At 56.6% G+C, this 45,248-nt stretch carries 48 protein-coding genes and 1 pseudogene (1 of these 49 only partly in view); 14 read left to right on the forward strand and 35 right to left on the reverse strand.

The window, feature by feature from the left end; translation table 11 throughout:
* On the forward strand, positions 1 to 512 hold the end of the coding sequence (locus IQ241_RS07220) for an FAD-dependent oxidoreductase (RefSeq protein ID WP_193905747.1). 1,531 nt of this gene lie to the left of the window's left edge; only the last 512 of its 2,043 coding nucleotides appear in the window; its start codon lies off the left edge, out of view; the stop codon is at positions 510 to 512.
* Between the two features lie 200 nt (positions 513 to 712).
* On the opposite strand, the gene IQ241_RS07225 is transcribed toward IQ241_RS07220, so the two are convergent.
* Positions 713 to 2,074, reverse strand: a complete 1,362-nt coding sequence (locus IQ241_RS07225; RefSeq protein WP_193905748.1) for an 8-oxoguanine deaminase — start codon at positions 2,072 to 2,074, stop codon at positions 713 to 715.
* Positions 2,075 to 2,204: 130 nt separating this feature from the next.
* On the opposite strand from IQ241_RS07225, the gene IQ241_RS07230 reads away from it, so the two are divergent.
* A complete protein-coding gene (locus IQ241_RS07230) occupies positions 2,205 to 2,693 on the forward strand; it encodes a molybdenum cofactor biosynthesis protein MoaE (RefSeq protein ID WP_193905749.1) in 489 nt (162 codons plus the stop codon).
* 63 nt (positions 2,694 to 2,756) lie between these two features.
* Positions 2,757 to 3,200, forward strand: a complete 444-nt coding sequence (locus IQ241_RS07235) for a hypothetical protein (RefSeq protein WP_193905750.1) — start codon at positions 2,757 to 2,759, stop codon at positions 3,198 to 3,200.
* Between the two features lie 26 nt (positions 3,201 to 3,226).
* On the opposite strand, the gene xth is transcribed toward IQ241_RS07235, so the two are convergent.
* Complete coding sequence (xth, locus tag IQ241_RS07240) at positions 3,227 to 4,012, reverse strand: exodeoxyribonuclease III (protein WP_193905751.1); 786 nt, start codon at positions 4,010 to 4,012, stop codon at positions 3,227 to 3,229.
* A 5-nt stretch (positions 4,013 to 4,017) separates the two neighbouring features.
* Positions 4,018 to 4,983 carry a cation diffusion facilitator family transporter gene (locus IQ241_RS07245; RefSeq protein WP_193905752.1) on the reverse strand — a complete coding sequence of 322 codons (966 nt, stop codon included), beginning with the start codon at positions 4,981 to 4,983 and terminating at the stop codon, positions 4,018 to 4,020.
* A gap of 100 nt (positions 4,984 to 5,083) precedes the next feature.
* On the opposite strand from IQ241_RS07245, the gene IQ241_RS07250 reads away from it, so the two are divergent.
* The gene (locus IQ241_RS07250) at positions 5,084 to 5,350 is read left to right on the forward strand and encodes a Precorrin-3B methylase (RefSeq protein WP_193905753.1); all 267 of its coding nucleotides are present in this window, start codon (positions 5,084 to 5,086) and stop codon (positions 5,348 to 5,350) included.
* Positions 5,351 to 5,442: 92 nt separating this feature from the next.
* On the opposite strand, the gene murG is transcribed toward IQ241_RS07250, so the two are convergent.
* Positions 5,443 to 6,519, reverse strand: coding sequence for an undecaprenyldiphospho-muramoylpentapeptide beta-N-acetylglucosaminyltransferase (gene murG, locus IQ241_RS07255; protein ID WP_193905754.1), 1,077 nt, complete (start codon positions 6,517 to 6,519; stop codon positions 5,443 to 5,445).
* 149 nt (positions 6,520 to 6,668) lie between these two features.
* On the opposite strand from murG, the gene IQ241_RS07260 reads away from it, so the two are divergent.
* Positions 6,669 to 7,448 carry a nuclear transport factor 2 family protein gene (locus IQ241_RS07260; protein WP_193905755.1) on the forward strand — a complete coding sequence of 260 codons (780 nt, stop codon included), beginning with the start codon at positions 6,669 to 6,671 and terminating at the stop codon, positions 7,446 to 7,448.
* A gap of 5 nt (positions 7,449 to 7,453) precedes the next feature.
* On the opposite strand, the gene purQ is transcribed toward IQ241_RS07260, so the two are convergent.
* Together purQ and purS are read right to left on the reverse strand one after the other, a co-directional pair.
* On the reverse strand, positions 7,454 to 8,152 hold the full coding sequence (purQ, locus tag IQ241_RS07265) for a phosphoribosylformylglycinamidine synthase subunit PurQ (RefSeq protein ID WP_193905756.1): 699 nt from the start codon (positions 8,150 to 8,152) through the stop codon (positions 7,454 to 7,456).
* Positions 8,149 to 8,415: a phosphoribosylformylglycinamidine synthase subunit PurS gene (purS, locus tag IQ241_RS07270; RefSeq protein ID WP_193905757.1), complete on the reverse strand. Its 267-nt coding sequence runs from the start codon at positions 8,413 to 8,415 to the stop codon at positions 8,149 to 8,151. The genes purQ and purS overlap by 4 nt, the downstream gene beginning before the upstream one ends.
* Positions 8,416 to 8,547: 132 nt before the next feature.
* Here purS and IQ241_RS07275 point away from each other — a divergent pair, with 132 nt between their 5' ends.
* Entirely contained in the window at positions 8,548 to 8,946 is a 399-nt protein-coding gene (locus IQ241_RS07275; protein ID WP_193905758.1) for a Fur family transcriptional regulator, read from the forward strand.
* Here the strand turns inward: IQ241_RS07275 and IQ241_RS07280 are convergent.
* The 6 genes from IQ241_RS07280 to IQ241_RS07305 form a co-directional block, all read right to left on the reverse strand.
* Positions 8,943 to 9,896, reverse strand: a complete 954-nt coding sequence (locus IQ241_RS07280) for an SPFH domain-containing protein (RefSeq protein ID WP_193905759.1) — start codon at positions 9,894 to 9,896, stop codon at positions 8,943 to 8,945. The genes IQ241_RS07275 and IQ241_RS07280 overlap by 4 nt on opposite strands.
* Positions 9,897 to 9,933: 37 nt before the next feature.
* On the reverse strand, positions 9,934 to 10,359 hold the full coding sequence (locus tag IQ241_RS07285) for an NfeD family protein (protein ID WP_193905760.1): 426 nt from the start codon (positions 10,357 to 10,359) through the stop codon (positions 9,934 to 9,936).
* 135 nt (positions 10,360 to 10,494) lie between these two features.
* Complete coding sequence (locus IQ241_RS07290; RefSeq protein WP_193905761.1) at positions 10,495 to 11,394, reverse strand: ROK family protein; 900 nt, start codon at positions 11,392 to 11,394, stop codon at positions 10,495 to 10,497.
* 30 nt (positions 11,395 to 11,424) lie between these two features.
* Complete coding sequence (stpA, locus tag IQ241_RS07295; RefSeq protein WP_193905762.1) at positions 11,425 to 12,702, reverse strand: glucosylglycerol 3-phosphatase; 1,278 nt, start codon at positions 12,700 to 12,702, stop codon at positions 11,425 to 11,427.
* Between the two features lie 153 nt (positions 12,703 to 12,855).
* On the reverse strand, positions 12,856 to 13,674 hold the full coding sequence (locus tag IQ241_RS07300) for an ABC transporter permease (protein WP_228021473.1): 819 nt from the start codon (positions 13,672 to 13,674) through the stop codon (positions 12,856 to 12,858).
* Between the two features lie 92 nt (positions 13,675 to 13,766).
* Positions 13,767 to 14,924, reverse strand: a complete 1,158-nt coding sequence (locus IQ241_RS07305) for a cysteine desulfurase family protein (protein ID WP_193905764.1) — start codon at positions 14,922 to 14,924, stop codon at positions 13,767 to 13,769.
* Between the two features lie 13 nt (positions 14,925 to 14,937).
* On the opposite strand from IQ241_RS07305, the gene IQ241_RS07310 reads away from it, so the two are divergent.
* Positions 14,938 to 15,501 carry a hypothetical protein gene (locus IQ241_RS07310; RefSeq protein WP_193905765.1) on the forward strand — a complete coding sequence of 188 codons (564 nt, stop codon included), beginning with the start codon at positions 14,938 to 14,940 and terminating at the stop codon, positions 15,499 to 15,501.
* A gap of 18 nt (positions 15,502 to 15,519) precedes the next feature.
* Here the strand turns inward: IQ241_RS07310 and priA are convergent, their stop codons facing one another.
* Positions 15,520 to 17,976, reverse strand: a complete 2,457-nt coding sequence (gene priA, locus IQ241_RS07315; protein ID WP_228021466.1) for a primosomal protein N' — start codon at positions 17,974 to 17,976, stop codon at positions 15,520 to 15,522.
* 288 nt (positions 17,977 to 18,264) lie between these two features.
* On the opposite strand from priA, the gene IQ241_RS07320 reads away from it, so the two are divergent.
* Positions 18,265 to 19,428: an RNA polymerase sigma factor, RpoD/SigA family gene (locus IQ241_RS07320; protein ID WP_228021467.1), complete on the forward strand. Its 1,164-nt coding sequence runs from the start codon at positions 18,265 to 18,267 to the stop codon at positions 19,426 to 19,428.
* A 20-nt stretch (positions 19,429 to 19,448) separates the two neighbouring features.
* Here IQ241_RS07320 and IQ241_RS07325 read toward each other — a convergent pair whose 3' ends face one another.
* Both IQ241_RS07325 and IQ241_RS07330 read right to left on the reverse strand, forming a co-directional pair.
* Complete coding sequence (locus IQ241_RS07325) at positions 19,449 to 20,231, reverse strand: hypothetical protein (RefSeq protein WP_193905767.1); 783 nt, start codon at positions 20,229 to 20,231, stop codon at positions 19,449 to 19,451.
* A gap of 69 nt (positions 20,232 to 20,300) precedes the next feature.
* A complete protein-coding gene (locus IQ241_RS07330) occupies positions 20,301 to 21,959 on the reverse strand; it encodes a D-Ala-D-Ala carboxypeptidase family metallohydrolase (RefSeq protein WP_193905768.1) in 1,659 nt (552 codons plus the stop codon).
* A 344-nt stretch (positions 21,960 to 22,303) separates the two neighbouring features.
* Between IQ241_RS07330 and rpsO the strand changes: the two genes are divergently transcribed.
* Positions 22,304 to 22,573, forward strand: coding sequence for a 30S ribosomal protein S15 (rpsO, locus tag IQ241_RS07335; protein ID WP_193905769.1), 270 nt, complete (start codon positions 22,304 to 22,306; stop codon positions 22,571 to 22,573).
* Between the two features lie 64 nt (positions 22,574 to 22,637).
* Positions 22,638 to 23,096 carry a PAM68 family protein gene (locus tag IQ241_RS07340; RefSeq protein WP_193905770.1) on the forward strand — a complete coding sequence of 153 codons (459 nt, stop codon included), beginning with the start codon at positions 22,638 to 22,640 and terminating at the stop codon, positions 23,094 to 23,096.
* Positions 23,097 to 23,127: 31 nt separating this feature from the next.
* On the opposite strand, the gene IQ241_RS07345 is transcribed toward IQ241_RS07340, so the two are convergent.
* On the reverse strand, positions 23,128 to 24,258 hold the full coding sequence (locus tag IQ241_RS07345; protein WP_193905771.1) for a HetZ-related protein 2: 1,131 nt from the start codon (positions 24,256 to 24,258) through the stop codon (positions 23,128 to 23,130).
* 447 nt (positions 24,259 to 24,705) lie between these two features.
* On the opposite strand from IQ241_RS07345, the gene IQ241_RS07350 reads away from it, so the two are divergent.
* On the forward strand, positions 24,706 to 25,371 hold the full coding sequence (locus IQ241_RS07350; RefSeq protein ID WP_322743596.1) for a sugar transferase: 666 nt from the start codon (positions 24,706 to 24,708) through the stop codon (positions 25,369 to 25,371).
* Here IQ241_RS07350 and galE read toward each other — a convergent pair.
* The 9 genes from galE to IQ241_RS07395 form a co-directional block, all read right to left on the reverse strand.
* Positions 25,368 to 26,393 carry a UDP-glucose 4-epimerase GalE gene (gene galE / locus IQ241_RS07355; protein WP_193905773.1) on the reverse strand — a complete coding sequence of 342 codons (1,026 nt, stop codon included), beginning with the start codon at positions 26,391 to 26,393 and terminating at the stop codon, positions 25,368 to 25,370. The two genes, IQ241_RS07350 and galE, sit on opposite strands and share 4 nt — an antisense overlap.
* A 145-nt stretch (positions 26,394 to 26,538) precedes the next feature.
* Positions 26,539 to 27,669: a glutamate 5-kinase gene (gene proB, locus IQ241_RS07360; RefSeq protein WP_193905774.1), complete on the reverse strand. Its 1,131-nt coding sequence runs from the start codon at positions 27,667 to 27,669 to the stop codon at positions 26,539 to 26,541.
* On the reverse strand, positions 27,669 to 28,199 hold the full coding sequence (locus IQ241_RS07365) for a YqeG family HAD IIIA-type phosphatase (RefSeq protein ID WP_193905775.1): 531 nt from the start codon (positions 28,197 to 28,199) through the stop codon (positions 27,669 to 27,671). The genes proB and IQ241_RS07365 overlap by 1 nt, the downstream gene beginning before the upstream one ends.
* Positions 28,200 to 28,217: 18 nt before the next feature.
* Positions 28,218 to 29,294: an endolytic transglycosylase MltG gene (gene mltG / locus IQ241_RS07370; protein ID WP_193905776.1), complete on the reverse strand. Its 1,077-nt coding sequence runs from the start codon at positions 29,292 to 29,294 to the stop codon at positions 28,218 to 28,220.
* 33 nt (positions 29,295 to 29,327) lie between these two features.
* A complete protein-coding gene (locus IQ241_RS07375) occupies positions 29,328 to 29,900 on the reverse strand; it encodes a DUF3727 domain-containing protein (protein ID WP_193905777.1) in 573 nt (190 codons plus the stop codon).
* A gap of 50 nt (positions 29,901 to 29,950) precedes the next feature.
* Complete coding sequence (gene ruvX, locus IQ241_RS07380) at positions 29,951 to 30,361, reverse strand: Holliday junction resolvase RuvX (RefSeq protein WP_193905778.1); 411 nt, start codon at positions 30,359 to 30,361, stop codon at positions 29,951 to 29,953.
* Between the two features lie 3 nt (positions 30,362 to 30,364).
* Positions 30,365 to 31,591 (reverse strand): GNAT family N-acetyltransferase, encoded by a 1,227-nt coding sequence (locus tag IQ241_RS07385; RefSeq protein WP_193905779.1) that lies wholly within the window; start codon positions 31,589 to 31,591, stop codon positions 30,365 to 30,367.
* A gap of 55 nt (positions 31,592 to 31,646) precedes the next feature.
* The gene (locus tag IQ241_RS07390; RefSeq protein ID WP_193905780.1) at positions 31,647 to 32,813 is read right to left on the reverse strand and encodes a F420-0:Gamma-glutamyl ligase; all 1,167 of its coding nucleotides are present in this window, start codon (positions 32,811 to 32,813) and stop codon (positions 31,647 to 31,649) included.
* Between the two features lie 121 nt (positions 32,814 to 32,934).
* On the reverse strand, positions 32,935 to 33,405 hold the full coding sequence (locus IQ241_RS07395) for a CRR6 family NdhI maturation factor (RefSeq protein WP_193905781.1): 471 nt from the start codon (positions 33,403 to 33,405) through the stop codon (positions 32,935 to 32,937).
* A gap of 128 nt (positions 33,406 to 33,533) precedes the next feature.
* Here IQ241_RS07395 and wecB point away from each other — a divergent pair, with 128 nt between their 5' ends.
* Positions 33,534 to 34,688 (forward strand): non-hydrolyzing UDP-N-acetylglucosamine 2-epimerase, encoded by a 1,155-nt coding sequence (gene wecB / locus IQ241_RS07400; RefSeq protein ID WP_193905782.1) that lies wholly within the window; start codon positions 33,534 to 33,536, stop codon positions 34,686 to 34,688.
* A 28-nt stretch (positions 34,689 to 34,716) separates the two neighbouring features.
* Here the strand turns inward: wecB and IQ241_RS07405 are convergent, their stop codons facing one another.
* Entirely contained in the window at positions 34,717 to 34,965 is a 249-nt protein-coding gene (locus tag IQ241_RS07405; protein ID WP_193905783.1) for a DUF7219 family protein, read from the reverse strand.
* 450 nt (positions 34,966 to 35,415) lie between these two features.
* Between IQ241_RS07405 and IQ241_RS07410 the strand changes: the two genes are divergently transcribed.
* Positions 35,416 to 37,191 carry an alpha/beta hydrolase gene (locus IQ241_RS07410; protein WP_193905784.1) on the forward strand — a complete coding sequence of 592 codons (1,776 nt, stop codon included), beginning with the start codon at positions 35,416 to 35,418 and terminating at the stop codon, positions 37,189 to 37,191.
* On the opposite strand, the gene IQ241_RS26400 is transcribed toward IQ241_RS07410, so the two are convergent.
* Positions 37,148 to 37,279 (reverse strand): pentapeptide repeat-containing protein, encoded by a 132-nt coding sequence (locus IQ241_RS26400; RefSeq protein WP_193905797.1) that lies wholly within the window; start codon positions 37,277 to 37,279, stop codon positions 37,148 to 37,150. The genes IQ241_RS07410 and IQ241_RS26400 overlap by 44 nt on opposite strands.
* Positions 37,280 to 37,425: 146 nt before the next feature.
* Between IQ241_RS26400 and ilvD the strand changes: the two genes are divergently transcribed.
* Positions 37,426 to 39,111, forward strand: a complete 1,686-nt coding sequence (gene ilvD / locus IQ241_RS07420) for a dihydroxy-acid dehydratase (RefSeq protein ID WP_193905785.1) — start codon at positions 37,426 to 37,428, stop codon at positions 39,109 to 39,111.
* 163 nt (positions 39,112 to 39,274) lie between these two features.
* Here ilvD and IQ241_RS07425 read toward each other — a convergent pair whose 3' ends face one another.
* From IQ241_RS07425 to IQ241_RS07460, 8 genes and pseudogenes are all read right to left on the reverse strand, one after another.
* The gene (locus IQ241_RS07425) at positions 39,275 to 39,652 is read right to left on the reverse strand and encodes a hypothetical protein (protein ID WP_228021468.1); all 378 of its coding nucleotides are present in this window, start codon (positions 39,650 to 39,652) and stop codon (positions 39,275 to 39,277) included.
* A 385-nt stretch (positions 39,653 to 40,037) separates the two neighbouring features.
* A pseudogene (locus IQ241_RS07430) lies at positions 40,038 to 40,978 on the reverse strand (DUF5996 family protein).
* Between the two features lie 59 nt (positions 40,979 to 41,037).
* Positions 41,038 to 41,313: a UBP-type zinc finger domain-containing protein gene (locus tag IQ241_RS26405; RefSeq protein ID WP_193905786.1), complete on the reverse strand. Its 276-nt coding sequence runs from the start codon at positions 41,311 to 41,313 to the stop codon at positions 41,038 to 41,040.
* Positions 41,314 to 41,602: 289 nt separating this feature from the next.
* On the reverse strand, positions 41,603 to 41,794 hold the full coding sequence (locus IQ241_RS07440) for a hypothetical protein (protein WP_193905787.1): 192 nt from the start codon (positions 41,792 to 41,794) through the stop codon (positions 41,603 to 41,605).
* Between the two features lie 72 nt (positions 41,795 to 41,866).
* Positions 41,867 to 42,238, reverse strand: a complete 372-nt coding sequence (locus tag IQ241_RS07445; protein ID WP_193905788.1) for a nuclear transport factor 2 family protein — start codon at positions 42,236 to 42,238, stop codon at positions 41,867 to 41,869.
* A gap of 114 nt (positions 42,239 to 42,352) precedes the next feature.
* Positions 42,353 to 42,754: a RidA family protein gene (locus tag IQ241_RS07450; RefSeq protein ID WP_193905789.1), complete on the reverse strand. Its 402-nt coding sequence runs from the start codon at positions 42,752 to 42,754 to the stop codon at positions 42,353 to 42,355.
* Between the two features lie 394 nt (positions 42,755 to 43,148).
* Positions 43,149 to 44,003: an SDR family oxidoreductase gene (locus IQ241_RS07455; protein WP_193905790.1), complete on the reverse strand. Its 855-nt coding sequence runs from the start codon at positions 44,001 to 44,003 to the stop codon at positions 43,149 to 43,151.
* Positions 44,004 to 44,384: 381 nt separating this feature from the next.
* Positions 44,385 to 45,005 carry a hypothetical protein gene (locus IQ241_RS07460; RefSeq protein ID WP_193905791.1) on the reverse strand — a complete coding sequence of 207 codons (621 nt, stop codon included), beginning with the start codon at positions 45,003 to 45,005 and terminating at the stop codon, positions 44,385 to 44,387.
* Between the last annotated feature and the right edge of the window lie 243 nt (positions 45,006 to 45,248).

Consider the following 45,248-nt stretch of genomic DNA (forward strand, 5'->3'; position numbering starts at 1 on the left):
CCGCCGCGATTGACAACCAAACTGATCCAGCCGACGTCATGCGGCGGACCCGCTCCACCATCTACCCCGACGCCGTCGGGATTGCCCAATACGCCATCGACTTTCACCCCTGTCTCACCCTGACCCCGCCGGAAACGCCAGGCAATACCGAGCGAGAAAATATTCGCAAGGCTCACGGCCAAGCCTATCCCGGCCAGATTCCGCTGCGGGCGATGATTCCACAGAATATTGATAATCTGCTGGTTGCCGGTAAATCCATCGCCACCAGCAATATCGCCGCCGCCGCCTACCGGGTCCACTCTTTTGAATGGTCGGTCGGGGCCGCTGCTGGGACGACCATTGACTTTGTGCTTGACGAAGGCATACTGCCCTATGAGCTCGTCGATCAGCTCCCCAGCCGCGAACCAGAACTGGAAAAGCTCCAACAGCGACTCCAGCAAAACGAAAACCCCACGGCTTTCCCCGACACGTCTATCTTTAACCTGGATTGGGAAGATTGGCGAGTTTGGTAAGCTTCCTGTTAGAAACGGAATTCTGATGGATACTCAGTCAAAAACTGTCCATCAGCTTGGAAGTTGTAGATGCAACTTCTCGATTTTGAATGAGGCGTGACTATGGCAGACACGGATAGCTGGCAAAACTGGGTTGTGGTGATCGGCTATCTATCTTTTACGCTGCTAATCCTGTGGCGAGTTTTGCTGACGCAGCGACGCTAGGGTTGGATGAGCGCGATCGCGGCCTGCCGATGCCGTGACAGCAGCTGGGTCATATCTACCGTTGTCAGTCTGCCCTGGTCTACCACCCGCTGGCCGTTGATAAAGCTGTAGGCTACCTGGCTAGCGTGACAGAAAATTAGGGCTGCGACGATATCCTGCTGAGTCCCGGCAAACTCGGGGCGATCAATATCAACGGCGATGAAGTCCGCCGACATCTGGGGAGCTAAGAAACCAATGTCGTCTCGCCCCAGTACCCGAGCCCCGCCCCGGGTAGCAATGTCCAGCACCTGGCGGGCAGTCATCGCCCCCGCGTCCTCTTCCCGTACGCGGGCCACCAGAAACGCCTGGCGAGCCTCCTGGAGCAAATTGGTCGCGTCGTTAGAGGCGGCCCCATCTACGCCCAGGCCCACGGGCACTTGACGAGCCAGCATCTTACGAATCGGCGCAATGCCGCTAGCCAGCCGCATGTTACTACAGGGGCAGTGAGCGACACCGGTACCCGTCCGACCAAATTTATCGATGGCGTCGTCGCTCAGCTTGACGCAGTGGGCATGCCAGACATCCTCACCGAGCCAGCCCACCGACTCGGCATATTCGCCGGGGCGCATACCAAACTTTTCTAAGCTATAGCTGACGTCGGAGCTATTTTCTGCTAGATGTGTATGCAGCCGGACTGCTGGGTAGCGCCGGGCCATCTCTGCCGACTCGCGCATCAGCTCCTGGGTGACAGAAAAAGGCGAGCAGGGCGCTAGGGTCATCCGCAGCATGGCATGGCGGCTGGCGTCATGGTACTGCTCAATCAGCCGCTCAGAATCTTTGAGCACATCGGCTTCGTCCTCCACCAGCGAATCCGGTGGCAGACCGCCCTGGCTTTTACCGACGCTCATGCTGCCCCGGCTGGCATGAAAGCGCAGCCCGACTTCCTGCACCGCCCGAATTTCGTCGTCTAGAGTGCAGTCGTTGGGATACAGGTACAGATGGTCGCTCGCTGTCGTGCAGCCAGACAGGACAAGCTCCGCCGCTGCCAGCTGAGCGCTGACGAAGAGTCCTTCTGCGGTCAGGTTAGACCAAATCGGATAGAGCGTATCCAGCCAGCCAAACAGGTCGCTATTTTGCGCAGCGGGGACAACGCGGGTGAGGTTTTGGAAAAAGTGATGGTGAGTGTTGACCAGCCCGGGCAAAACAATATGGCGGTCCTGCAAGTCCAATACTTCGTCAGCCGTAGATGGCAGCGCCTCGGTCGGCCCAACCTGCTCGATAACGCGATCGCGCACAAACAAAGCCCCATGACGTATTTCACGGCGCTGCTCATCCATCGTAATCAGCGTATGAATATTGCGGACGAGCAGAGTAGACATAGGCTTCGGAGGTTAGCAATCATCCAGCTATTGGGGCGAACCTTTGCCCTATCGGTCACGATAGGGGGCATTCGCTAGCTTAAGTCACGATAGGCCGATCTAAAGTATTAGAAAGTATACGTAACGACCTATGACCGTTGGCCTTCCTTTCAATCCCAGCATTCAGGCCCGGCCCAATGCGGACGACCATTTCGCCATCACGTTTGCACCGCTTTCTCTAGAAACGGTCTATCAGCTGGCCGATGATGCGGCCAATGGCGCAGTTGTGGTGATGAGCGGCATGGTCCGAAACCAGACTGACGGGCTGCCCGTTGTGGCGCTGGAGTATCAGGCCTACGAGCCGATGGCGATGCAGGTATTTCGGCAGATTGCGGCAGAGATCCGCGATCGCTGGCCGGTCACCCACGTGGTCATCCACCACCGTATTGGTAAGCTCACTGTAGGCGAAATTAGCGTCCTGGTTGCCGTCGGCTGCCCCCATCGGACGGAAGCTTTTGCCGCCTGTCAGTACGCCATCGATACGCTCAAGCACAATGCCCCCATTTGGAAAAAGGAGCATTGGCAGGACGGTTCCAGCAGCTGGGTGAATATCGGCGCTTGTGAGCAAGCTGATGAATAGTATTTAGGGCTACTAGCATCAGACGATCATGACTGAGGCAATGTGCAAAGTCAGTTTTAAGATTTGAACCGTCATGGCGCAGTTAAGCTTGGTGATTTCGGCTGTACAGCCGACGGTGGTGTTGTGCTGACAACGTTGTCCATCGACGGCTTGAGAGATCCTGCCTCAATCTGGGTACGCTGTATATTAAGTGACTTAAGAGATAAGAAGATGCGTAATTATACGGCTGTTTTAGAGGAGACAAACCCCAAAAAATTGAGAAGTAATTTTGATGATCTTCCCATCCAACAGTTACTACAAACTTGTCAGATATCGACTCCAATCGTTGATGGCGTGAGGAAACTGATTCTGGAGTTAGACAACCCCGAGCGGCTGCGATCCCTAAACGGGTGCTTCTCGCAGATTGCGGTGGCGGCACGTGACCTTGGGTTCTACAGCGTGATTTTTCAGTCTGTTGGCAAACGCTCAATTGAAATCCGCGGGGAGGAAGCGGCTGGGGTGACTTAGGTCGGGGCCATTGCTGCTCTGATTGCCTAATATTCAACCACCACCGGCGTATGATCGCTGGGCTTTTCTAGCCTGCGCGGCTCGACGTCGATAGTGCATTCAGTCGCCCGTTCGTAGAGCGGCGGGGAAAGATAGTGATGGTCAATCCGCCAGCCCATATTGCGGCGAAAGGCGGCGGTGCGATAGTCCCACCAGCTGTAGTGGCCGCCAGCCTGGGTAAACTTGCGAAAGGCGTCAGCCAAACCCAGCGAGAGCACGTCGCTCAGGGCCTGACGCTCGATCGGAGAAGACATAATGTGTTTTTCTTTGCCTTCAGGATTGTGAATGTCTTTGTCTTCTAGAGCCACATTGAAATCGCCGCAGATATGAAGAGCCGGGTTTTCAGCCAGAAGCTGGGCCAGATACTGCTTCAGCAGGGCCAGCCAGCGTAGCTTATAGCCATATTTTTCGCTCCCGACCGACGAACCGTTGGGCACGTAGAGGTTGACGATGCGAATGCCGTCCAGCACACCGCTGATCACCCGTTTCTGGTCGTCAAGGTTACCTACCGTCTCGGGAGCCAGGACTGCGCTGAAGCCTAGACCAACCGATTCAAGCGGCTGACGGCTAATCAGGGCGACGCCGTTGTAGGACTTTTGACCGTAGATGTAGGTGTGGTACTCCAGCGCTTCAAACGCCGATTTTGGAAAGTCTGCGTCGATTACCTTGGTTTCCTGGAGGCAGAGCACATCTACGGGATGCGCAGACAGCCAGTCAGTGACCTGATCCAGGCGAGTACGGACGGAGTTGACGTTCCAGGTGGCAACTTTCATAAAAACTAGACTGTACTAGACGAAGCCGGGGGAATCAGCTCCTGTATTTTAGGCTCTGCACTGCCTGGAACCGGCATGACCGTAGCCGTCATCATTTGAATCACGGTGTCGGTAATGCCAAAGTCCTGCCGCAGCATGGATTGAATACTCAGCAGCAGGCCGTCTCGCTGGAGGCCCTGGGCCGTGACTGCTAGCGCCACCGTCAGCGCCACCTGGCCCGGCGCAATCGTCCAGAGCCGCAGCTGGCTGACGTCCACAACGCCGCCTGTTGCCCGTAAACGATCGCGAATCTGCTCTGAGCTGAGCTGCCGAGGGGCACGCTCCAGCAAAATTTCCAGACTCTGGCGAATGAGCGGAACCGCGCCGGAGAGAATCAGCCCGGCAACCCCCAATCCAATTACGCCGTCAGCCCAGTACCATTGGAACTGCCAGATCGCGATCGCGGCCACTGCCACCCCCAGACAGCTCACCGCATCCGCCAGCATATGCAGAAACGCCCCGCGCAGGTTCAGGTCCTGCTCGGCGTGGCGATGGATTAAAAAGGCATTGAACCCATTCACGATCAGCCCAACCGCTGCCGTAATCGCCATCGGCCCGCTGAGAATATCAGTCGGGGGCGACTGTACCTGCATCAGCGCCTCCCAGCCGACCCATAGCCCCACAGCCAGGAGTAAAAGCCCATTGGCCAGAGCAGCCAAAATCTCCACCCGACGGTAGCCAAACGGCGCTTGCTCAGTTGCAGGCCACTGGGAGACCCAAACGGCAAATAGCGAAAGCCCAATCGCGACCACATCGGCGAGCATATGCCCGGCATCGGCCAGTAAAGACAGGCTATGGCTTTGCCAGCTCACCCAGAGCTCAATGGCGGAGAAACTACCGACCAGCACCAGCGCCGTCCACAGCGCCCTGAGCTTGCCCGGCACCGCTGCTGGGCTACAGTCACAGGCGGCCGAGTGGGAGTGCAAATGCATATGCGATCGCGGCAAAACAGCTGTCCCATTATCTTCGATAGTGCCTAGTCCTGCAAAATCGCTAAGATCGACGGGTCTCTACTATTTCTTTTCTATTTTCATGGACGCACCTGAAGGCGAAGCCCTAATCAAAGAAACCTGCCGCCGTATTCGAGTCGCTCGCAAGCTCTGGGATGCCCACAAAAATGCGGCCTGTCGCCATGAACGAGAAAAAGCCCTAGCGCTCTACAATCAGCTGACGAAAGCCCAGAAAGATCAGATTCCCCAGCAGCTCAGGGTATGGCTACGCTACCGCAGCGAGAAATACTTTGGCCCTCACCAAACCCCACCGGGCAGCCGCCACCGCTCATCCAAAAAGCGCCGCTAAATCCCCATCACCGAGTCCCTAACCCAATAAACTCGCTGTAGGGGACGTGGGAACCAAGCCCCTATCCATCTACTCCATCACTCCCCTACCTATTACCCCACCAGCCCTCGCACAACATCCGCCAGCTTCTGAGCGCTATCAGCTGTAGCCAATCCCTCTGCCGCCGCACCCATCGTAGCCAGCTGAGCGGGTGATTGAATCAGCTCTAGCACCATTTCTTGAAGCTGCTCTGCCGATAGCGACGATTGCTGCTGGAGCCGGGCTGCCCCAGCAGAGACAAAGGCCTGAGCGTTGTAGGTCTGATGGTCCTCCGCCGCGTAGGGATAGGGAATCAGGATAGAGGGCGTGCCGGTAATCGCCAACTCGGTCAGCGTCCCTGCCCCAGCCCGGCTAATCGATAGGTTGGCCCGACGAAAAAGCGCTGCCATGTGAGGATAGAAAGGGCGATGAATATACTGCGGATGGCTGAGGCTATTGGCGTCAGGATCGCTGTTGCCAGTGAGATGTACAATCCAGGCTCCCGCCTCAAACCAGGCAGGAGCGGCCTGACGCACGAGCTGATTGACGGCGACGGCTCCCTGACTGCCGCCAATCACCACAATCACGGGAGCATTGTCTGGAATTTCCAAATCTAGGGGCTCAGCGGCTGTGAGGAACTGCGATCTTACTGGTGTACCCACACAAATCGTTTTAGCCTTGGGTAGATAGCTCGTGGCGGCTTCAAACCCGACGGCAACGATGCTACAGCGGGGGCTGAGCCAGCGAGTCACCTTCCCCGGCAGCGCGTTTGACTCGTGCAGCACCGTCGGCAGTCCTAACGTGCGGGCAGCAATGATGGCCGGTGCTGCGATATAGCCTCCGGTGGTGAATACAGCCTGGAACCCTCCCCGCTGTAACAGTCGGCGAATTTGGATAATCGAGCTAAAAAACTGCTGACCCAGTCGCAAGATGCTGAACCCAATCCGGCCCTGCACTCCGCCCATGCGGACCTGGTGCAGCGGATACTCTTGAGGAACGAGCTCAGTTTCTAATCGGTCTGGAACCCCGAGCCATTCGATGCTGTAGTCGGGGAGCTGCTGGGCCAGCGCGATCGCGGGAAATAAATGCCCGCCTGTCCCGCTCGCCGCAATCAGCAGCTTGGCTGATGAGGTAGACTGCTTCGCACCCATAAAATCTCTCGTATTGAGCTGACTAGCCTATCACGACCAGACTTTTCAAGTCTTCAATCGCAGGCCTACACGAGTTTTCCTATTCAGGTTAACGTGGGTTTAGATATAATCCGCTGTTAGCCGAAAACTGTACCTTAGGATCCCGAATTATGGCTCGACGTCAACCCTGGCATTTGCTCTCTAGCTTGCTGTTTGGCCTGGTTTTGAGCGGGGGGCTGCATTTCAGGGTTGAGGCCGCTGAGCCAGATACGGCTCCGGCGGAGCTGGTTGGCACTTTGGAACAGCTAGAAACGGCTGCCAATGCGCAGGATATAGCAGCAGTGATGCAGCTTTACAGTCCCGACTTCAGCAGCGACGATGGGTTTACGCCAGAAAGCCTCCAGGCTGCTCTGCAAACGCTTTGGGAGCGCTATCCGGAACTCATCTATCGGGTGGAACTAGAGTCCTGGGACGAAGCCGACGGCGGCTACGTGGTAGAGACAGTCACCTATATCGAAGGTATGCAGTCTGGGACGGAGCGGGACGCCGCTCTAAAATCGGTGATTCGCTCACGGCAGCGTCTGGAGTCGGGACAGGTGGTTTCTCAAGAGACGCTGTCTGAGCGCAATCAGCTCACAGCAGGCGAAAATCCGCCGACGGTGACGGTGATTTTACCGGAGCAGGTCGCTCCGGGAGCTAGCTACGACTTTGACGCCATCGTAGAGGAGCCCCTGAATGACCGCTATCTGCTCGGCGCAGCGATTGAGGAAGGCACCACCGCGACTGACTTTTTCACCGGCCGACCGATTGAGCTAGAGCTACTGTCTGCTGGGGGCCTGTTCAAGATTGGCGATGCTCCTACAGATTCCGACAGCCGCTGGGTATCGGCGCTGCTGATTCGAGAAGATGGGATGACGGTAGTTACTCGACGGCTGCGGGTCGCAGAGTAGCGCCGCTAGACCAGCGCCAGAGCAGTTTTTAGCACGCTCTCAAACAGAGTCAAGCCGTCTGTGCTACCCAGCAGGGGATCAGAGGCTCGCTCTGGATGGGGCATCATTCCCAGAACGTTGCCACCTCGGTTGCAGATTCCAGCAATGTTCTCCAGCGACCCGTTGGGGTTGCTCTGGGGGCTGACGCTGCCCTGCGGGTCGCAGTAGCGAAACAGAATCTGCTGCCGATCTTCCAAGGAGGCCAGGGTATCGGCATCGGCGTAATAGCTGCCTTCACCGTGGGCAATGGGCAGGCTAATGGTCTGGCCTTTTGTATACTGCTGAGTAAAAATCGAGTCGGCCTGCTCTACCCGGAGTGAAACGCGATCGCAGATAAAATGCAGATCCCGGTTTCGCACCAGTGCCCCCGGCAGCAGCTTCATCTCGGTCAGCACCTGAAAGCCGTTGCAGATTCCCATTACCGGTTTGCCCTGCTGAGCGTGTTCATGAACCGAGCGCATGGCGGGCGAAAACTGCGCGATCGCGCCGCAGCGCAGGTAGTCACCATAGCTAAACCCGCCCGGCACCACGACAATATCAATATCTGAAAGGTCGCTGTCTTCATGCCAGACCATCCGCGTCGGCTGCTGGAGCAGGTCTCGGGTGACATAGGCGACATCGCGATCGCAGTTCGACCCCGGAAAAACCACAATGCCGAATTTCATACCGCTGCCAGCTCCTCAAGTTCAAAGCGATAGTTCTCAATCACCGGGTTGGCCAATAGCTGATCGCAGATGCGGTCGAGCTGCTGAGCAGCGGCATCGGCGCTGTTCGCCGTCAGCGACAGCTCAATATACTTGCCGATGCGCACCCGCTCCACGTTGTCATAGCCCATGTGGGTCAGCCCAGACTGGACCGCTGTGCCCGCCGGATCGAGGACTGACGGCCGCAGGGTGACGTATATTTTGGCCTGGTAGGTTTGTGCCACGGTAGCTTGCAGGAGAAAGGCTGCTTCGATCCTATCGCATTCAGCTCATTCCCAATGCTGCCTTAAATGCTGCCCAATGCGTTTAGAGGCTCTCCTCGCTTAAGCTAGAAGTAGTGATTAGACAGGAGACCCATGACAGCCCGGCGTACGCGCAGTCAAGAGCAGGTTCTGAGCGTTTTACAGCGGCTGAAGCAGGCTATTTCAGCCCAGGATCTCTATGTCGAGCTGAAGCAGGCTCAGGTCAGTTTAGGGCTGGCTACGGTCTACCGCGCCCTGGAGGCGCTGAAGTTGGCTGGAACCGTCCAGGTGCGTACCTTGCCCAGTGGCGAATCGCTCTACAGCCTCAGTCACGAGGACAGCCATCATCTCACCTGCCTGCGCTGCGGCAGCTCGATTCTGGTCGAGGAATGCCCGGTCCACGCCTTAGAGGCCCACCTCAATCAGTCCCACCAGTTTCAGATTTTCTACCACACGCTGGAGTTTTTTGGTCTGTGCGAACGCTGCCAGCAGGAAGACGCGGTTATGACTTAAGGTTCGCCATCGCCGACGATCGACTTCATCCCTTCTAAAGTGGCCGGAATGCTGCGCGGGTCCATAAACATGACTTTGCTGCTGCCGCTCTCGCCAATCTGCCGTCCCATTTCCAGATAGCTTTCGGCGAGAATGTAGCGCAGCGCTTCCTGAGCCTGGGGATCGCCCTTAATCGTCTTGGCAATCACCTGCATCGATTCAGAGGCCGCCTGGGCCTTGAGCACCTGCTCCTGACGCTCAGCTTGGGCCTTGAGCACGATCGCTTTCTGCTCGGCTTCGGCGGCCAGGATAGTGGACTTGCGGCGAGCTTCTGCGTTCAGCACCTCGGCCTCGGCTTTCCCTCGGGCCGAGTTGACCGCGGCCTCCCGCTCGCCCTCTGAGGTGAGAATCGAGGCGCGCTTCCGCCGCTCGGCAGCCATCTGTAGCTCCATCGAGTCCTGCACGGCTTTGGAAGGGACGATGTCGCGCAGCTCGACCCGGGTGACTTTAACGCCCCAGGGGTCGGTTGAAATATCCAGCTCCCGCAGCAGCAGCTCGTTGATTTCAGCCCGGGCCGTAAAGGTATCGTCGAGTTCGAGTTTGCCCATCTCTGAGCGAATCTGAGTCAGCACCAGGTTGACCATTGCAGCCTGCAGGTTCTCAACTTTGTAATAGGCTTTTTCCAAGTCCACAATGCGCCAGTAGACGACGGCATCGGCGGTCATCGAAACGTTGTCGCGGGTAATGCACTGCTGCGGCGGCACATCCAGGACGCGCTCGCGAATGGTTTGCTTGTAGACGACCTGTTCGATCAGCGGCATGGTGAAGTTGAGCCCGGGCTTTAGCTTTTTACCGTTGTAGCGGCCCAGGTTTTCGACCAGGGCCTCGTTACCCTGATTCACAATCCGCACTGAGCTGGCCGCGGCTGAGCCCCCTAAAACCAGAACAATTAGCCAAGCAAATGGATTCATTGGGTCAAACTCCTATCTTTAAATCTGACTTAAAAACTTAAGCTCTGAGGATACTTTGCGGCAGCACAATCAGCGTATTTCCGCGTCTGTGAACCACGAAAACCAGCTGGTCTGCCGCGATCGCGACGCCCTCATCCTCACATCGGGCCTGCCAGGAATTGCCTTCGTAGATCACGCGACCGGTTTGACCGGGGCCAATAGCCGTGAGGGTACGGGCTTCGGTCGCATCTAGCAGAGTCGGGGGCGTACGCTTGGGGGCAAAGCGATGCAGCAGCCAGAAGGTCAGCAGTGAAAAGATCATCCATAGCCCGATTTGCAGGTTCAGCTGCGTCACCACACCGCTCAGCAAGGCTACAGCCAGCGCGCTGACGCCCAGCGCCGATTCTAAAAAAGCGGTTGGCACCAGCAGCTCCATCAGGCACAGCGCGACTCCGATGACGACCCACAGCAATGTCAGACTCATAGAACTTCCTGAACGCGATCGCGGACGGCAAACAGCTCTGTCTATAGAATAAATCAGCGCCGGAGGCAAAATGCCGTAGGCTCCCCTCAGCTGATTGAGGGCTGCGAGATTCGGGCTTTACCGCTCTATCGTAGCCTAGCCTTTTTGCTCAAGCTGCTGCCACATCAGTCTGGCGGCTCCGACCATACCCGCCTGATTACCCAGCTCTGCAAGTAAAATTTGTAACCCCTCGCGGGAGGTCGGTAGCACCCGCCGCTCGATCTCTGCCTTGACCACTGGTAAAAATAAATTGGCCCCGGCGCTGATGCCGCCACCGATGACGACGGCTTCGGGGGTGAGCACATAGATCAGGCTAGCCAGCCCCGCCCCCAGGTTGCGGCCATACTGCTGCCAAAAAGCGATCGCGTCTGGGTCGCCCGCGATCGCTTTTGCCGCCAGCGCTTCCGGTTCCCAGCCGGTCTCCCGCCGCACCGTCTGTACCGAGGCGTGCTGCTCCAGCGAGCCACTGTTGCCGCTGCGACAGGGGTGACCCTCTGGGTTGAGCGTAATCAGCCCCAGTTCACCTGCGGCCCCACTGCGCCCGGTGAAGAGTTCGCCGTTGAGAATGATTGCCCCGCCGACGCCCGTTCCCAGGGTGAGCAGAATCATATTTTGAAAATGCCGTCCTGTACCCAGCCAGGCTTCGCCAATCCCGGCGCAGTTGGCGTCGTTGGCGATCAGCGTCGGCAGGCCGGTCGCGGCTTCTAGCCAGTCGGCCAGGGGCACATCCTGCCAGCCTTCGAGGTTGATAGCTATTCGGGCAATCCGACCAGCGGCGTCTGCTGGACCGGGCATTCCCAGGCCAATGGCGCAGGCGGTGCGGTCGGGGTCGAGGGTCGCGATCGCGCTGACAATGGCGTCTCTCACCGGCTCGGGATAGCCCGGCTGCGGCGTCGGCACGGTCAGCGAGTGGAGGCAGTCTCCCGCCCGGTTAAACCGTCCCAGCTTAATTGCCGTGCCGCCTAAATCGATCCCAATCACCTGAGCAACTGCCATAGATATCCCGTGAGCTAGCCGCTACTGATATTAGCCTGCGGCCCGGCGTTTAGCAGCGGCTTGAAAGGTTTGGCAATACTGCCGATAGCCGCCGGGGAAAACCAGGTTCAGCGTCAGCGGGTCGGCGCTGTCTCGCGGGTCGCCAGGACCTTCCACGACGGTTGGCACGCCGTCTGCGCCGGTTTCCAACCGCACAGCCTGGCGATTTTTGAGCTCGCCGCCGCTGCTGTCGATATAAACGGTGAGACTGCCGCTGTCAAAGGCTTGGCCAATATTTTGAAGTAGCTGGAGAAAGTTGCGATCGCTCCCCCCGCGCTTGAACTCCAGGCCCTCGTTCGACGTTACGCCCTGACTGGTAACGGTGTCGCCAATGCCTACCATTAAGGGCATCAGCGCTGGGTCAAAGTTTTGCTTCACCAGCAGCAGCAGGTCATCCATTTCCTTCGGGGCCTGGCGGGCGTTGAAGTTGACGCCGAGCGGGTACTGGCCGGTCCTGGCAAAATAGTAGCGGTTGAGCAACGCCAGGACGCCCGCTTCCTTTACCGCTCCCCGCAGCATGAATTGAAAATCTGTCGTGCCCGAAGAGCCCTGGTCGGCAAACCAAACAATTTCCCCACCCTGGGGGCTACGGCCCAGGTTCGGCGCATAGTGGACAAAGAAGGAATCCGCCAAACCCCGCTCGGCAGCCTCCGCCATCAGCGCTTCCATTAGGGCCTGCATTGACTTTTGCAGCCGCTGGAAAAGCTCGGTTTGGCCCTCTAGAAGCTCGTAGAAAGTATTGAGATTGGCCGTAGGGGACGCGGCGTTGTCCAGTACGGAGGACGCCAGGCAATGCTGCTGGTCTTCGGCGGAGAGGTCCGGCATCTGCTCAGATAGAAACTGCTGCATCTGCTGCTCGATCCGCTGCGGCACCTCGGCCAAAAAGGCCAGCTCGGCCTCGCTCACGCCGGGATAGCTCACCTGCCCGTAGCGATCCTGCCACTGGACGCCGCCCGCCCCGAGGCCGGGTAGGTAAAGCCCCTTTTCTTGGACTGAAGCGCGATCGCCCACCGTACGCTCGACAATTCCCTGCACACCGCGCTGGCCGATGTGCTCTCCATTCGTCAGCACAAAAAAATGCCCTTCAAATTTGGGCACCGCTTCCACATAGGCCAGATCCATCACCCGCGTCAAAGGATCTTTCACCAGACCCATACAAACGCCGTCTAAATCCTGAATAATCAGCAAATTCTCGGTCGTCGCCAGGAGTTGCTCAAACATCCCATGGTCAATCGAAAGGCGCTGTCGATGCAAAGCGGTTTCTACCATAGCCAAAACTCAGGATTTCTACTGAATCATCTTAGGAGAAATCAACTCCAAGTTCAGTAAATCGAGACTGCCACGATAGTTGACGGCACATCGTCGATTTCTACACGCCTAACTCATTTGAGCGCGATGTTGTGCGTCAAACGCTGCCGCAGGTTAGTCCCAATTCTCGCGTCGGAGTAAGGGATTAATGAACTCATTCAGGCCTTCTCCAATTAGCGATAGCCCCGTCACCATCAGGGTAATCGCCAGACCTGGAAATAGCGCCGTCCACCAGATGCCGGTGGGCAGCGCGTCTAACGCCTGTCTCAAAGAGTCGCCCCATTCGGGAATTTGCTCGGGCAGCCCCAGTCCTAGAAAGCCCAAGCCGCCTAGAATGAGTACAGCATCAGCGGCGTTGAGCGTGAATAGAACCGGGACGCTCTGCACCACATTTAAGAATAGGTAGCGGGAGAGTACGGCCCAGGTCGAAGCTCCCATAGATTGGGCTGCTTCGATGAATAGCTCGGTCTTGACACTGACGGTGTGGTTGCGGACGACCCGGTAGTATTGGGGGATATAGGCAATGCTGAGCGCGATCGCGGCATTCACCACGCCCTTCCCCACAATAAAGGCCAGCGTCACCGACAGCAGCAGCCCCGGTAGGGTGTAGATCGTATCCATAAAAAACAGTAGCCCCCGGTCTAGCCAGCCGCCCAGATAGCCGCTGACCATACCCAGCGGTACGCCGACCAGAACGCTAATTGCCGTAGCCAGCAGCACCACCTGCCAGGCGGCGCGAGTGCCAAACAGCGTCCGTGAAAAAACATCGTAGCCCTGGCGAGTGGTGCCAAACCAATGGGCTGCGGAGGGCGGCTCGTGAATGGGATTCGTTAGCGACACGGTCGGATCTTGCAGCCAGCCCCAGTCTGCCAGCAGCGGTGCGAATAGCGCCACCAGCACAAAGGTCAAGGTAATCATCAGTCCGGCCCCCATCAGGACAACGGAGATGCTAGCAGTTTTGGGCAGCCGTGGCCAGGACTGTCGGCTGGGCTTACGGGCCTGATCGGGAACCATAGGGTAAGTCGCTATACTTTAAGGCTGCGAAGTGATTGTACCGTTTCGACTACCGCCGCAGCGACCCGATCGATTTCAGCCGGGGTTGTGGTGCGACCCAGGCCAAATCGGAGTGAGGCATAGGCCAGGTCGTCGCTGCGACCCATGGCTTTGAGCACGTGGGAAGGAGCCGTTCTGGCCGAACTACAGGCCGAGCCCGAAGAGAGCGCCGCGACGGAACGCAGGCCCAGTAGTAGGGCCTGACCATCGACATCGGCAAAGCTAACGTTGAGATTATTAGGCAGTCGCTGACTGGGATGTCCGTTTAGATAGACCTGGTCAAGCTGAGAGAGCTGCTGCCAGAGCCGTTGCCGCAGCTCGGCCAGCCGCTTGGTTTCAGCGGCCATCAGCGCTAGGCCAAGTTCGACCGCTTTGGCAAAGCCGACAATCTGAGGCGGGTAGAGCGTCCCAGAGCGCAGACCGCGTTCCTGACCGCCGCCGTGCAGCTGGGCTGCGAGCTGCACGCGGGGAGCCCGCCGCCGCACGTAGAGAGCCCCGATACCCTTAGGGCCGTAGAGCTTGTGGGCCGTAAACGATAGCAGATCGATCTGCATTGCCTCCACGTCTAGCAGAATTTTGCCCATAGCCTGGGCGGCATCGGTATGGAAGAGGACTTCGCGATCGCGGCAGCACTGGCCAATCTCAGCCAGGGGTTGCAGCACCCCAATTTCATTGTTCGCTGCCATTACCGAGACCAGAATAGTCTCGGGTCGAAAAGCCGCTTCCAGCTCGTCTAGGCGAATTAGCCCCTGGTCGTCAACCGGCAGGTAGGTGACTTCAAACCCCAGCGTTTCTAAATACTGACAGGGGTCGAGCACGGCGCTGTGCTCCGTTTGCACCGTGATGATGTGCTTACCATGGGCAAAATAGGCTTCCGCCACTCCCTTAATCGCCAGGTTGTCGGCTTCGGTTGCGCCGCTGGTGAAAATAATTTCTTCGGGCGTTGCACCGATAGCCTGAGCGAGGGTAGCTCGGGCCTGCTTGACGGCGGCCTCGGCTTCCCAGCCGTAGGCGTGGAGGCTACTAGGATTGCCAAAATGCTCGGTAAAGAAGGGCATCATCGCCGCTAGCACCCGCTCATCCACCGGCGTTGTTGCATTATGGTCGAGATAAATTGGACGGTGAGCCATTGCCGCTGCTGATATGAATACGCCTTCCCATGCCATTCTTAATTTAGCGATTTTGGGCCGCCGGTCGCAGCCGCAGTTTAACCCCGTGATTGTGATTGGGGCGCTGCTCCCCGACGTAGCGATGTTTATGTTTTACGGCTGGGCCAGGCTAATTGCTCGGATTCCGGATTGGCAAATCTGGCGAGAGCTCTACTACGAGCCGGTTTGGCAGAATATTTTTGACTTGGCTAACTCAATTCCCCTGGCCCTGATCGGTCTCGGCATAGCGCTTTACTACCGGCGAACCGCGATCGCGCTGCTTTTCGCCAGCATCATTCTGCACTGTCTGGAAGATCTGCCGCTGCACCACGACGATGGACACCGTCATTTCTGGCCGTTTAGTCAGTTTCGCTTTGTCAGTCCTGTCTCCTACTGGGACCCGGCCCACCATGGCAATATTGCCGGTTCGCTCGAAGTTGCCGTCGTCTTGATTGCCAGCCTCTACATTTTTCGCCGCATCCGCTCGTGCTGGGGCAAGGGGCTGCTGATCGCGGTTAATCTGCTAGCGCTGACCCAATATTCCTGGCTATTTAGCTGAGGCCTACTGCCGAATGGGTCAGGACAGGTTGAGGGGATCGACGTCTATGGTCAAGCTCACCCTGTCAGGACAGTGCTGTCGCAGACAGGATAGGTCTGAAATCAAGGCTGACAGCGGCAGCTTCAGCAGAATTTGCCAGCGGTAGCGACGGGCAACGCGAAGGATCGGAGCCGGAGCCGGGCCGAGAATATCGCAGTCGGATGCGGCCGCGATCGCTTCTAGCTTGCTCGCAAAGTCCTCGGCAGCCTGCTTGACGGCGATTGGGTCGGGGCTGGTGACCCGCAGCAAAATCAGCCTACCGTAGGGCGGATAGCCCAGCGCCTGGCGATCCTGTAGCTCAGCTTCGGTAAAGGCGGCATAGTCCTGCTGCTGTACAGCCTGTACCGCCGGGTGCTCGGGCGTATAGGTCTGCACAATCACCTGGCCCGCTCGCTCACCCCGCCCGGCCCGGCCGGCGACCTGGGTCATCATCTGGAAGGCCCGCTCGCTGGCCCAGTAGTCCGGCATATAGAGCAGCCCGTCGGCGGCCACGATGCCCACTAGGGTAACTTGAGGCAGGTCAATCCCTTTGGTCAGCATCTGAGTGCCGACCAGCAGGTCGGCTTCGCCCTGGGCAAAGCGGGTCAGCAGCGCCCGGTGCGACCCTTTGCGACGGGTGGTATCGCTGTCGAACCGGAGGCAGCGCAGGGTTGGGAACTGTTTGGCAATCTCGCTGACGACCCGCTGGGTGCCGCTGCCGAAGTTTTTCAGATAGGGCGAAGCGCATTCTGGGCAGCGGCTAGGGTGGCTCTGATAGTGGTTGCAGTAGTGGCATCGCAGGTAGGGCTCTGCCTGATCGTGGGGCTGATGGTAGGACAGTGACACATCGCAGTTGGGGCATTCCATCACGTAGCCGCAGCTGCGACAGGAGACAAAGCTGCTGTGACCGCGCCGATGGATGAAGAGAATGCCCTGGCCGCCGGTCGCTGGGAGAGCTGCGATCGCTTCCTCCAAAGACCGACTAAAAATTGACCTGTTCCCCGCCTGTAGCTCCTGCCGCATGTCGATAATTTGGATCGGCGGATGGGGGCGATTGTGAATTCGACTGGGTAGAGATAGATAGACGGTTTGGGCAGCTTCGTCGCGCTGGCCCTGACTATCTCGCGAAGACTGCACCTCAACCCAGGTTTCTAAAGCTGGCGTAGCCGAGCCTAAAACCAGCGGACAGTTGGCCTGCTGAGCGCGCCACCGGGCCACGGTGCGGGTGTGGTAGCAGGGGGCGGGCTGGTCTTGTTTAAAGCTGCTGTCGTGCTCCTCATCCAAGACAATTAGCCCTAGATTAGACAGCGGTACGAAAATCGCCGAGCGGGTGCCGATCACCACCTGCGGCTCGCCGCTGAGCATCTGCCGCCAGGTATCGTAGCGTTCGCCGTCAGACAGGCCGCTGTGATAGAGGCAGACTCGCTCGCCAAAACGGCTGCGAAAGCGGTCGGTAAGCTGGGAAGTCAGGCCGATTTCAGGCACCAGAACCAGGGCCGACTGTCGGCAATTGAGCCGGGGCGCGATCGCCTGCAAATACACCTCGGTCTTTCCAGACCCAGTAACGCCGTGTAGCAGCGCAGTGACGTATTGCTCTAGCTGATTGAGCTGAGCCAGCGCCTGGGTCTGAGCCGCCGTTAGGGTTTTGGGCTGGTCTGCTGCCGCGGTGGAATGACTGCCCACGCGCAGGACCTCACGGGCCTCCAGGCTGAGGTAACCTTTGGCCGCCAGCCGCTTCAGCGTCGCGCTGGTCGTCTGCAGCAGCTGGAGGGCATCGCTGAGCCAGAGCTCGCCCCCCTGCCGCTGTAAGCCGGTCAGAATTTCCTGCTGCCGTTGGCTTAGCGATTCATCAGCTGGCTTTGCCGTCAGCGTCACCACCTGGCGCTTTTGAGGCTGAGCGGTTTGAGGTGGAGCCAGGTAGCTTTCAACCCAGCCGTGGCGGAGCAGTTCCTGCAAGGCCCGGTGCGCGCCTCGCTGCTGACGCTGCAGGTACTGCCAGGTATAGTCGCCTGTTGTGGACTGATGTAGGTGGGCTAGTAGGCTTTGAGCCGATGCGCTAAGTAAGGTTGCTGGCGGGCTGGGAGCAGGCTTGAGCCGAATTCGCCGCTGCGATCGGGCCAGCAGACCTGGCGGCAAAGCCGTTCGAATGACCTGCATCAATGGCGTTTGATAGTATTCAGCGATACGGTCTAGGAGCTGCCAATAGCTACTAGAAAAAAAGCCGGTGCTGATAACGGCTTCGACTGGCTTAATTAAGTCCAGGTTAAGGTCGGGCTGGGTAAGGTAGCGAACTGCGATCGCGCCGAGCTGCTGGCTGTTAAAAGGTACGCTCAGAATATCCCCTGGAGTCACGGCTAGCGCCGGCGGAATGCGATAGGTATAAAGCCCTTGAGCGCCCGGACAGTCAACTAAAACTTCAATCCACTCAGGCGATAAAGGCTTTGATTTTGCTGCCATACAGTTCAGTATTTGGGCCCAGTATTCGAGCCGTAGCGGGTTCATTTATTCGGATCTGGTTAGACTCGCCTCTGCCTGCGGAAGGGGCCGCCATTACCCGGATTGTGAAGAATAATGAATCGTTACATAGAAAGACAAAAGCTGTCGATAGGAGCAATTGGAGAGCTTCTAGGCTAACAAAATTATCAGGGTGAACAGCTTCTCAATTGGAGATTGCTATAGTGGATTCATCTTTAACTATTCAGTGCTTTTACCGTCCCTAGCAGGAATCGCAAGCGTGTTTTGACTATGGCAGCTTCTTTTAACTCCGACGTCAAAGATTCACCTCGCTGGGCCGATGGGGATGTTTCCTCAGCTCAACCGGCATCGCGGGCTCAGATTGATTCTACCGAAACTAGCTTTGAGGCAGCCGAGGCCGGCTGGCAGAGCGGCCATACCGACGTGATTGCTCAGTTCTCCGAAGACTCTGAGGCGCAAAATCCGCGGAGCTACCGCAAGTCTTTGGCCGATGATGCCGTTGGTGCCTTCTTTAAAGAGATGGCCCGCTATCCGCTGCTAAAAGCGAATGAAGAAATTGAGCTGGCCCGTCAGGTGCGGCTGATCGGGGAGGTTGCCGAGCTAACTGAGCAGCTGACTGAATCCCTGGGGCAGCGTCCAACCCTGGCTCAGGTTGCCGAGCATTTAGAAATTACCGAGCAGCAGCTGAAGCAGCAGCTCCAGCAGGCTCGCAAGGCTAAGCGTAAGATGATTCGCTCTAACCTGCGGCTGGTCGTTTCCATTGCCAAACGCTATCTCAATCGCGGTGTCCCGTTTCTCGATCTGATTCAAGAGGGCGCACTGGGGCTGAACCGGGCAGCAGAGAAGTTTGATCCCGACAAAGGCTATAAGTTTTCAACCTATGCCTACTGGTGGATTCGTCAGGGCATTACCCGCACCATTGCCAACGATGCCCGGACGATTCGACTGCCGATCCATATCGTTGAGAAGCTCAATAAGCTCAAAAAAGCCCACCGCGAACTCCGTAAGGAACTGCACCGCAACCCCAACGAAGCAGAGCTGGCTGCTGCTCTAGAGGTGACGCCAGAACAGCTGCGCGGCCTCCAGCAGGTGCGACGCAAGTCGCTCTCGCTCAACCATCGCGTCGGCAAAGGGGAAGATACTGAGCTGATGGAGATGCTGGAGGATGGCAATGCGCTGTCTCCTGAATCTCAAATCAGCGAGGCGATGATGCGCCAGGAACTGTCTGATGTCCTGACGGAGGTATTAACCGAGCGAGAGAAAGAGATTATCTCCCTACGCTACGGGCTAACAACGGGAGAGCCCCACACCCTGGAAGAGGTGGGCTGCATGTTCAACCTTTCAAGAGAGCGAGTGCGCCAGATTCAAACTAAGGCCATGCGTAAGCTACGGCGACCTCAGGTCGCGGCTCGGTTGAAAAACTGGCTGAAATAAGTGGAGCAACGTCGTTTGAATCAGTTCGTTTGAATGGGTGTAGCGCTTCCAATCCGACGACTGTTGGCTCGGAAGGTGACGTTCACACCTTCGTTACTCTGCTCCAAAACCACAAGCGGCGTCGGTTTTGCTTTTTGATCCCACTGCATGGTGGCTAAGCGCCCCTGCAGCGTCGGCTGCCAAAAATTTTCTTCCGACTGCGGGCCGAGAAAATGTTCGATACATTTGACGACTTCATCGACGGTCACGGAGGTTGCCTGCGTTGGCAGCTTGGTCAACCGAATTTGAATGCGGAATAGCACCCGCTTCTGCCCATTACTTATCGCGTCCTTAGAAGCGTACACCACGTCAAAAATTTGGTCAATCTGCCGCGGCTTGCTGGCGATCCCAATCGTGCCTTCGCTAGCTTGCTGAGGACGCAGCGCTTCGCTGACGCGCTGTTTTACCTTGATCTTAAGCTGGTTGACGATGAAAAAGTGAAAGTGCTCTTCCTCCATCCGCATCCTTAGGTAGTCGAGGTTGAAGTCGCGGGAGTGAATCAGGTCGGGGTTGCGCTCCATTTTGCCAATGGTGCTGAGCGCTAGCTTGACCCGCTTCTGGAGCTCCTGATTTTTGAAATTTTGAAACTTGATCTGTTTGCGTAGGCGCGAGGCCTGGAGCTGGGAAAATACGCCAAGCCCAACTAGCAGCAGAAAGAGTCCGCCGGTGCTGTATATCCATGGGTCGGTGGGGGCAGCGGCAGCGGCTGGTGGTTCTGGCGCTGGGGTTTGTGCCACCCAAAGGCTTGCTGCGATGACAGACATGGCGAAAGACCTGCTATCTAACTTGCCTTTAGAATGCCCGAATCAGCCTGGCATACTATCAGCCAGTTGCTAATGTCGCCATCTCGCCCGATAGCTGCGCGAGTCAATATGAGCCAGGCGAGGAAATTTGGTATAGCGGCCCAAACCGCCGGGCCACCAGGGGCTGAGCGACTGATAGACCTGATTGCCGGTGAGCCCGTTGACATAAAAGTCCATCGCATCACCGACGATATGGCGGCTTTGCGAAGCGCCCCCGACCCGACGGTTAATCGCAGGCGGGCGATACCAGCTGGTGACGACAAAGGGCCGACCGATGCGATCGCGCGCCTGCTGAGCCAGCTTGGCAATGCGAATAATCGCCTCTACTGTGGCCTGATTAGGCGGCATCCGGGTGCCACCGTGAGTTGCCTCGGCCCAGGTAAAGTTACCATTGGGAATGATGGTAGCGTCGAGCTGAATGTTGCTGGGGGTCCAGCGGTCGGGCCGGGGCGGTAGGGGTGATGGCTTGGGTACCGGGGCTTCGGGGGAGGTGCGGCTGGCCCGAGTCATGCGCCGGACATCTTCAAACAGGGACTGGACGGCATCGATCCGGTCGTCTAGCCGCCGCCAGATCTGTACCAAACGAATCAGCGCTTCCCGCTGCTGTTCCGTTTCGTCGTAATTTTTGGGAACGTCCTCGATAAAATTGAGCAGCGACTGATCGACCTGGGCTGCCGCCTTAGCCAGGGCCGTCGGATTTTTGGCATTGGTTTTGAGGAACTGGGGGCTGACCCCCAGGGCCTCGACAGCGCTGGGACGAGAGTCGAGCTGATTCCACAGCCGATAGCCCTCGGTCAGGGCAAATCGCTGGATCCCTTCACCTTTGTAGTAGGTCGGAATTCGCTGCGCAAAAGCCAGCAGCGCCGGGTCAACAATTTTGAGATTGGTCTCGGTGCTGTAGGGATCGCTTGCTTCGAGCCACTGGAGCGTCTCGGCCCGCGAATCCAGCTGCTGCCAGAGCTGCACCAGGCGAATCAGCGCCTCGCGCTGGAAGGGATAGCCGCCATAGAATCGGGAAACCTGGCGGATAAACTGGAGCAGAGCGCTATCGAGCTTGGACTCATCGACCACGCCGTTGACAATCGGGACATCCAGCGACTTGACCGCAGCCGTCTGATTGTCTAGCTTGCGCCAAATGCGAACGGCTTCGAGTAGGGACTCTCGCTGAAAATCGAGGCGGCTGTAGGCCCGAGCAATGGTTTCGGTGGCTGCCAGCAGCTCGTCGTCTAAGCTGGCCAGGTTTTGGGGCAGCTGGTCAGCGCCATAGTCATAGGTGATATCGCTAATGTAGGTGTCCAGTAGCTTTTCGGCATTGCTCGTCTCAAGTCGGGCGGCCCTTTCGTCGCTGCTGGGCGGCGCGTAGCCTGCCGCGATCCGCTGGAGGAAGCGATCGCTGTAGCGTCCCTTGGCAGCATCCCACAGGTCAGCACTGCTCCAGCCTTCGGCAATCAGCGTATCCGTCAGGCTGCGCAAGGTGTTCGCCGCGTACTGCACCTGTTCGGGAAAGGTATTGACCTCGACCATCGCTACCCGGTTGGCCGGCGAAATGCCCAGGCCAGACTCACCATCGCTCAGCTTTGGCTGAGCCTGCACCTCGTAAAGGGCGGCCAGAATAGGCTTGTGAATCCCGGCTCGCTCGGCTTCGATCAGGTAGTAGTAGTTACGCTGATCGGGGGTTAGCTGGGCCATGGTGCGACTGCTCCCTGGGTCTGTACGCTGCTTAGACTAAAGTGTAAAGGCTCGGGCTCTCGTTTTTAACCTGGGTGAGCGCAAAAAAAGTCGCCTCCAGCATCTCGCGAATAGCGAGCAGTAGGCGACAGGGCTCTATACAAGGCTCGGTGAGGAAATTCCAAGCTGACCATAGTATTACTGAGCCTACAGACGGGCGACTGAGCGTTGCGAAAATTGAAACCTGCTAATAAAAGCGGCTTTGGGCGGCATTGGCGAAGTCGGTGTGGGGGTCGCTATGATACTATAAGTAACTCTTTACAACTCATTCGCTTAACGCTGGACCCGACCTACTCAGTAAATCTATGGCTCTTTTACAAGAACGCAAACAGGAGATCATTTCCGACTTTCAGATCCACGAAACCGATACCGGTTCGGTGGACGTACAGATTGCAATGCTGACCGATCGGATCAGTAAGCTCAGCCAGCATCTACAGCAAAATAAAAAGGACTTTGCCTCTCGGCGCGGGCTGATGAAGATGATTGGCCATCGAAAGCGGCTGCTCGCCTACCTGATGAAGCAGGATGCGGAACGCTACCAGGCTTTGATTAAGCGCCTGGGTATTCGCCGTTAGGCTTACTAGCGAGCTTTCGATTGCAAATCGTTCGAGCATTTTGCCGATTTGAGTAGCTTTGACCATGGCCTCTGAATCCGAGCGCGAATCTCTGCCCTTTGAGCCTAAGCGCGATCGCAAAAAAACGCCCAAGGTGCCGTCCCGGCCGCAGCCAGCTGAAACTAGCTCAGGGGCTAAGTCGAGGACTCAATCGCGATCGCGCCAGGGTCGCGAGGGCATCCCGGCCGCCGTCAGCCAGCGTATGCTCCGCCGGATGGCTTTGTTCTCAGGGTTGCCAACGGCGCTGGGAGTGGTGGTTTTCTTGGTTGCCTACTATTTGCTCAGCCAGGAAATTATTGAATTCCCTAAGTCTTTAGTGCTGCTGGCTACGATGGGCTGCTTTGGACTAGGCGTGGTAGGTCTGAGCTACGGTGTGATTTCGGCCTCCTGGGATGAGTCGCCGGGAAGCCTATTGGGTCTGTCTGAATTTAAGCTCAATTTCGGCCGGATTCGAGAGTCCCGGCGAGCCAATAAGTCTTCCTAGACGCTTAGATGGAGTTCTTGCTCAAAAGAGACTAGGCTGACAGCCGGACAGACTGAGCAGCTAGGTAGAGCTTGGCCCATTCGCTCATGACCTGCTTAGGCTTGAGGTCGAGCGCCTGAGCAACCTCATCGGCTGTTTTACCATCCTTAAACGCGCTTAGCAGCGCTTGCTGGCTGGGGTCGAGGCCATTCCAATACTGCTCCCACTGCTCCAAAGTGAGCCCCAGATTGTGTTCCTGCACCGAGGTTTTGAGCCAGCTAAAAACCAGGTCGGGCTGTTGCTTCAGCGTAAAAATGCGGATGGCGTGGTAGCTGACCTTTTCTCTCAAACGGTAGGCCTGCTTGATGGTAAGGCCCAGCTGCTGTGCGATCGCGTCTTGCCCATAGCCCTGGAGGTGCAGTTCTAGCCACTGCGCCGCTGTGGCGTCCAGCGTCTCATTTAGGTAGCTTAAAAATTCCTGCTTAACCTGGGAGCGTAGTGCCTGCTGTTCCTGAAATACTTCCTGCTCCTGGTGCAGGGCCAGCGCTTCGAAGTCGAGCAGGCTCAGCGTCCCCTCGGCCGCGTCAGTCCCAATTTCTTCAGAGATCAGCTGGATCAGCTCGGCACTGGGGACCTGAGTCATGCCGCCGCGCTGAGATCGCCGCAGATAGTTGACAAAACGATAGACCAGCAGCGGCTGATTGCGGATCGGGCGGAGGCAGTATTCTTCGACTGTGGCCAGCATCAGCAGGCTCCTGAGGAAGCTGCGGTCGGTGCATTGGCCAATCCACCGGAGCTGCTGCTGCAAATGGCGATCGCTCTGGATCATTTCCTGGATGACCTCCTGCAGCACGTCTTTGACGGCGCGTCTGCGATCGCGGCTGAGGGCAATCCAGGTGCGTACCTTGGTGCGAATTAGGAAAAGCCCACCCAGCTTCTTCAAGAGTTTCTGGTAGGCTCGGTCGGGCGGTTGACCCCAGTAGTTTTCGCAAAAAATCCGATAGCGATAGGCCATGGCCTGCTGCGCTAGCTTCAGCTCTGGAGTAGGTAGCGCGTTTAGGCGAGCAGGCTCTTCGCCAACCAGCCAATGGACGACGGCATCGCGAGTCTCATCGGCCTGACCGGGTAGATCATCCTGGAGTCGTTGCCGCCATTCTTGCGCGATTGATTCTGCCAGTGACATCGAGGCTAAGTCTCTAGGACGATGCGATACCGGGTCTAGTCAGCGTTGAATAAACCGAAGTAAGCAGATCTTGTACAGTATAAATTCGAACATAGCACTTGCTGAGCCAAAGCCGCCTGGCTGATGACTTTAATGCGCTTTGGTCACGGCCCGAATTTGAGGCGTACATGTCTGATAGGACATACCTTACCGCATTCTGATCAGCAAACGTAACAGGTGAAACCCCGACGTCTGCGTCGCCTTCATAACACCTTTACAAATTTGATGGATTTGGCGGAAATTGTGAAAATTTTGTAAAGGCAGCGGGAGGTATCGTGTTGCTAATAGGGGATCACTATAATTTTTATCACCTCAGTGCTTAATCAAAGTACATATTCGGGTCTATCTAAGCCAGGTTCTATGTCCCACGACGCTCAACTTTGTCCTGACGTAGCGCATTCAATTCCTATGATGACGCCATCGACACATAATCCAGACTTAGCGCTTCATCAACCGGGTCGCGTTCCCCATATCTCTACCCGCTCTTTAATTAAGCGGGGAATTGATATTTCGGGGGCTTTAGTGGGTCTAGGGATCTTAGGGCTGCTTCTGATTCCAGTTGCGATCGCGATTCGCCTGGACAGTGCTGGTCCGATTTTTTACGTCCAAGAACGCTACGGCCTACAGGGTAAGCCTTTTCGGATTCGTAAATTTCGCTCGATGGTGACCAACGCCGATGAGCTCAAATCCCAAGTGGCGAACGAGGCCCAGGGGCTGATTTTTAAGAACGAGCGCGACCCGCGGGTCACTCGGGTGGGTCGCTGGCTCAGAAAAACCAGCATTGATGAGTTTCCCCAGTTCTGGAACGTACTGATGGGGGAGATGAGTCTGGTCGGCACCCGCCCGCCGACGGCAGACGAGGTAGCCCACTACAGTGAGCACCACTGGCGGCGGCTAGATGTGAAGCCTGGCATCACGGGACAATGGCAGGCCTGCGGTCGCTCTACGATTAAGGACTTCGAAGAAATTGTGAAGCTCGATCTGCACTATCAGGACCTGTGGACGCCGCTTCACGATCTGCGTCTGCTGATGCAAACCGTCTTTTCTATTACGAAGGGCTCGGGAGCCTGCTAGGTATCGCTAGGGGACTGTGGCCGATGCCGGAACTGATGCCACTGCCAGGCATGGGCCACAATGTCTTCGAGCTGGGGATATTGAGGATCCCAACCCAGGACCTGACGGGCGCGATCGCTGCTGCCAACCAAACTAGGGGGGTCGCCGGGGCGGCGCGCTTGCGGAATGGCGGTAATCGGCTGCCCGGTGACCTGCCGAGCAGTTTCGATCACCTCTTTGACCGTAAAGCCGCTGCCGTTACCCAGGTTAAAGAAAGTAGTTTCGCCGCCGTTGAGCAAGTACTCGACTCCCTTGACATGGGCATCTGCTAGGTCGGCGACATGGATGTAGTCGCGGATGCAGGTGCCGTCGCGGGTATCGTAGTCGGTGCCAAAGATAGAGACTGATTCGCGTCGGCCCAGTGCGGCGAACAAAACCAATGGGATCAGGTGGGTTTCGGGACTGTGGTCTTCTCCTAGCCGACCCTGGGGATCGGCTCCAGCGGCGTTGAAGTAGCGGAAGCAGACCGACTGGAGCCCGTAGGCCGACTGAAAATCAATCAGCATTTTTTCAACCATTAGCTTGCTGGTAGCGTAGGGGCTGATCGGATTTTGCGGATGGTCTTCGGGGATAGGGACGGTCTTGGGCGGGCCATAGATGGCGCAGGTGGAGGAAAAGACCAGCCGTTTGACCCCGGCGGCCAGCATGGCTTCGAGCAGGTTTAGCGTGCCGTAGACATTGTTGCGATAGTACTTAGCCGGTTCGCTGACTGACTCACCTACGGCGATATAGGCGGCAAAGTGCATGACGGCGGCGACATTGTGGGTCTGAAAAAGCTGGTCAAGCAGTGCCCAGTCGGTGGTATCTCCGACAATCAGCCTGGCCTGAAGCACCTGTTCAACCAGGTCGCGATGGCCGTATTCTAAATTGTCTAAAATCACCACCTGATAGCCGGCGGCTTCTAGCGCCAGCACCGCATGGGAGCCGATATAGCCAGCGCCGCCGGTGACGAGAATAGTCGGTTGAGATGATGCTTCAGCCATGATTCAGTTTGGGTTTTGATTGAACTGGGTTAGGCGGGCTGCCCACCTTTTAGAGCGTAATCTCGATTCCCAACTTTTGATTGTACCGAAGCTGACTCGCTAGAAAAAAAGTCAGAATCTTGATAGAAGTCTCAATCGCTTGTTGCTAACTGAGTTGAGCATTGGGGTTAAGGACGAGGTTATCCCGATGGACCACGGTTTCAGGGCCTTCGTATCCCAACAGTTTAGGAATATCAGCAGAGCGGTGGCCCTGGATCTTTTGCAATTCACTATGGCTGTAGTTCACCAGCCCGCGAGCAATTTCCTGTCCGGTTGAGTCGCAGAGCAATACCGCGTCCTGCCGCTGAAATTCGCCTTCTACTTCTGTGATTCCCGCCGGTAAGAGTGACTTTCCGGCCTGGCAAATGGCCGCGATCGCGCCCCCATCCAGATAGAGCCACCCGGCGGGGATCAGGCTGTGGGCAATCCAGCGTTTGCGGGCGTTGGAGGGACTGGACTGGGGCGCAAACTGGGTACCCACCGGCTCGCCCTGGAGAATTTTCAAAATATTGCCGGGCTCTCTGCCTTCGGTAATCGCCATCCGCACCCCTGCCGTTGTCGCAATTCGGGCGGCCTCAATTTTGGTCATCATACCGCCGGTGCCCCACATGGAACCGCGATCGCCCAGCGAAATCTGATCCTGGAGCTGCTCTAGCTGCTGCACTAGCTGAATCGGCTGGGCCTCCGGATCCTGTCGGGGATCGGCGGAGTAGAGCCGGTCTACATCGGTCAGTAAAAACAGCCAGTCGGCCCCGACTAGGCTGGCGACCAGGGCCGAGAGGGTGTCATTGTCGCCAAACTTGAGCTCATCGACGGCGACCGTATCGTTCTCATTCACAATTGGAACCACGCCGAGCTGGAGCAGCTGGCGAAAGGTGCGATAGCTGTTGACGTAGCGCGATCGCTGTACCAGATCGCTACGGGTGAGCAGCACCTGGGCAATGGGCTGATCGAGGGAGGTAAACAGGTCGTCATAGACCCGCATCAGGCGGCCCTGACCGATGGCCGCGACCGCCTGCTTCATCGCCATGGTGCGGGGCCGCTCGGTCAGACCCAGCCGGGCGCAGCCGACCCCCACCGCTCCCGAAGATACCAGGATCACCCGATGCTGCTGACGCTGGAGCTGGCTCAGGGTTTCAACCAGCTGGGCCAGGGTCGAGAGGGCTAGATGGCCGGTATCAGATCGGGTCAGGCTAGAGGTGCCAATTTTAACGACGAGGGTGAGCGGCTTAGCCATCAGTCAGGGCGGTCGAGTTTGGGACTGGCACCGCCGAGCAGGCCGGAGAGCCAGGCCTCAGCATTGCGAATCAGCTGCTTGGGGTCGCCCTTGAGCGGATCGACCATAGGCTCTACCAAAATGGTGAATAGACCTACCCGATTTCCGGCCAGCACATCGGTAAACAGCCGGTCTCCCACCATCGCAATCCGCTCAAAGGGTAAGTCCATCGCCGTCGCTACCCGGTGCAGCTTGCGGCGAGAAGGCTTTCTGGCCTGAGACACGAAGGGCAGGTCGAGAATTTCTGCAATCCGCCGGATGCGCTCGTGGCTAATATTGTTGCTGACCAGAGAGATCGGTACCGTGGCCTTAGTGGCTTCGACCCACCGCTTGACCTCATCGGTCAGCTGGCGCTGATTAATTGCGATTAGGGTTTCATCGACATCCAGCACCAGCCCCTGAAGCTGATGGCGCTCAATAATATCCGGCGTCAGGCCAAGAATCGAGTCGGCCAAAATCAGATTGGGGGTTAGCAGTTTCTCCCAGCTCATACCAGTCATCCTTCAGGGTTATTCGACCGGCTGTAGCTCAACCTGATCGCGAATGGTCGCCTGAGCCAGCTCATGTTCGGTTAATGTGCGGCTGAACACGTGGGTTCCATCATAGCGAGCAACGAAATATAGAAATTCGGTCGGGGCGGGGTTAAGCGACGCCTCAAGGCTGGCCAGCCCAGCGTTGGCAATCGGCGTTGGCGGCAGGCCAGCGTTGATGTAAGTATTGTAGGGGTTGGGGGTGCGGACCTGGTCAAGCGTCAGCGGCTGGTCAGGGGTTTGCTCAATTCCCAGCCCATATTCTACTGTTGGGTCGGCCCCTAGCGGGATGCCCTCCTGTAGCCGCCGGGCAAAAACGCTGGCAATTTCGTCTCGCTCCTCGGCGACGACCGCTTCTCGTTCCACAATGCTGGCCAGCGTCACCCACTGCAGCAGGCTGTAGCGATTTTGAGCCTGATTTGAGGCCTGATAGAGCGGCAGGGCGATCTGCTCAAACCGGTCGAGCATAAGCCTGATCACCGTCTCAGTATCAATTTCTCCCTCGGGAACCTGGTACGTGTCCGGGTAGAGAAACCCTTCCAGGTGGGGGAGTCCCGATGGCAGCCAGGGATAGTTGGCCGTTGGAATTTGCTCGGTCGCCGCCAAGAAGGCCAAGCTTGAAACGAGTCCCTGCCGCTCTAACAGCGCCGCAATCTGCTCCCGGTTCCAGCCTTCAGGAATCGTAAAGCTGAGCTCAACCACGTCGCCCGTCCAGATTTTGGCCGCGATCGCGGTTAAAGGCTGTTCCGGCGAAAGTGCGTAGGTTCCCGCCTGATAGCCGCCGCTGTCGTCCTGGAACGTTTGCCAGCGAGTCCAGAGCTTCCAGGCCGTTGTCGAGCGGATCAGACCGGCGTCAGCGAGTTCCTGACCAATCTGCTGAGAAGGCGTGCCTTGCGGAATTTCAACCTGTACCCTGTCGGTTTCAGCGGCATTGGCCCAGCTGTCCGTGGGATCCACCGGGGCACTGGCCCAGCTCCACCAGGCCCAGCTGCGCCAGGCCGTCAGCCCCAATGCCGTCAGCACCATTAGCAGAACAATGGCAAAAAATCGTTTCATCACCTGATTTGGGACAGCGACCCAGAGCGTCGCCTATTCTAAGACATCAAACAGCTGATCTTCGAGCTGCGATCGCACCGACTGAAACGCCTCTGGCGAGACCAGCGTCACCTCGCCATCGGGCTGCTGCTGGGCAAAAAATAGCAGGGGTTCCAATGGGGTGCAGAGCGTATACTGCTGATCCTCGTGGAAGAAAGTCGCCAGCATCTGAAATTCTTCCGTTGTGGCCTCGCCATCCTGATCCGAATCGTCTGACAGCTCCAGGGTAAAGCAGTCGTCTTCCTCAGCTTCAGGCGGTTCTCCCGCCGCCGTTAACGTGTAGGCGCTACGCTGTAGCAGCAGATCAAGCTCGGCCAGGACCGCCCGGGCTGTAGGGAAGAGGGGGTCAATGTCCTCTTCCTCTACATCGATTAGCACCTCATCCTCGTCCTCATCGTCCTCCGACTGCCAGACAAACAGCTCGATCGGGGCGTCTACGGGCATAATTAGCAGGAAAATCTGACCCTCTACCTCCAGCGTCTGCTCGACGAAGCAGGGCAGCTGACGTCCCGTTTCGTCAGTTAAAACAACAGTAGAGCCTTCTAATTCGGGCATGTCATCCTCCATAGGGAGTCTCCTTTGGCAATCGAGTGGGGTCAACGAGCGGGGACTTAAGCTCAGTGACCATCTAGCCACTGCTGCAAAATGATTGCTGCCGCCTTGCGATCGATCAGCCCGCGATGGCGAGAGGGAGACAGGTTCTCGGCCAGCATCAGCTGCTCAGCCTGAAAAGAGGTCAGCCGCTCATCGATATAGGCTAGCGGTAGCCCCAGCGCCTCGGCCAAGCGATCGGCCAGCTTCTGCACCTGTTTGGCCTGATGTCCCAAACTACCGTCCATGGAGTAGGGTAGCCCCACGACGAGAATTTGTACAGAACGTTCTTCGATCAGCTGCCGCAGCTGCTGGGTCAGCTGCTTGAAAGAGCGATACTTTAGCGTGGTGATGCCTGAGGCAATCAGCCCCAGTTGGTCACAGCCCGCAACGCCAATCCGCTTTGAGCCAATATCTAGCCCCAATGCCGAAACCATAGCCTACCGCTGGGATGCTCCCGTCGCCTCGCGGCTGGACTCGGCTGGGGGCTGCTGGCGCGATCGCGAAAAATGACTCGGCGTCGGTTTGCCAGCGGGCTGGAGCCCTGGTAGGACGTCGGGCAGCGCCAGCCCTTCCAGAGAAACCGACTTGGATTCGCGCACCTTGTGCCAGACGGAGCGCGACATCATCAGGGTGTGCTCGACCTCGACGCCGCCAATCTGCTTGAGGTACTCTTCGCGTTCGGGCTGATAGTCAGCCGAGGCCAGCCGCAGCGCCTGCGCCGGGAACCCCTGCACCGCTCGGGCCATCTGCGCCATCAGCTCAGGGTAGAGCCAGGTATAGGCCGGGTGAACCGTCAGCTTAGCGACGTGGGGGGCGCTGCCATCGCGACAAACCCGCAGCTGAAAGTAGCCAATCGCCGCCTTCCGCTGGGGTTCAAACACGTAGTTAGAGAGCACCTCAGTGCGCTGGAGCCAGTGGCTCAGACGCTGTCCTAGCCCGCTCACAGGATTGCTCCTGAAGTCTTGAATCTGATGGTCAAAGACCTGCCGTACCAGCGGCGGCATCGAGACTGTCTCTAGCTGGTAGAGCAGCTGGGCATCGGCGCTGCTGACCGGCAGCAGGTTGGGCAGGGCCGGTTCGGGCTCAGCCAGCGGCAGCAGCTGCTCGGGTTTAATTGACCAATAGGTAATCTGGGCCAGCGGCTGAAACCCATTGTGGCGGTAGAGAGCCAGCCCAAACTTATCGCCGATGTTGGTTTCGGTAATCCAGGTATGGGCTTCGACGATTTTCTCAAAGCAGTGGCGCAGCAGCTGCGAACTGACGTCGAGGCTGAGCTGTAGCTCAGCGGGCTGTGCCTGGCTGGCGCTGGGATTGACTAAGACGCGATCGACCTGCCAGGTGCTGCGATTGCGATTGAAGGGGGAGACCTGAATCATCCCCTGGGGCTGCCCCTGCCGCTCGGCCACAAAAACTGAAAACAGGTGCTGCAGGGGAGGAAAAAGGTTCAGGGCTTTAAGCGGCCCGTACCAGCGACGCACCTGTTGCAGATACTCAGCTAGCCCTAGAGACCGGGCTGCGTGCTCAGAAAACAGCATCTCTGGCGCTGCTGAGGGGTCAGAGGCTGCCGACGCTTTAGGCGCTTCGGTAGGAACAAGCCGATCCAGATCCCGATAGTGAATTGGGCGGATCGTCAAGGGCTCGTTGGGAGACACGCTTTCAGACATAGAGACTCCATACTGCCAACGCCGCACCGGCAGGCACAGCTGCTCTCACTGTAGCCTATTCGGCTTTAGGCCGGATCAGCACTACTGGCGTCTGCTCATCGGCGTTGCCAGCGGGATTATCGAGCAGAGCCTGGGTGATCAGGTCCGGGTCGGTGTTGGATGTAGCTGCCAATATCTTAACGGCTTTCAGGTCGTTGACGTCTACAATCGCTGCCTTCAGGCCGGTTTCCTGATAGATCTGCTCGACTAGCTGCTGTGGCTGATCGGGGCCCAGGACAATGAACTGGTCGTAGGGCGGTAGGGTGCCGGTGACGTCGTCAATCAGGCGGGCCTGCTCCCCCGCCAGTTGATAAAACATGCCGGGTCGGCCAAAGACTTTCGCGATCGCGCCTCCTAAAAATGCCATCAGCACCCGCCAAGGGCCGACAATATCGACCAGCGTCTGCATCCCACAGGCGGTCGCCAGGCTAGACGTCGGCATGAAGTAATAGCACAGCCGTCGGGCCAGCCAGCCCGGCCTGACCTCGCTGGGATGACGCCAGCGACCTTGCATAATCGCAATCGGCGTTTCGCCAATGGTGACAATGTCGCCAGGTTTGGCGTGGGGTGAGACATAGCGCTGGATCACCTCGACCGGATTATCTAAGTGGGTGAGCAGATGGGTCGGTACCGGCAATACTTCGGCAACCCGATTCTGCCGCCAGCGGGGGGCTTCATCCGGCTGAGGAAACTGGAGCGGCACAACCACGTGGGCCATTTTGGGAATCCTGCCCTGGGGACCATAGGTGAGGTAGCGGATACGCAGCCAGAGGGCCTTGAGCAGGGTGAGGTCGGGGCCTTCTAGCTCGATGGTAATCTTCATCTGAGTCGTCTTACCGACCTTGACGATGTAGGCAAACCAGTAGTCGTCGAGGCGAGCGCTGGCGTCGGCGTGGTGAGGCAGCAGATGCGTCTTGACCGTAATTCCATCCAGGCTGCCCTTAGAGAGCAGGGTGGTCTCAAGATCGACCTCCGTCACCATGATCTCTAAACTGCGAGTGCGGTTAATTAGCAGCGGCTCCCCAGAGATCACATACTGCTGGGGCTCATAGGTTTCGATCCGCCAGTCTCCTGCGGCTAGATCTAGGGCATTGCCTGGGCGGCGGCGGTACTGCCGCTCCAGAAAAAGCGCGACCAGTCCCAGCAGTAACAGTAGCCCGACCAGCGTCGCTAAAATTTCCATGACTCACTCTCTCCTCTGCTATAACGCTCGGCTCGCTCCTGGCACCGGCACCGCTCACCCCAAAGATTGTAGGGCACAACGGCAGCCCGATTATCGGCTCGGGCGGCTCAGTCCGCTCGAGCTATAGCAGCTGAAACAGGCCATCGTTGAGCTCATAGCCCAGGATCTGAGTCATTAGCTTAAGTCGGCTGCGGCCCTCAATCTGACGGTTGCGCAGCCACTGGTCGATCTCAAACACCTTGCGCATGACAAACAGCTCCAGGGCTTCGGGATTGTAGCGGATGCCGTCCAGCGGGCTGAACTGATGGGGCACCAGCATTGCTGCATAGCGCCCCAGCTCACCCGACTCCCAGTCGAGATAGAGTGGCAGCCAGGGGTAGCGGCTGTCGGCCCGGACAAACCACAGCCGCACTTCAGGCAGCTCAGACAGCTCGCGCGGGTCGGTGGGCTCGCGCGGATAGTCGATGTCAAATTTTAGGGTCAGGGTCGAGTCGAACGCCTGCTGGCTGAGCAGCGGCTCGATCACCTGCTGGGCCGGAGTCAGATCAAGGCTATGGCAATGCTGGTCCGTAAGCGCGATCGCGTAGGTCATGGAGAAACTTTAGGGTAGGGTTGATCAGGCTGCCCTGGCGGTAGGCCAGATCGTTTTTTCAGATTTTCAGATCATTTTCAACGTATCTTCGACATATCTCTATCTAACCGCAACGCTTGGCCGCAAAGATGACCGATTCCCCCATCCGTCCGTCCTCTGACGCCCCGATTCGCGCCCCGATTCGGATCTGTATTACCCTTGGCACCCGCCCAGAAGCGGTGAAGCTCGCTCCTGTGATTCGCCAGTTTCGGCAGTCCTCTCAGTTTGAGGCCCAGGTGGTGCTGACCGGCCAGCATCGCGAGATGGTTGCACAGGTGATGCAGCTGTTTGACCTGCAGGCCGATCGCGATCTGGAGATTATGCAGCCCCAGCAGTCGCTGACGGATATTACCTGTCGCAGTTTGCAGGGGCTAGAGTCGCTATTTCAGCAGCTGCGCCCACAGCTAGTGCTGGTGCAGGGCGATACGACGACGGCCTTTGCGGCAGCGCTGGCGGCATTTTATCAGAAAATTCCGGTGGGGCATGTCGAAGCCGGGCTGCGGACGGACAATATTTTAAATCCCTATCCAGAGGAAGCCAATCGACGGCTGATCTCGCAGATTGCAACGCTGCATTTCGCGCCGACGGCCACGTCTGTGCAAAACCTGAAAGCCTCAGGCGTGACGACCCAGATTCATCAGACCGGTAATACGGTGATCGATGCCCTGCTGACTGTGGCCGACCACAGCCCCGACTGCTCCATTCCGGGTTTGGACTGGAGCCAGCACCGGGTCATTCTCTCGACGGTGCATCGCCGGGAGAACTGGGGCGCGCCGCTGGATCAGATCATCCAGAGCTTTCTCGGCATTTTAGAACAGTTTCCCGATACGGCGCTGCTGCTGCCGCTACATCGTAATCCTACCGTTCGTGAGCCGCTGACGGCAGCGCTAGGCAACTATCCCCGAGCCTTTCTTACAGAGCCCTTAGACTACGCCCAGCTGGTCGGAGCGATCCAGCGCTGCTATATGCTGCTGACTGACTCTGGCGGCCTGCAGGAAGAAGCGCCGGGGCTGGGGAAGCCGGTGCTGGTGCTGCGAGAGACCACCGAGCGCCCCGAGGCGGTAGCGGCGGGCACGGCGAAGCTGGTGGGGACATCGCCAGCTCAGGTGATCGCGGCAGCGGCTGAGCTGCTGGAGGATGAGGCCGCTTATAAAGCGATGGCTAAAGCGATTAACCCCTTCGGCGATGGCCATGCCGCCGAGCGGATTCGGCAAGTCGTCGCGGCCCATTTTGGTTTGATCTAAGACGGGTCTAACCTGCAAACGTCCCTAGCTAAGACGGTTCAGAGCCATCGATCAGATTCTTTTTCGATACTTTGACAGTCTTCCAGAGCGCCTTGATCTGCTCGTAGGCTTCCTGGGAGGAAATTTTGCCGTTGGTTTCCAGCCCGCAGATCAGCGATACCCGATTGGCGAATTCCTGTAGATTGGCATTAAAGGCCAACGCCTCGGGCGAAAACTCGCCGCGATAGCGGCTGCGCGGCAGGATGAAGTCGTCTCTTTGCTGTTCGGAGTTGGTCATAATGAATGAGTGATGTACCCGCTATTAACCCCTGCAAGTTAGCCCCTGCAAGTTGGTTAAGAGGCTAGCGCCTTTAAGCTAGCAATTTGCTCAGGAAAAATCATCCGTCACAGCGCCTTAAAGTCAGGCTTCCCATAAAGCACACCTGATATATCAATCTTGCTTAATATGCAGGCCGAGGTAGTGCCGCTGCCGTCGAGCGCGATCGCGTAAAACCTTTCCAAAGAAATATATTAAGTTTCATAGGTTTAACTGCCCAGACGGAGTGGGTAGAATACTTAAAGTCAGTTTGCCCAGCCGATCCTGCGCTGTGTAAATGGCTTCAGATTTTGCCTGTCCGATCGAATTGACTCGACTCGGAATTGACTGGGCCGTTCTGGCTGGGCCAACGTGCTGTAAATCATGAGATTGATGCGACATAACCCGATTGGAGACTTTAAACGGGGTGTTATGACGGCAGCGCTTAGCTTGGGCATAGCGCTCTTCCAGCCGACTTCCCCGGGGGTTGCTGCGAGTCGGATCGTGCTGCGGGCCGGGCCGCTGCAGCAGACCGTCCAGCTGGAAGACTTAGAAACCTTTGCGAGCACGGGGCGGCTGCCCGACCGGCTGCGGGCCTTTGGGATTATTCTGACGCCAGAGGTGCGCCGGACGCTGCAGCAGCGGCTGAACCTCGATCCGCAGATGAGCGATCGCATCATCGGTGACCTGCTGGCCTCACCCAACGGCGAGCTGCTGCTCGATACCTTGGCTACCATTGCCCCCGACCTAACGCCAGAACAGCTGCAGGCGGCGGTGCGGCTCGCGGCCATGCAGGCTGACGGCCTCAGCCTATTGAGTATACTTCGGGCCATTCCCCAAGAGAGCCTAGAAGTTGACCTGACCGCCGCGATCGCGCTGATCTCTCAGTTCAACCTGGCCAGCCTCGAAGGCCAGGCCCTGAGCAGCGTTCTAGACCACGAGCTGCTATCCACCGAGCCAGCCCCACTGGCCCTCTTTGACCCGGCGGCGCCAGGGCCGGAGCGAGTGTTTCAGCGGACGCTGACGCTGCCTGATCGGGCGCGGGCGCGGCTGATCCCGGTGGAGGTTTACTGGAGCCGTGAAACCCAGGGGCCGCTGATCGTCCTATCCCACGGCTTTGGCGCCGATCGCTACTTTCTCAACTATCTGGCAGAACATCTGGCCTCCCATGGGCTGACGGTGGTGTCAATTGAGCATCCTGGCAGCGATGTCGATGCGCTGATGGGGCTAGCCCTGGATCCAGAAATCTTGCAGCGGCCGAGTCGGATTCTACCGGCGAGTGAATTTCTCGACCGACCGCGAGACGTCAGCTTTGTGCTAGACGAGCTGGCCGAGCTCGACCGCCGATCGCCAGTCTATCGCGGCAAGTTTAATACCGAGCAGGTGACGCTGATTGGTCATTCGCTAGGCGGCTATACGGGCTTAGCCCTAGCTGGGGCTAGGCTCGATCTGCGATCGCTGCGGGAGTTCTGCAACAACCTTCAGCCCCTGGGCACCTCACCCGCAGCCTGGCTCCAGTGTGCGGCAGTCGATCTACCCCAGCAGGAAGCTGACCTCAGCGACTCGCGGGTGACCCAGGTGGTGGCGATGAATCCGCTGACGGGGCGGCTGTTTGGCCCGCAGGGGCTGAGTCAGATCACCGTCCCTGCCCTGATTGTCGCTGGTACGCAGGATGGCGTCACGCCGATTTTGTCACAGCAGCTGGCCCCCTTTGACCAGCTTTCTGGCCCTAAGTATCTGACCGCAGTGATTGGCGGCACTCATCTGAGCGTCGGCGATCCTAATAATGTCAATCCCTCGCTTACCCAAATTCCCTTCATGCCAGAGCTCCAGGGTGAGGAAGCGGCCAGCCTGCGCCAGTTTTTGCGCGGCGTCACGCTCAGCTTTGTGAATCAACAGACCGCTGAGGCTGACCGCTATGGCCCCTTCCTCGGTGCCGGCTATGCCCAGTCTTTCTCGACGGCGCAGCTGCCGCTACGGTTTACCGCTGAGCTGCCGAGTACTGTCCGCGTTTGGCTGCGGCTCAACCAGAATCTGACTGGAGCACCCCGGAGCACCGCAGGTCTGATTGTTTCCTGGGTACATCTAGAAACGATTGACAATCACACGCGGCTGCAGCGAGTTCAGCAGCAGGTGGTCGCTCACCTCCAGGCCAGTCACGCCGTTACCGTGCTGCGCTGGCCGCTGCATACGCTAGCGCTGCGCTGAGGTTGACGCCCTTCAGCTCAGCGCGGCGCAGGTCGATGCCGGTTAAAACCTGGTTGGATAGGTCAGCCTCGGTGAGATTGGCAAAAATGCGGTGGAAAACCCAGAGTTGCTGGCAGCAATCACCTTAACTCAGTAATTCCAGCCAAGCATTCCCACAAATTGGGCCGCCGCTAACGGGCAGACCCAAGTTAAGGCTAATCTAAAGAAAACCGAGGACAGAATAGGAACTGAATCATGCCTGACAACCGTAGAAGCCAGGTCGTTACCCAGGGCGTCCAGCGGGCCCCCAATCGCGCCATGCTGAGGGCTACCGGCTTTGGCGATAGCGATTTTAATAAGCCCATCGTCGGTCTGGCCAACGGCTACAGCACGATTACGCCCTGCAATATGGGGCTGAATACCCTGGCTCAGCGAGCCGAGGCGGGTCTACGAACGGCGGCAGCGATGCCCCAGATGTTTGGCACTATCACGATCAGCGATGGCATCTCGATGGGTACGGAGGGGATGAAATATTCCCTGGTCTCGCGGGAGGTGATTGCTGACTCGATTGAGACGGCCTGCATGGGGCAGAGTATGGACGGCGTGCTGGCGGTGGGTGGCTGCGATAAGAATATGCCGGGGGCAATGCTGGCGATCGCGCGAATGAATATCCCCGCCATTTTCGTCTACGGCGGCACCATCAAGCCCGGCCACTACGACGGCAAAGACCTAACGGTGGTCAGCGCTTTTGAAGCCGTTGGCGAGTACAGCGCCGGTAAAATCAGCGCCGAAACGCTCCAGGCGGTCGAAAACCATGCCTGCCCCGGAGCGGGTTCCTGTGGCGGCATGTTCACAGCCAACACCATGTCCTCAGCCTTTGAAGCGATGGGCATGAGCCTGCCTTACTCTTCGACCATGGCGGCAGAGGATGAGGAAAAGGCTGAAAGCGCCGAAAAGTCGGCTTTTGTCCTGGTCGAAGCGATTCGCCAGCAGCTGTTGCCTCGCCAGATTCTCACCCGCCAGGCGTTTGAAAACGCGATCGCGGTGATCATGGCAGTCGGTGGCTCGACCAACTCGGTGCTGCATCTGCTCGCGATCGCCCACGCCGCCGAGGTTGAGCTGACTCTCGACGACTTTGAAACGATTCGGGCCAAAGTTCCGGTCTTCTGTGACCTGAAGCCCTCGGGACGCTATGTCGCCACTAACCTGCACCGGGCGGGCGGCATTCCCCTGGTGATGAAGATGCTGCTGGATCGGGGCCTGCTCCATGGTGAGGCGATCACGATCAGCGGTCAGACCATTGCTGAAGTTTTGGCCGATGTCCCTTCTCAGCCCCAATCTGATCAGGACGTGATCCGCCCCTTTGACCAGCCGCTCTATCCCCAGGGCCACCTCGGCATTCTCCGGGGCAACCTGGCTACCGAGGGCGCTGTCGCCAAGCTCACCGGCATCAAGCAGCGCCGCATCACTGGCCCGGCCCGCGTCTTCGAGTCGGAGGAAGCCTGCCTCGACGCCATCCTGGCGAAGAAGATCAATCCGGGCGACATCCTCGTCGTCCGATATGAGGGTCCCAAGGGCGGGCCGGGAATGCGAGAAATGCTCGCCCCCACCTCGGCCATCATTGGCGCGGGGCTGGGCGATTCGGTCGGGTTGATTACGGACGGGCGCTTCTCGGGCGGTACCTACGGCATGGTGGTGGGGCATGTAGCCCCGGAGGCGGCGGTGGGAGGCGCGATCGCGCTGATCCACGAAGGCGACGCCATCACCATCGACGCCGACGCTCGCCGTCTCCACCTAGAGATCTCAGACACAGAGCTGGAACAGCGCCGCGCCGCCTGGCAGCCGCCGGCCCCAAGATATCCTCGTGGGGTGCTGGCAAAGTATGCCCAGCTCGTCTCCTCCAGCAGCCAAGGCGCAGTCACGGATTTGGGATATCTGTAAAAACCTGAAACAAGAAAATTTAACATAATGAACGGAATTCGACAAACGGCTGTCGTTCAACCTGGCGGCATCGTTGAGGTGCAGTCTGCCGAGTTAGCTGAAGGCAGCATGGTTGAGATAATCATATTGAGCGATGCTTCGACCGAAGCATCACCCTATCCACTCAAGCGAACAACCAGCTCTTAAACCGTCGTGACAAACGCGGCATGATGACGTAAGAGAGGAGTGAAACTGTAATCGCCACGCTGACAGCAACCCGCAATAGCCAGGGCAAATATTGCATCACGGGTGCCAGCAACGGGTGCACAAATAGGGAAACAATCATCACCCCCACCCAAACTGAAATCGCTTGCTTATAACGCTTGGGTGCCGCAGGAGCAGCCTGTTTTGGCAGTTGAAACCACCCTTCTAAGCCCGTTAAAACCTGTACTGATTCTTGCTCTTGAATCAGTGGTTGAACGCGATCAATCCAACCCTTGCGAACTTTGGAGCTAAGCCAAGCTTCCAGGTTCGCGGCTGAGTCGAACTGTAGCGCAATCACATAGTCAGAGGAGCCTCCCGTCTGGGGTCCATTTCAGAATGTTGACACCCAAATGCCCTTCAAATTGACGAGCATCGGCGGCGATACCTTTAATCCATTCTTCATACCCAGCTTCACGGCCCGATCGCACGCGATGGGTGATGACAGCGGTGACATGATGGTGCTGATTCGACATAAGATCCACTTTTGCGTCATAGGGTCGTTGCCGACAGAAAGAAATTAGAGGGTGATACGACTAAACTTCTCGTTCATCACCCTCCGCACGAAGGCTTAGTGACATCGGCCAGCGCTAACACATTGTTCTTAAATTCTTTGGACTGAATTCGACTGGGTAACGCTCAAACGAAATAATCTCAAATTCTCCCAGTACAAGTACTTGCTACCCTTATAGATGTGGGTTACGCTCCAGTGCTGCTCGGTCCCAATGACCCAAATTGGCTGCTGCCTCATAGGTGCTTTGCAGAAAAGTAAGGAGCGCTGCATCTGGATCATCGGCCTGTCTCACTGCTTCATAGGGTAGGATAAACTCTTGCATGTCTGAGCTATAGAATGCCTCTTGGGGCTGGACAGGGTAGTCTTGAAACCCTTCTGGTGCAGGGTAAGCATAAGCATAAAAAACAGGCTCTGCCACTGCTCCACCACCTGGCCAAAAACCACAACTGCTGACCTCATGTGAATAGGCCTCTCGTGTTACCCAATCTGCCATATTCGGAACTCCACCTGGATGCTCTGGCGCATGACGACCAGAAAAACGAGTTACCGCGAGATCAAAACTGCCCCAGAAGAAATGGACAGGGCTGGATTTACCAACAAATCGTGAACGGAACAGGGTCATAACTCGATCTACCTGCACAAGGATTCGCCAGAACCGCTGGGCATACTCTGGGTCATAAGTAGCATGTTGATAATCTTGATCAAACGGGAGTGGTTCTGAAATTTCTTGCGGCATTGTCCAAATTCGGACTTCAATCCCTATCTCGCTCAGTGCAGCCATCACATTTTGATAGAAATCTGCAACGGAGCGTGGAGTGAGTGGAATTCTTTTGATCATGCCCTCGCTAGTTTCAATCTGTAATTGATGATCGAGGAAATCAAAGCTAATTTGAAAGCTTGGGTACCGTAAGGAATGACAGAGGTTGTTAATCCGCGTGGCGTGACATACAAGGTAGATTGCCACCAGTGATTGAGCTTGGGAGCAAGTGCAAGACGAATTTTACCGACAATCTGTGTCCACCGATGGACAGTTGAATAGGTATCCTGCCATGCTGCTAGCGACAAACTGGGCCAAATGCTGTCGGTGGGTATACTTTGAGTAAAAACTGCCATGAAAAAACCTCCATTTGACGAAAGATATCGGAAGAGAGCTAAATGCAATCAAAATCGCTTCAATAGTCCTTTCCCTGCTCATGGACAAAGCACCATAACCATTGTTCTCCCAATTCAGCCGAGCTAACGACCGAATGTCCAGTTGCCTCATGGTGACGGCGAGCATGTTGATGCTCAGAAGAATCACAACACAGCATCTTTCCACAGGTTTGACAAATGCGTAGATGCACCCAGCGACTATTGATTCGCATACATTCTTCACAGCGAAACATTGGGTAGTTTGCTTTAGAAATGAGCGTTTCAGTAGTCAAATCGTTAAGATGTCTACAACTCATATGGCTCCTAATTAAGCAAGTGTTTACCTGGTACTTATCCGTTGCTTTTACTATCTAGAGTGTACTGAGTTCTAATGTTCGATTTCTTGCAGATTCTTACAGCATTTTGTCGGATTCCTATGATGTTAGCGAACCTGTTTAGGTGTCATTCCCATGAGGCGCTTGAACTGTTGCGTCAGAGGGCGTTTATCAGTCAGAATCCCAAAATAATACCCCACGGATTAGAACATAATCCAGCGATCACGGCGTCTCTCATGAGACAGACTTTGCCAGCTCAGCTAAGAGCCGATCAATCAGCAGAATTGTCACCAGCTATTAGTTCTATGCTGTCGATTTCATTAGCCTGTATTGGGTAGGATTGCTTCAGCAATTCAGCGACTTCTTGCGCGATCGCAATCAGAGCAGAATTAACGGGAGAATTAGTCTGAGGTGTAACCTCATGCTTGGAATCATGCTTGCGTTGTAGTTTTGAATGCGTCATCGGATCATCCTCAATGAAATACTGATTTATAATTGGCTGGATCAATGTCCATCGTCACTATCTTGATATGCGCTACGTCGTCCTCTGTGGTTCAACCTCGGTTTGGATGACGAAAGCCCTTAATTCGACCATCTGACTGTCGCGAAAGCACCAGACATCGCAGTACGAATAATGAGCCACCTTCCCGTCTTCGTCTTTCATGGTGATGTCGCCGAGCGCCGTGACAAAATTATCCTCAGCGATTAAGTTCGCGACCCTAAACGTTGGCGGCTCTACGTAAGTCGTTGCTATCCACTGACGAACGGCTGCTTTTCCTTGAAGGGTCTTGTCGCCTATAAACGTCCATTGCGTGTCGTCGGCGCAGAACGACAAGAATCCTTCATAGTTGCCTGCAGCGATCGCCGCGTTTGCCGCTTCTAAGATAGCTTTATTTTTCTCTGACATCTGATTACTCCTTTGTTCAAGTGGATGCTTTAACGGAGCGAAAGCGGTTTCTCGATCGGTGCGTCCTTCGCCTTAGCGTAGTGCCGAATCACCCCATTGCCGCCTGTGCAAAATTCACGGAACAATTGCAGTAACGCGGATTTCAATTCGCATCGTTGGCAGCCCAAGAGCCGCAACGCCTACCTCTGTCCAAATTGGGGCATGGTTGGGCATGTACTGGCGAAATAGCTTGACCATCACCTCGTTAACTTCTGGGGAAAACCCACCAACATGGTAAGAATTGACATGGACAACATGCTCCCAACCCGCTCCGGCAGCCGCCAAGGTTCGCTCGACGTTCCAAAACGCCTGGGCAATCTCGTCAGCAAGCGATTCGGGAATTTGCAGATTGTCATCCCAGCCACCTTGACCTGATGTCTCCACGCGATCGCCAATTTTTACGGCTTGCGAGTAATGCAATTCATTCAGCATGTATTCCCCATAACCGGGAGTAACAAAAAACTTGGGCTTATTCATGGTGTTCCTCATGTAATGCGTTTGATTCTATCTCGCGTTGCTGAAACAAACTCGTTTCAGCATCATCCGATTTAGATACTAATGTTCAGAATTCACTTGCTGTGTAATCACAATGATTTCTGCAAATAGCAAGACAACTATTAACCGCGAAAATGCTTGTAAAATGACTTCCATCGTCCAGTTCTGACTCCGAACCTCCCAAATCATCCAAATAATAGTGAATCCAACCACAAACCAGGGTACGATGACTATAGAATTCCGTCTGCGATAGAAGCGGATCGCCGTCTCCCGCCAGAAAGGGAAGGTACTGAAAATACAAGCAATGTAGGACGTTCCTGCACTGATGAATAGGCTGGTTTGAAGACCCGAAGGCAGATTTGTTCAATTTCGGAAGTCAGCTAAATACCGTTGCATAATCGCGAGCAAAGTCCTTGAACTGACGCGGCGCTTTGCCAGTCGCATCCTCTATTCCTGAAGCGATCGCTGCGGCCTCATTGCGCCGATAGTGGGCGTAATCTTCAATCAGTCCATCGGCTTGCCAAGCTGGCATCCCAAAGCCAACCATGGCTTCCCGCATCTGTTCGGGTGGAATATCAACAAACGCAATCTGACGCTTCAGGGCAGCAGAGAGATATTCTGCCATCTCGGTATGTGTTAACGCCTGCGAACCCGTGAGATCGTAAATCTTTCCTTCATGCCCAGCTTCGGTCAGAGCAGCGACAGCAACGTCAGCAATGTCGCGGATATCTACGACGCTCACCTTGGCATCACCGATCGCAGCGTAAAAGGTGTTTTGCTCAACGATCAATGATCGGAAGTTTAACAAGCCCTGCATAAACAGATTGGGGCGCAAAAACGTATACGCCATTTGGGTTGCTTGGATCGCCGATTCGACAACCGCATGGTAGCGCAAAAAGCGCACAGGTGAGTGGGCATCGGCTGCAAATTGCGACAGTTTGACGATGTGCTTGACACCGCTTTGTTGTGCCGCATCGACAAACGCCAGTTGCTGTGCTTCGGCGTGTTCTGTTGAGTTGGTGACGAGGAAGGCTCGATCGACCCTTACCAGGGCAGAGGGCAGTGTTTCAGGACGATCGAAATCAGCCTCGACCATTTCGAAGCCCAGATCTGCAATTGCCTTGGCACGATTGCGATCACGCACCATCGCGCGAGCTTGAACGTTTTGCGAGGCGAGACGCTTGAGTATCTCCAGCCCGTTATTTCCAGTTGCGCCAGTTACTAGGATCATTTGAATCTCCTGATTAAATTTCGAGTATTCTTCTGCTCTACACAGCAGAAGTTTTTGAAACAAATATTCGACGAGTTGAAATTGTCCAAGTTTAGAATTTATTTGCTATGTAATGACAACAACACTCCGGACAACTCTGACAGTAGGGTGGGCAATGGCCACCATTTTGTAAAACTCTTCATAGTAAGGTTTTGTGGGCATTGCCCAGGTAGCTCAGGCAATTAATTAGAGGTGGAAAAATTATCTTTTTTGTAGGGTAACAGATGAGCCGCAAAATCGAAATAGAAGAGGCAATGCCCTTTATTTGCAATGACGATCGCAATATGAAGCCCTAACATTCCCCATACCAGTAATACCGCGAGAGACAAGTGCTGTATTGCCCTACCGGGGGTGATGACGCAACAGCCATTGCAGACAAATTCCGGTAACGATGCCGTAGCTTAGCCAACCTGCCCCATAGCCCAATGCTGTCGGGAGTGGTGCTGGCAATAGCCCTGACTGCAAAATGTACGCGACAGTTGAGCTACTTGCTCCATCTAACGCACCTCCTAAAGCGCTGACCAAAATCCACCATTCTGCTTTACGGACAAATCGTGTCAAAATCGGAAACTGAGCCGTGCCAAAAATAGCCAGTACAATCGGCTGTGTGACCAGATTCGACCAAAAAACTGGCCATGCGCCCAGTGTGCTCAGGAATTGAATAAGCGGATCAAAAAGGGGTGTGATGAAAGAACTCACCAGCGCTAGCCCAAAAGTCCATCCCTGGGTGCTAACCACTATCCACCAAAAGGCTTTAGGAATGTATTGGCGCAAAACGAGCCATTGGGCTGCGCCAATCAACAAACCTGTAAAAAAGATGGTTGCTACAAGCTGAAAAAAGCCTGATGCTTCCAGTGCTCCAACGATCGCCCCCGCGATTGTTGGAGCCAATGTCCACCAGAGCCACAGGCGAGGTGCGATCGCCAACTGTCGGGTGTCATCTCGCCATTTATGCTGCTCCATAATGCTCACCCCAGAGTTGCACTTCAACTCTATATCTGTACGGCTTTGTTGCATGAATTGAGAAAGGGACAGGGGTTTCCCATCTCGGTCGTTTTCTAGGCTGCAACGCGGTAGCAATCAGGCATTCCGAGCTGCGTCATCCGGTTGAGCGCCTTACATTCAATCATCAACTCGGTGGTTTGAGCTGCTATCTTTCTGGCACACACCTCACCTGTGAAAACGGTTTTGAGTCGGTACATCCCC

The organism is Vasconcelosia minhoensis LEGE 07310, from assembly GCF_015207255.1.
Lineage (GTDB): Bacteria > Cyanobacteriota > Cyanobacteriia > Phormidesmidales > Phormidesmidaceae > Vasconcelosia > Vasconcelosia minhoensis.

Bases quoted from the DNA above. Each gene is read 5' to 3' on its own strand.
- IQ241_RS07225 (WP_193905748.1), bottom strand. From the start codon at position 2,074: ATGTCTACTCTGCTCGTCCGCAATATTCATACGCTGATTACGATGGAT.
- IQ241_RS07230 (WP_193905749.1), top strand. From the start codon at position 2,205: ATGACCGTTGGCCTTCCTTTCAATCCCAGCATTCAGGCCCGGCCCAAT.
- xth (WP_193905751.1), bottom strand. From the start codon at position 4,012: ATGAAAGTTGCCACCTGGAACGTCAACTCCGTCCGTACTCGCCTGGAT.
- IQ241_RS07245 (WP_193905752.1), bottom strand. From the start codon at position 4,983: ATGCATTTGCACTCCCACTCGGCCGCCTGTGACTGTAGCCCAGCAGCG.
- IQ241_RS07250 (WP_193905753.1), top strand. From the start codon at position 5,084: ATGGACGCACCTGAAGGCGAAGCCCTAATCAAAGAAACCTGCCGCCGT.
- murG (WP_193905754.1), bottom strand. From the start codon at position 6,519: ATGGGTGCGAAGCAGTCTACCTCATCAGCCAAGCTGCTGATTGCGGCG.
- IQ241_RS07260 (WP_193905755.1), top strand. From the start codon at position 6,669: ATGGCTCGACGTCAACCCTGGCATTTGCTCTCTAGCTTGCTGTTTGGC.
- purQ (WP_193905756.1), bottom strand. From the start codon at position 8,152: ATGAAATTCGGCATTGTGGTTTTTCCGGGGTCGAACTGCGATCGCGAT.
- IQ241_RS07275 (WP_193905758.1), top strand. From the start codon at position 8,548: ATGACAGCCCGGCGTACGCGCAGTCAAGAGCAGGTTCTGAGCGTTTTA.
- IQ241_RS07280 (WP_193905759.1), bottom strand. From the start codon at position 9,896: ATGAATCCATTTGCTTGGCTAATTGTTCTGGTTTTAGGGGGCTCAGCC.
- IQ241_RS07285 (WP_193905760.1), bottom strand. From the start codon at position 10,359: ATGAGTCTGACATTGCTGTGGGTCGTCATCGGAGTCGCGCTGTGCCTG.
- IQ241_RS07290 (WP_193905761.1), bottom strand. From the start codon at position 11,394: ATGGCAGTTGCTCAGGTGATTGGGATCGATTTAGGCGGCACGGCAATT.
- stpA (WP_193905762.1), bottom strand. From the start codon at position 12,702: ATGGTAGAAACCGCTTTGCATCGACAGCGCCTTTCGATTGACCATGGG.
- IQ241_RS07300 (WP_228021473.1), bottom strand. From the start codon at position 13,674: ATGGGGGCCGGACTGATGATTACCTTGACCTTTGTGCTGGTGGCGCTA.
- IQ241_RS07305 (WP_193905764.1), bottom strand. From the start codon at position 14,924: ATGGCTCACCGTCCAATTTATCTCGACCATAATGCAACAACGCCGGTG.
- IQ241_RS07310 (WP_193905765.1), top strand. From the start codon at position 14,938: ATGAATACGCCTTCCCATGCCATTCTTAATTTAGCGATTTTGGGCCGC.
- priA (WP_228021466.1), bottom strand. From the start codon at position 17,976: ATGGCAGCAAAATCAAAGCCTTTATCGCCTGAGTGGATTGAAGTTTTA.
- IQ241_RS07320 (WP_228021467.1), top strand. From the start codon at position 18,265: ATGGCAGCTTCTTTTAACTCCGACGTCAAAGATTCACCTCGCTGGGCC.
- IQ241_RS07325 (WP_193905767.1), bottom strand. From the start codon at position 20,231: ATGTCTGTCATCGCAGCAAGCCTTTGGGTGGCACAAACCCCAGCGCCA.
- IQ241_RS07330 (WP_193905768.1), bottom strand. From the start codon at position 21,959: ATGGCCCAGCTAACCCCCGATCAGCGTAACTACTACTACCTGATCGAA.
- rpsO (WP_193905769.1), top strand. From the start codon at position 22,304: ATGGCTCTTTTACAAGAACGCAAACAGGAGATCATTTCCGACTTTCAG.
- IQ241_RS07340 (WP_193905770.1), top strand. From the start codon at position 22,638: ATGGCCTCTGAATCCGAGCGCGAATCTCTGCCCTTTGAGCCTAAGCGC.
- IQ241_RS07345 (WP_193905771.1), bottom strand. From the start codon at position 24,258: ATGTCACTGGCAGAATCAATCGCGCAAGAATGGCGGCAACGACTCCAG.
- IQ241_RS07350 (WP_322743596.1), top strand. From the start codon at position 24,706: ATGATGACGCCATCGACACATAATCCAGACTTAGCGCTTCATCAACCG.
- galE (WP_193905773.1), bottom strand. From the start codon at position 26,393: ATGGCTGAAGCATCATCTCAACCGACTATTCTCGTCACCGGCGGCGCT.
- proB (WP_193905774.1), bottom strand. From the start codon at position 27,669: ATGGCTAAGCCGCTCACCCTCGTCGTTAAAATTGGCACCTCTAGCCTG.
- IQ241_RS07365 (WP_193905775.1), bottom strand. From the start codon at position 28,199: ATGAGCTGGGAGAAACTGCTAACCCCCAATCTGATTTTGGCCGACTCG.
- mltG (WP_193905776.1), bottom strand. From the start codon at position 29,294: ATGAAACGATTTTTTGCCATTGTTCTGCTAATGGTGCTGACGGCATTG.
- IQ241_RS07375 (WP_193905777.1), bottom strand. From the start codon at position 29,900: ATGGAGGATGACATGCCCGAATTAGAAGGCTCTACTGTTGTTTTAACT.
- ruvX (WP_193905778.1), bottom strand. From the start codon at position 30,361: ATGGTTTCGGCATTGGGGCTAGATATTGGCTCAAAGCGGATTGGCGTT.
- IQ241_RS07385 (WP_193905779.1), bottom strand. From the start codon at position 31,591: ATGTCTGAAAGCGTGTCTCCCAACGAGCCCTTGACGATCCGCCCAATT.
- IQ241_RS07390 (WP_193905780.1), bottom strand. From the start codon at position 32,813: ATGGAAATTTTAGCGACGCTGGTCGGGCTACTGTTACTGCTGGGACTG.
- IQ241_RS07395 (WP_193905781.1), bottom strand. From the start codon at position 33,405: ATGACCTACGCGATCGCGCTTACGGACCAGCATTGCCATAGCCTTGAT.
- wecB (WP_193905782.1), top strand. From the start codon at position 33,534: ATGACCGATTCCCCCATCCGTCCGTCCTCTGACGCCCCGATTCGCGCC.
- IQ241_RS07405 (WP_193905783.1), bottom strand. From the start codon at position 34,965: ATGACCAACTCCGAACAGCAAAGAGACGACTTCATCCTGCCGCGCAGC.
- IQ241_RS07410 (WP_193905784.1), top strand. From the start codon at position 35,416: ATGACGGCAGCGCTTAGCTTGGGCATAGCGCTCTTCCAGCCGACTTCC.
- ilvD (WP_193905785.1), top strand. From the start codon at position 37,426: ATGCCTGACAACCGTAGAAGCCAGGTCGTTACCCAGGGCGTCCAGCGG.
- IQ241_RS26405 (WP_193905786.1), bottom strand. From the start codon at position 41,313: ATGAGTTGTAGACATCTTAACGATTTGACTACTGAAACGCTCATTTCT.
- IQ241_RS07440 (WP_193905787.1), bottom strand. From the start codon at position 41,794: ATGACGCATTCAAAACTACAACGCAAGCATGATTCCAAGCATGAGGTT.
- IQ241_RS07445 (WP_193905788.1), bottom strand. From the start codon at position 42,238: ATGTCAGAGAAAAATAAAGCTATCTTAGAAGCGGCAAACGCGGCGATC.
- IQ241_RS07450 (WP_193905789.1), bottom strand. From the start codon at position 42,754: ATGAATAAGCCCAAGTTTTTTGTTACTCCCGGTTATGGGGAATACATG.
- IQ241_RS07455 (WP_193905790.1), bottom strand. From the start codon at position 44,003: ATGATCCTAGTAACTGGCGCAACTGGAAATAACGGGCTGGAGATACTC.
- IQ241_RS07460 (WP_193905791.1), bottom strand. From the start codon at position 45,005: ATGGAGCAGCATAAATGGCGAGATGACACCCGACAGTTGGCGATCGCA.